We start from the raw sequence: 55,895 nt of genomic DNA on the forward strand, positions 1-55,895 counted from the left end.
ACCGAGCAATCGCGCTCGAACAGATGGACGATATTGCCGTGGGTGTCGCCAAGGATTTGGACCTCGACATGCTTGGCCCGCGCAATGAACTTCTCGAGATAGACCTCGTCGTTGCCGAAGGCGGCCCTGGCTTCGCGCCTCGCCGCAGCAATGGCGTCCGCCAGGTCGGCCTCCTTGTCGATGGCGCGCATGCCACGGCCGCCGCCGCCCCAGCTCGCCTTCAGCATCAGTGGATAGCCGATCTCCGCTGCCAGCTTGCCGGCCTGCTCTAGGTCATCGGGCAGCGCGCCGGTGGCGGGCACCACCGGCACACCCACCCGCTGCGCAAGTTCCCGTGCGGCAACCTTGTTGCCCAGCTCCCGCATCACCTCTGGCTTCGGACCGATAAACGCGATGCCCTCCTGCGCGCAGCGCTCGGCGAAGTCCGGATTCTCGGAGAGGAAGCCATAGCCCGGATGGATGGCATCCACGCCCGCCCCCTTGGCCACGCGCAGGATATCTTCAATATCGAGATAGGCGTCGACGGGCTTCTTGCCCTGGCCGACCAGGTAGCTCTCGTCAGCCTTGAAGCGATGCTGGGCGAAACGGTCCTGGTAGGAATAGATGGCGACGGTGCGGATGCCAAGCTCGCTGGCGGCGCGCATCACGCGAATGGCGATCTCGCCCCGGTTGGCGATCAAGAGACTGCGGATTATCTTCATCATGCTTGTAGGAACTCAGAAACCTTGGAATGCGCGCGCCTGTCAGGAGTTCGCCCGGCCCGCCTGCCTAAGCAGATCCGCAGCACGTGCGATTACGGGCGCGTCCACCATTTCGCCATCCAGCTGGAACGCACCGGGGCTCGACTTTGCGCCATCGATGACGCGCTGTGCCCACGCCAGTTGTGCTTCAGCGGGCCGGTATGCCGTGTTAACCTCCGCTACCTGCGCCGGATGGATGCAGAGCTTTGCGCCGAATCCCAGCCGGCGGCCACGGGTGCTGGCAGCGCGCAGTTCATCGACATCGGAGATGGAGACCGTCACCCCGTCCACCGGCGCCGCAATGCCCGCGGCCCGGGAGGCCAGGACCAGCATGGAGCGGAAGAACAGCAGTTCCCTGTCGTCTCCTTCGATACCCAGTTCCGTACGGAAATCGACGGTACCGAAGATCAGCCGCTCTACGCCCGGTGCGGCGGCAATATCCGCCACGTTGGTCATACCGGCGGCGGTCTCGATCAGCGGCAGCACTTTGACCTCCGGTGGCAGGTGTCGCATGACCTCAGCGATTTGCGCCGCGCTCTCCGCCTTCGACAGCACGACGCCCTGCACGCCCGGCTTCAGGCAGGCGCGCACGTCATCCTCGAACCAGCGCGTCTGCGTGGCGTTGATACGGACCAGTCCGGTGCCGCCTGCCGCCAGGTAGTCCGCCAGCAGTTGCCGGGCGCGGTCCTTGTCGCCCTCGGACACAGCATCCTCCAGGTCCAGGATGACGCGATCGGCGCCCGATGCGTGGGCCTTGGCAAAGCGCTCCGGCCGGTTGGCGGGAACGAAGAGGTAGGAACGGGCGATGGCGGGGGTGGTCATGGGAGCACTGTCTGGCAGATGGGCGAGCGCCTCCCCCGGCCTTCAGGTGGCCGCGAAGAGGCGGAACAGGGAACGGCCGCGGTCCGGCCGGGGGATCAGATGGCGCCTTCGGTGCGCAGGCGCGACACGTCGTCGGCGGTGTAGCCGAGTTCGCGCAGGATGCCTTCGCTGTGTTCGCCCAGGGCCGGGATGGCGTCCATGCGCGGCTCGAAGGCATTCGGCAGGCCGGGCGGCAACAGTGCCGGAATCACGCCCACCGGCGACGAAACCGACGTCCACCGCTCGCGAGCCTTGAGTTGCGGGTGGTTCCAGACATCGCGCATATCGTTCATACGGGCGTTGGCGATCTGGGCGCGCTCCAGACGCTCGACCACCTGGTCGATGGTCAGTGCGGAGAAGACGTCGGTGATGATCTGCGTCAGCTCCTCGCGGCTCTTGGCGCGCAGGGAGTTGGTGACGAAGCGCGCGTCGGTGGCGAGCTCCGGCCGTTCCAGCACGACCCGGCAGAAGGCCTCCCACTCGCGCTCGTTCTGCAAGCCAAGGATGATGGTCTTGCCGTCGCCGGCCGTGAACGGGCCATAGGGGAAGATGGTCGCATGCGAGGCCCCGGCGCGCGGCGGCGGCGTGGCGCCGTCGAAGGCGTAGTAGAGGGGGTAGCTCATCCACTCGACCATGCTTTCCAGCATCGATACGTCGATATGGGCGCCCTTGTCCGTCTTGCCGCGCTGCAGCAGCGCCGCCAGGATATTGGTGTACGCGTACATGCCGGCAGCGATATCCGCGATCGAGCAGCCTGCCTTGGACGGGCTTTCCGGCGTGCCGGTGATGGAGACGAAGCCGGATTCGGCCTGGATCAGCAGGTCATAGGCCTTCTTGTCCCGGTAGGGGCCGTCGTTGCCATAGCCGGAGATATCGCAGACGACGATGCCGGGATAGCGCTGCGACAGCGCTTCGTAGGACAGGCCGAGCCGGTCGGCGGCGCCTGGTGCCAGGTTCTGCACCAGCACGTCCGCCTTGTCGAGGATCTTCTGCAGGATGGCCGGCGCTTCCTGGTGTTTCAGGTCCAGCGCCAGGCTCTCCTTGGAGCGGTTGGTCCAGGCGAAGTGCGATGACATGCCGTCCACCCGCTCGTCATAGCCGCGGGCAAAGTCGCCAACCCTGGGCCGTTCGATCTTGATCACGCGCGCGCCCAGGTCGGCGAGCTGGCGGGTACAGAACGGCGCAGCGATTGCATGCTCCAGAGAAACCACGGTAATGCCATCGAGGGGACGCATAACAGCCTTTTTCGAGAGATGTTGCGTTCGAACTGCCTTTGCAGGAACAAACGACTGGGATTCGGGTATGCGAGGCGACTCGCTTGCCAGCAAGTCTCCCAGCGCTTGGAGATGGGGTAAATCTCGTTTTCTCGAAGCGGCCATTCGTCTGCGGCGAAAGCACGGGCGTTCGGAACCGCCGTAACCTCGTTTGCGACATATGTGATGCCTTGATACAGTTGGGGCAAGGAGCACCTATGCATTTTGACTTTGCCGACCTCAGGCTGTTTGCTCGCATCGCCGAGGAGGAAAACCTGTCGCGCGGGGCGAAGAAGGCATTTTTGTCGCCGGCCGCGGCCAGCGCACGACTGAAAGCGCTGGAAGACCAGCTAGGCACCCGCCTGTTCTATCGGGAAAGCAAAGGCCTCGCCCTGACCCCCGCCGGCGAACGCCTGCTGCGGCATACCCGCGTGATCGAGCGCCAGTTCGAGCATGTCAAAAGCGAGTTCGAGGAGTATTCCAAGGACACGGTCGGCCATATCCGCATCTTTGCGAACACGACTGCCGTCACGGAGTTCATGCCGGAGGTGCTGGCGCGCTTCATGGCAGAGCGGCCGGCCGTCACCGTCGACCTGCAGGAGCGCCTGACGCGGGACATCATCCGCGGCGTACTGGACGGCAGCGCGGATCTTGGCATCATCTCCGGTCCACTGAACTCGGAGGGGCTGGAGGTTATCCATTTCAGTACGGATAAGCTGGTCCTGGCGACACCGGTCGGGCATCCGCTGACGCATAAGGACAAGGTCTCCTTCGACGACACGCTCGACTACGAGCATGTCAGCCTGCATGAAGGCAGCACCCTGCACGCGTTTCTTACGGACCTTGTCCGCGACCAGCGGCGCAAGCTCCAGATCCGCATCCAGATCCGGAGCTTTGAAGCCATGTGCCGGATGATCGAGGCCGGCGTCGGCATTGGCGTGGTGCCGCTGTCGGCGGCGTTGCGTCACAAGCAGACGATGAAGATTGAAATCATCGAACTGCACGAACCGTGGGCGATCCGGGAGCGCGCGGTGATCGTGCGGGAACTGGAAGGGTTGCCTGGCTGCGCGAAGGCATTGATCGATGAGCTGATCGAGGTTGCGCAGGCGGCCGGCGGCAGCCCGGCCGGACTCAATCCCTGATGAGCAGAATGGCTTCAATCTCCACTGTCATGCCATGGGGTAAAGAGCTGACGCCCACGGCCGAGCGAGCATGCATTCCCTTTTCCCCAAATGCCTTGGCGAGGATGTCCGAGCAGCCGTCAATGACCTTCGTGTGGCGGCGGAATGTTGTGCCCGCATGAACCATGCCCAATAGCTTGACCACCGCTTCGACGCGACTTAGTTCGCCAACGGCAAGCTTTATCGTTGCAAGCATGTTCAGCGCTGCAAGTTGAGCGTCGGCATACCCGGCAGGCACCTGCTCGTCGGAATCGAGACGCCCCAATCGGTACGAATTGTCCGGTAACCGAGGGCCGTGCCCCGACAGGTAGAGGGTGTTTCCAAGCAATCGATACGGAATATAGGTACCGTTAGGCGGCAAGGCTGCTGGAATCTCGAACCCTAGTTCCGCAAGTCTTTCTTCAGGTGTCATACAAGAAATCTCCGGTGGACTGTCTGAAAGTAACGCGTCGCCTGCCTGTGGCAGCATAGCCATGCACCGCCTGCAGCGCTTCCTGGCCTACTGACGCCCGGTCAGCGCGCGTGCGAAGATCGCCGGGTCGACGTTCCCCCCTGAGCAAACGATCGCCACATTTTTACCGGCCAGGTCGACCTTCTTCTCGATGACTGCAGCCAGGCTCGCGGCCGCGCCGGGCTCGACCACAAGTTTCAGCAGGCGAAAGGCAGCAGATACTGCGCGCAGGGCCTCTTCGTCATTGACGCTGATGCCGGCGAGACGGTGTCGAAGAAGCACACTCAGTGGTTTGGTACCCACAACCGGGCCGGAAATTGCATCCATGACCGTCTTTGGAACCGAGGTATTTCTCTCAGGACTTCCGCTGACCAGCGAATGCGCCATCTTCTCAAAGCCTTGGGGCTCCACGATGTAACACTTAGCCTGCGGGTGCTTGGCTGTTACCGCGGTGATGACCCCTGACGATAGCCCTCCACCACTGCAATTCAGGAGCAACGCGTCGAGCGACACGCCACGCTCCTCGAGTTGCTCACAAATCTCCAGGCCAACGGTGCCTTGCCCGGCCATGACATCAAAATCATCAAAGGGGGAAACGAATGTCATGCCCCTTTGCTCGATGATTTTGTCCGCGACGGCCTCGCGTTGCTGGGTCTGCGGGTCATACAGTACGATCTCCGCGCCCCACCAGCGACAGCTATCGATCTTGATTGCTGGCGCTGTTTTCGGCAGCACGATTACCGCGGGACAACCCACCAACCTGGCGGCCGCGGCAACACCCTGACCGTGGTTGCCGGCCGAGTACGTAACCACCCCGCGTTCGAGGCGGCCGGCATCAAGCGAAAGTACCTTGTTCAGCGCCCCCCGGATCTTGAACGAGCCGGTCAGCTGAAGCGGTTCCGCCTTGACAAACAGCTTGCAACCCGCCGCCTCGTCAAGCATCGGCGTGCTCAGCAGCGGCGTCCGGACAATATGAGGGTTGATGCGGTCCGCAGCGCGGCGAATGTCGTCCAGGTCGAAGTTTTTCATTTCATTTCAGTTCGATGTGAAGTGCACTGACATGCGCAACCAGGCGCGGCTGATGTTGCCGCCAATGCGAATATCGTTCCCGCCAGTGACACCGGAAACGGGAGTTCAGCCTAGTGCTGCAGGATCTTGGAAAGAAAATCCTTCGCGCGCGGCGACCGAGTCTCGGCGTTGCCAAAGAACTCATCCGTGGCGCAATCCTCGATGATCCTCCCGCCATCCATAAAGATCACGCGGTCGCTCACCTTCCTGGCGAAGCCCATTTCGTGGGTCACGCACATCATGGTCATGCCTTCATTCGCCAGTTGCACCATGACGTCCAGTACTTCGCCTACCATCTCCGGGTCCAGCGCCGAAGTCGGCTCGTCAAACAGCATGACAGCCGGATCCATCGACAGCGCCCGGGCAATCGCGACGCGCTGCTGCTGCCCACCCGACAGTTGTCCCGGATATTTGTCCTTGTGTGCAAGCAGCCCTACACGTTCCAGCATCTTCAGGCCCCGGCACTTCGCGTCAGCGCGATCACGGCCCAGGACTTTCACCTGGGCCAGCGTTAGGTTCTCGGTCACGGAGAGATGCGGGAAGAGCTCAAAGTGCTGAAAGACCATGCCTACACCGGAGCGAACCCTGGGAAGGTTGGTTTTGGGATCGGTAATGGAGAAGCCATTGACGACGATATCGCCGCTCTGCACCGGTTCAAGGCCGTTGACCGTCTTGATCAACGTACTTTTTCCGGAGCCGGACGGCCCGCATACGACGACCACCTCTCCCTTGCTGATCCCGGTGGTGCAGTCCGTCAGCACTCGTGTGCTGCCGTACCATTTGCTAATGTTGTTGATACTGATCATGACGCGTCTCCTCAGCGAATGATTTGCACCCTTCTCTGCAGCCTTCTCACGAGCATGGACAGGGAAAGGCAGATAGCGAAGTAGACAACTGTCGCTATCAGGTAGGTTTCTACCGGCCGATTGAGGTTCTTTCCGACCACTTCGAACCCTTTGAGTAGATCATGCGCACCGATCGCATAAACCAGGCTCGTGTCCTGAAACAGCACGATCGTCTGTGTCAGCAGCACAGGCAGCATGTTGCGGAAAGCCTGCGGCAGAACCACCTGGTGCATGGTCTGCGCATAGGTCATGCCCATCGCATATCCGGCAAACACCTGCCCCCGTGGCACACTCTGAATGCCCGCCCGCATGATTTCCGAGTAGTAAGCCGCTTCGAATGCGGTGAAGGTGATGATCGCAGAGAGTTCTGCGCCGAGCGGTCGCTTCAGCAGCAGGGGTATCAGCAGGAAGAACCACAGGATCACCATCACCAGCGGCACGGATCTGAGCGTGTTGACGTAAGCGGCGACCGGCACCTCCAGCCATCGCTTGCCGGACAATCGCATCAACGCGAGAATGGTTCCGAGTACGATCCCCCCGAGCATTGCGACCAGCGTGAGTTGCACTGAAAAATAGAGCCCTTTCAGCACGAATCCCGAAACGACGCTCCAGTTGAAGAAACTGAAATCCAGAGTATTCATTTGACTGCCCCCGGCATGCCAGGTACACGGACTTTGCGCTCGATAATGTGCGCAATGCGGTTGACGGCAAAGGCGGAGATGAAATACAAGCCGGTCACCGCCAGGTAGATCTCGATACCGCGGGCGGTTTCTTCCTGCGCCTGCATCGCGAACATTGTCAGTTCGGCGATGCTCACCGCGAATGCCACCGAAGAGTTCTTGATGATGCTCATCGACTCACTGGTCAGCGGCGGGATGATGATTCTCAGCGCCACCGGCAAGATGACGTAGCGATATGTCTGGACCGGGGTGAACCCCATTGCCAGGCCCGCATGGCGCTGGCCTCGCGGCAACGCCAGAATCCCCGCCTTTACCTGCTCCGCGACACGAGAGGAGGTATAAAGTCCGAGCGCCATGACCACCAGGAAAAAGCTAGGCACCGCGCGCAGGCTCGGGATAAGCCCGGGAATGACGTGGTACCAGAGGAAGATCTGAAGCAGCAGCGGAATATTGCGGAATACCTCCGTCCAGACATTGGCGAACGCCACTACCGCACGATTGCCAGTGGTACGCAACACGCCCACGATGGCACCAACCAGCAACGCCAGAACCAGCGAGCACAGCGCAACGGAAAGCGTCCATCCCCAAGCCGACAGCATCCACTCCAGATACGTCTCGCCTCCGCCGGTGTCCTGAAGAAACACCTGCCAATCCCAATATTTACTCAACGACGTCTCCTTCCGCTACAGTTGCGAACTCACCTGCAGATGGCGTGCGTCGGCATGCTTCGCCGCCGGCACACCAGTCGTTTCGCTCTCAGATGCCGCGGTTGTTGGGATTGCTATAGGTGTCCTTCAGCGCTTTCGACATTGGGAAATTCAGGTTGACTCCCGACGGAGGGACCGGGCGCGAGAACCACTTTGCATACAGTTCGTTGATCTCTCCGCTCTTCATGACGGTGCCGATGGTGTCATTGACCAGTTCCTTGAAGGCCGGATCGTCCTTGCGGAACATCAAGCCATAGGGCTCATCCCGGAGTCTCTCGTCGAGTATCTTGTATTCATTCGGACTCGCCGAAGTCGCGATCAAACCGGCTAGCTGCACATCTTCCAGGATCATTGCGTTCGCACGGCCAGACGAAAGCAACAGGAACGCGTCGGCAATGTCCTTTCCGTACAACTCCTGAAAGTCCTTCTTCTCGGTCCGCCGATAGCTACGAAGTAGCTGAATCGTGGTGGATCCGGTGACCGTTGCAACTGTTTTGCCTTCGAGCTGCGTCATGGAACTGATTCCGGATTGCTTCTTGACGGCGACTGCAATGCTGCTGACGAAATGGGTAGGCGCGAACTCCACTTGCTGGGCACGTGCAGTGGTATTTGTGGTGGTACTGCACTCGAGATCGATCGTGCCGTTCTGCAGCAACGGGATCCTGTTGGTTGGCGTGACTATCGTGTACTGCACTTTAAGGTTCGGCATCTGCAGTTTCTTCTTGACTGCATCGACCACCTTTAAACACAGATCCGCCGAAAACCCGACCGGATTCGCGTCCGCGCTCGTCTTGTATGAAAACGGGAAGGACGCGTCCCTGGCACCCAACCCAATGACGCCGGACTCCTTGATCTTCTGCAAGGTGTCTTTGGATTGGGCCTGGGTCGGGCTAGCGCAAAGCAACGAGCAAAGCGCGATCAAAGAGATAGGCAGTTTCATTTAATGTCTCCTTATTTCTATACATACTTTTCACGTCGAACCGCCCCAACTCACCGGATGGTGAACGGATTGCCGGTGGCGGCCCCGGTGTTGATCCACACACTCTTGGTCTGCAGGTACGACTCGATCGCGGCGATGCCGTTTTCCCGGCCGAGGCCCGAGTCCTTGTAGCCGCCGAACGGCGACATGAAGCTGACGGCGCGATAGGTGTTGACCCATACCGTGCCAGCCTGGATCTTCTCTGACATACGGAAGGCGCGGCCGATATCCGAGGTCCAGACTCCGGCGCCAAGCCCATAGCAACTGTCGTTGGCAATCGCGATGGCTTCGGCTTCGTCCCGGAACTTCAGGATGGACAGCACCGGCCCGAACACCTCCTCCTGCGCGATGCGCATCTTCGGCGAGACCCTGGCAAAGATGGTCGGCTCGACAAACCATCCGTCGCCACAGGACGCCGGCTTGCCGCCGAGCAGCAGCTCCGCCCCTTCGTCCTGCGCGATCTGGATATACGACAGCACCTTTTCGTATTGCGCGGGCGTGGTGATGGGCCCCACCTGCGTGGAGGCGTTCATCGGGTTGCCGAGCTTTGCCGTGCTGGCCAGCGCCAGCAGCTTCTCGACAAAGACATCGTGGATATCTTCCTGCAGCAGCAGCCGCGAACCGGCGATACAGGTCTGGCCGCTCGCGGCGAAGATGCCGGAGACGGCGCCATTGACGGCGTCATCCAGGTTGGCATCGTTGAAGACGATGTTCGGCGACTTGCCGCCGAGCTCCAGGCTCACGTGCTTGAACTGCGCCGCACACTGCTGGTTGATCACGCGTCCGGTGGCGTCCGATCCGGTGAAAGTCACCTTCTTGACCAGCGGATGCGTCACCAGCGGCGCGCCCACCTCGGCGCCAAACCCGGTCACGACGTTGAATACGCCCGCGGGAAACCCTGCTTCCTCGAACAGCAGCGCAAGCTCGAGCGCCGACACCGAGGTGAACTCCGACGGCTTCACCACCACGGTACATCCCGCGGCGAGGGCCGGCGCGATCTTCCACGCCAGCAGCATCAGCGGGGAGTTCCACGGCGTGATGGCGGCCACCACGCCCAGCGGCTCGCGCCGCGTGTAGTTGAAGTAGCCCTTCTTGTCCAGGGGAATGACGGTGCCCTCGATCTTGTCGGCGAGGCCCCCGAAGTAATAGAACCACTGCGGCAGGTATTTGAGCTGGGCGCCCATCTCCGCCAGCAGCTTGCCGTTGTCCTGCACTTCGAACTCGGCCAGCCGCTCCGCGTCCCGGGCGATCAGGTCGCCGAGCTTGCGCAGCAAGGCGCCACGCTGCGTCGCCGTCATCTCCGACCACGGCCCCGAGCGGAACGCCTGGTCGGCCGCCTGCACGGCGCGATCGATATCCGCTGCGGTGCCGCGGGCCACTTCGGCCCAGGTCTTGCCGGTAAAGGGATTCTGGGTTTCAAACCAGCGACCGTCGCTCGCATTGACGAAGGTGCCGTCGATGAACATTTGATACTGGTTCATGGCGCGATGCTGTCCGTGTTGGTGTTGGCAGATCAGAACGGTGCGAAGCCGAGATGCTCGCGGAAGCGGTTCTTGACGAAGGTGCCATCGCGCGGAGGCAAGGCCCGTTGCGGCTCGTCGGTCGAGATATAGACCTGCGCCACGGTCATGCCGTCGGCCTTCCTGATGGCTTGCGCCAAATTGCCCAGCTCATCGATATCGGAAATCTCGAGCGTCGTCGGCACGCCGACAGCCTTCGCCACCTGGGCCAGGTTGGTACCCAGGCTGGTGTGGCTCTGCTGCATGCCGGTCTCGCCGAAGTGGCCGTTGTCGAGAATCACGATGGTCAGGTTTTTCTGCTGTTGCGCCGCCGCCGTTGCCAGGCTGCCGATGCCCATCAGCTGCTCGCCGTCGCCGGTGATGGCGATCACGGTCTTCTCGGGTTGTGCGATGGCAAGCCCGAGCGCCAGCGAGGTGGAGCCGCCCATCGCGCCCCACAGGTAGAAGTTGCCGGGACGGTCGCCAGCGGCGAACACGTCGTACGAGGGCGAACCGAGGCCCGAGACCACGAGCGCGTCGGGAAATTGCTTCAGCAGTTCGGCGACGAACTTGCGGCGGTCGATGCCAGGCTTGGAGGTAGAGGTAGTCATAGGATCAGCGCATCCACTTTTTGCGGCCGATAAGGCTCTGGGACAGGAGAACGGCAACGCGGTTGCCAGCGTCGAAGGCGGAAACCAGGCCGGCGTCGACCAGCTCGGCGGCCTCTTCCGGCGAATTCACGCGATAGACCGTGATGCCCATCAGCTCCAGCGCGCGCTGGGTGGCCAGGCCCATCGGGTTCTGCCAGGGATTGAACTCGGCGTACTCGCCGCGCATGGTCACCAGGGTGAAGAACGGGAACTTGCAGCTCTCCAGCAGCGAGAACATGTTCACACAGTTGCCGACGCCGCTGCTCTGCATCAGCAGCACCGCGCGGTCCCCACCGAGCCATGCGCCGCTGACGACGCCCACGCCTTCTTCCTCGGTGGTCAGCACCACGTCGCGGATTTCGGGGTCGGCCTTGGCGCGTCGGATGACATGCGAGTGGCCGGCGTCGGGCACGTAGGCCACCTGGCGGACGCCGTTCTGTTTAAGGACCTGGAAGATGTCCTCTTGCCAGGCAAGAGGCTCTGAGTTGTTTGTCGTCATAGTGCGCAAGTTAAGAAAGGGGAAAGCGGGGGGACAACGTTTGCTATCATAGAGTTGACTAGCTGGAAGTATGAAATACAATTAATTGATGCCTGCGATCACGAAGTTTAATGCCGGCCAAGGGCCTTTACAGATATGGACATCAAGCAGCTTCGCGCCCTGTTAGCCATCGCCGAGACCGGCAGCGCCACCAAGGCGGCCGAGCTCCTGCGCATCGTGCAGCCGGCGGTTTCCCGGCACGTGCGCCTGCTCGAGGAGGAACTTGGCGTCGAGCTGTTCGAGCGCGAGCGCCATGGCATGGTCCTGACCGACGCCGGCCGCACGCTGGTCGAATACGGCCGCAGGGCGCTGCAGGAACTCGATCGGGCCAAGGCGGAGATCACGCCGGCGTCTGGCGCGATTTCAGGCACTGCGGTCATCGGGCTACTCCCAAGCACTTGCGAGCTGCTGGCAGCGGAGCTGGTTGCCACGGTGAAGGCCAGGCATCCGCAACTGGTAGTACGCCTCAACGTCGGCTACGCGGGAAACCTGCTGCAGTGGCTCGAGGCCGGCGACGTGGAGGTTGCCCTGCTCTACGACACCAAGAGCTCTCCCGGCCTGCACGTCGAAGCACTGCTCGATGAACAGCTCTACCTGGTGGGACCGGCTGGGACCCTTGCGCCAGGCGAGGAGCAAACCGTCGAGAGCTTCCGCGACCTGCCGCTGATCCTGCCTAACGCCCCGCACGGGCTGCGCAGCGTGGTCGAGCATGCCTGCGCGGTCGCCGGCATCACCCCGGTAGTAGCGGTCGAGACCAACTCGCTGGCGGTTCAGAAAAACCTGGTCGGCAAGGGATTCGGCCACACGGTCCTGCCGAGCTCCGCGATTTCCGAGGAGATGGAGACTGGCGCGCTGGCGGGCGCGCCCATCGTGTCGCCCAACCTGTCGCGCCGCATCGTGCTGGCGCACGCGGCCACCCGCAGGCTGACACCCGCAGCCAGCTTCGTCTCCGCCGAGCTGGTGGCATTGATGAAGCGGCTGGTGCTCGACGGCGCATGGCCCGGTGCATCCTGGATCAGCGCCTGATACGGTGCCCGCGGCAGTTCAGTCCAGTTCGATGTTGGCGGCCTTGATGACCTCGGCCCACCGGCGCGTCTCAGCCTGGACAAACCTGGCCGCCTTGTCCGGGGTGGAATCGACGATGGGCTGCACGCCGATCTTTTCCATGCGCTGACGCACCTCAGGGTCCTTGACCGCCGTCTGCAAGGCAGCGCTCAGCTTTTCAATGACCGGGGCCGGCGTGCCCTTTGGCACCATCACCATGTTCCACAGCGACGTTTCATAGTTGGCGTAGCCCGCTTCCTTCATCGTCGGCACGTCCGGCAGCACGCTGGAACGCGTGGCAGTCGTGACCGCGAGCGCCTTCAGGCGACCGGACTGAATCATGGGCGCAGCTGTCGACACGGCATCGGTAATGAACTGGACGTCGCCGGAAATCACCGACTGGATCGCCTGGCTGGCGCCACGGAACGGAACATGAGTGAGCTTCAGGTGCTCCTGGAACTGCAGCAACTCGACCGCCATATGGACGGCGCTACCCTTCCCTGCGGATCCGTAACTGTACTTGCCAGGATTCTTCTTGATGTCCTCGACCAGTTCCCTGGCCGTGTTCGCCTTGACCGAAGGATTGACCGCCAGCACCATCGGCACCTCCGCCACCACAGATACCGGCACCAGCGCATTGACCGGGTCATACGGCAGCTTCTTGTAAAGCGTGGCGTTGATGGCGTGGGAACTGGTGCCGAACAACAGCGTGTAGCCATCCGCCGGGCTCTTGGCGACGACATCGGTCGCAATGGTGCCGCCGGCACCTGCCTTGTTTTCCACCACGACCGACTGCCCGAGCAAGGCGCCGAGCTTGTTCGCCACGATACGCGCCACCACGTCGGTGCTGCCGCCGGCGGCGAAGCCGACGACCATTCGGACGGGATGGTCAGGATAAGCAGCCTGGGCGTGCGCGCTGAACGAAATGAGCGCACCGATCCCCACTTGAGCCAGCAAGCGTTTCATGTCTCTTCCATGTTGATAGTTTTGGTTGGGCGGCGCATTGCGCGTCAACCCTTTGAGACGATGGTAGCGAGCAACCGTGGCGACAGTGAAATAGAAAATTCCGCTGCTGCTATCAAGAGGCGGCATGCCTGGGGCTACTACTGCGGTGTTAACCCGAAGCTCCGCGCCGAAGAAATCGCCGCGTAAACGCAAGGACGCCGCACAGCCATCGCCGCGCGGCGCATATTCAAGGTCCAACGGAACGGAAGCGCTGGCGCGCTACCGGCCGCAGGACGTCAGTCGGCCTCCACCTTCATGGTCTTCAGCAACGGCTGCCACTTGTCGCTTTCCGCCTTGAGCCAGGACCTGAGCCCCTCCGGCGTCTGCTTGTCGAGCGGCACAACCTCTGCACCCAGGTCGTCAAGCCGCTTGGCGACGGCAGGATCCTTCAGTGCCTGCTGCAGCGCCTTGGTCAGCCGGGCGGTGACCGCGGGCGGCGTACCCTTGGGCGCATAGATCCCGTGCCAGACCTTCATCGAGAAGCCCTTCAGGCCGCCTTCCTGCAGCGTCGGCGCATTGGGCAGCGCCTTGATGCGGCTCGGTGTCGTCACGCCATACAGCTTGACGCGGTTGGCGTTGATATGCGACAGCGTCGAGGTGGTCTGGTCGCACAGCAGGTCCACCTGCCCGCCCAGCAAGGCCGTCAGCGCGGGCCCGGTGCCCTGGTAGGGAACGGAGGTCATCTTGACTTTGACTGCCTCCTCGAACAGCAGGCCGCATAGCTGCGAAACCGCGCCAAGGCCGGCATTGGCCAGCGAGACCTTTTCCTTGTTCTGCTGCACGTACTTGATCAGTTCCGCCGCGTTGGCCGGCGGCAGGTCCTTGCGGCCCAGCAGCGTCATCGGCACATCCGCCACCTGCCCGATGTACTCGAAATCCTTCAGCGGACTGTAGGAGAGCTTCTTGTACAGCGCCGGCGCCGTCGCCATGCCATTGTGATGGATCAGGATGGTGTAGCCGTCGGGCTGCGCCCGCGCCACGAATGCGGCCGCCACCGTGCCGCCGGCGCCGAGCTTGTTTTCCACGACAACGCTCTGGCCCAGATCCTTCGACATGGCCTGCCCAAGCGCCCGCGACACCACATCGGTCGGGCCGCCGGCCGAGAACGGCACCACCAGCGTAATCGGCTTGGACGGATATGCATCCGCTGCCAGCGCCCCCGCGGAAAACGCCAGCCCGAGCGCTCCGCACGTGATCCACTTCATACCGGCCAGCATGGCCTTGCCCGCTTGAACGCACATATCACCGTCTCCATGTCGCCGGCGCGCTGACTGTGTCGCGCCGGTCGGTTTATCAAACAGCGCTAGAGTGCGGGATAGCGGCACCGGAGGACAATCCGGATTTATCGAACGGGCCATACGGCCAGGCCGAACGCACGCCGGCCGCTGCAAGCGGCGCCCGCTTCAGGTCAGGCGGTCCGACGCCACGACATGGATGCCGGGCACCGCATCCCGCGCCGCCGACAGCAGGGCCCTGGCGATCTGCTGCGCAGGATTAAGGCGCCAGCGACGAGGCAATACCGGCCCGAGCACCGTCAGCGCGGCCACCATGGCGCGTTCGCCGAAGCGAAACTCCGCGCGCTGCCCGCCGATCAATCCGGGGCGGACGCAGGTCAGCGACGCAAAGCCAAGCCCCGCCAGGTCGCGCTCCAGTTCGCCCTTCACCCGGTTGTAGAAAATGCGTGAGGCCGCGTCCGCGCCGATCGCGGAGTTCAGCACATAGGCGGGCGTGCCATGTTGCCTAGCCAGGCGCGCGACGGCGAGTGGATAGTCATGGTCCACGCGCCGGAATGCCTGCTCGGAGCCGGCAGCCCGCATCGTGGTGCCGAGCGTGCAGATGACAGCATCCGCCTGCCACCATGGCGCATCTTCCGGCAGCCGGTCGAAGTCCACCACCGGCGCCAGCAGCTTCGGGTGCGCGGGCAGCGCGCGCCGGCCCGGCGCCACTACGCTACGCACGCCCGGGTCGGCAAGCGCCTGTTCCAGGACATGGCTTCCGACCAGTCCGGTCGCTCCCACCAGCAGCAGCTTCATGACCATCTTCTCGTCAGTGCTGCGCACAGCCATGATGCGATGCGGCCAGGGTATCGCGCTTGATTTTCTTTGCCAGCGACCACTTGTGGACTTCGGTCGGGCCATCGTAGATGCGAAACGCACGCACTTCACGGAAGACCTGTTCGACGATGGTGTCGCGCGACACGCCCATGCCGCCGAGGATCTGCACGCAGCGGTCAGCCACGCGGAACAAGGCATCGGACACGGCCACCTTGGCCATCGAACTCTCCGCGGTGCCCAGGGAACCGCCGTCGAGCACCCCGGCGCACCAGTCGATCATCAGTGCGGCCTGCTGCAGGTCGATCAGGTTCTCGGCCAGCATGAAGCCCACGCCCTCGTGGTCGATCAGCAGCTTGCCGAAAGCCTTGCGCGTGGTGGCGTAGGCGCGCGCGATCTCATCGGCACGTGCCACACCGCCGAACCAGCGCATGCAATGCGACAACCGCGCCGGCGACAAGCGAACCTGCGCATAACGGAAGCCCTCGTCCACCTCGCCCAGCACCTGGTCCTGCGGCACGCGCAGGCCGTCGATCAGGACCTGTGCATGCCCGCCCGGCATGGAACTGTCGATGGTATCTAGCAGGCGCTCGATGCGGATCGCCGGATGCGGCAGGTCGACCAGGAACATGGTGGCCTGCGCGCGCTCACCGTCGCCGGTGCGCGCCATCAGGATGCCGACCCTGGCCCCTTCCGCACCGGTGATGAACTTCTTGCGTCCGCGGATCACCCATTCGTCGCCGTCCCTGACCGCGGTGGTCTGGAGCATCGACGGGTCGGAACCGGCCCCGCCTTCTTCCGCCGGCTCGGTCATGAAGAACGCGGAGCGGGCCTCGCCGCTGACCAGCGGTGCAAGGAAGCGTTGCTGCTGTGCGTCCGTGGCGACCTTGCCCAGCAGGAACATATTCCCCTCGTCCGGCGCCATGGTGTTGACCGCGACCGGCCCGAGGGGCGACAAGCCCGAGCGCTTGAGCACGGCCGCGGTTTCGAGCTGGGTCAAGTGAGAGCCGTCGGCCAGGATATGTGGCGTCATCACGCCGGCCGCGCGCGCCTGGTCGCGAAGCTCGGCGACCAGCCCGGCCGTCGGACCATGGGCTTCGCAGCGCGCATCGCGCTCATAGGGCACCACGACGTCGCGGACAAAGCGCTCGACGCGATCGGCAATGACACGGCTTCTTTCTGTGGGACAGGCGGTGAACATGGTGAGCCTCGTTGTCAGGACAGGATCAGATTGTAGGACAGCATACGGCGGGGCCGCTGTCACGGAAGCGGTGCTGGGACGACATCGTCTGGCTGCGCCAGCACTGGCACGGGCCCGTCATCATCAAGGGTATCCTTACGCCGGCCGACGCAGAAATCGCCCGCCGCCAGGGTCAGGATGGCATCGTGGTCGGCAACCACGGTGGCCGCCAGCTGGAAGGCGCGCCCAGCGCGGTCGAGATACTGCCCGCCATCGTCGCGGCGGCGGGCAGGATCCATGTATTCGTCGACGGCGGCGTGCGGCGCGGCGCCGACATCGCCAAGGCGCTGGCAATGGGCGCCCGCAGGCAGCAAAGCTGGACACTGCCGCGCTCTCGGACGACCATGCCGCGGCGGCTGGCCGCCCTGTAATTCGTGAAGACAATGGCAAGGACGCGCAGGAGGTTGTGTGGATTCAGGTAATGAAGGCAACGGGCTGCGCACAAGGCGCGAGCGTTCGTCCCTGTTCGTCGGTTCGGTGGAAAAGGCCTTCCAAGTGCTGGAAACTTTCCACGGCCCGGACCGCCGCCTGATTCCGCTGCCCTCCTTCAGATGGCCCGGCCTCCGTCCACGGGCATATCGATGCCGGTGAGGAAGCGCGCACCCGGGCTCGCCAGGAAGACCGCGGCATTGGCCACGTCGACCGGCTCGCACATTCGCCCCAGCGGTATGGTGGCGACAAAGCGGGCGCGGTTCTCGGCGGTGTCGGCAACCCCCATGAAGTCCTGCAGCAGCCCGGTCGCCGCCATCACGGGCGAGATCAGGTTGACCCGGATCCCGTCCGCGGCCAGTTCGACAGCCATCGATTTCGACATCACGCTCACCGCGCCCTTCGAGCTGTTGTACCAGGTCAGCCCCGGGCGCGGCCGGTGGCTGCCGACCGAGCCGATATTGAGGATCACGCCCTTGCCGCGTTGCTTCATCAGCGGCACGACCGCGCGTGCCATGTGGTAGATCGACTTGACGTTGACGGCGAAGACGCGGTCGAAGACCGCTTCGTCGACTTCCAGCATCGGCTGGTTCCGATGCGTGGTGCCGGCATTGTTGACGACCACGTCCGGCTCGCCGAAGTGGTCGCAGCAGTGCTGCACCGCGGCGCTGATCTGCGCCGGGCTGGTGACGTCGCAGGCGGCCGCACTGGCATTCGGCCCCAGCTCGTCCGCCAGTCTCTGCACGGCCTCGCGATCGATATCGGCCAGCACGACCTTCGCTCCCGCCTGGATAAAGGCCCGCGCAATCGCGGCGCCGAAGCCGCTGCCTGCGCCCGTGACAATGGCAACCTGGTCTGATAACTCCGACATGTCGTCTCCCTATTGGTAGTGCTGCACGATGGTCTTGGTGGTGCTCATCTCTTCCAGCGCAAGGAAACCCTTTTCCCGGCCGTACCCGCTCTTCTTGACGCCGCCGAAGGGCAGTTCGACCCCGCCGCCGGCACCGTAGCAATTGATAAAGACCTGCCCGCTCTGCAGCCGCTGGCTGACCCGCATCTGCCGGCTGCCGTTCTCGGTCCACACGCCGGCGACCAGGCCGTAGTCGGTGGCATTGGCCAGCCGGATGGCATCCTCTTCGTCCGTGAACGGCATCACCGACAGCACCGGCCCGAATACCTCGATATTCGCCAGCGCGTGGTCGCGCGGCACCGGACCGAACAGGACCGGCCTGACGAAGTAGCCGCCCCGGGGCAAATCCGCCGCAACCCCGCCTTCGGCGATAACGGGCACGCCGCTGTCCCGCGCCGCCTCCACCAGCCCCATCACACGCCGGTACTGCCGCTCGCTGACGATCGGCCCGCAGTCCAGGTCGGCGGCCGGCACACCCGCCTTCAGGGCACGGAAGGCCTGCGCCACCATGCCGACGAAGCGATCGTAGATGCCCTGCTGGACCAGCAGCCGGCTGCCCGCCGAGCACGTCTGGCCGGCGTTCTGGACAATGGCCTTGACCACGACCGGCACCGCCTTGTCCAGATCCGCGTCGTCGAAGACGATCTGCGGCGACTTTCCGCCCAGCTCAAGCACGCAGGGGACGTGGTTGGCCGCGGTTGCCTGCTGCACCAGGGCGCCGGCCTCGGGCGAGCCGGTAAAGGTGGCGAAATGGATGCCGGGGTTCGATGTCAGCGCAGCGCCTGCCTCCGCGCCATACCCGGTCACCAGGTTGAGGGCCCCGGGCGGCAAGCCGGCTGCCATGGCAAGCTCGGCAATCCGGATCACGCTCAGGCACGCGTCCTCCGATGGCTTCAGCACCGCCGCATTGCCCATCGCCAGTGCCGGCGCCAGCGTGCGCCCCATCATCTGCGCCGGATAGTTCCAGGGAATGATGTGGGCAGTCACGCCATGCGGGACGCGCACCACACTCACGTTGTATCCGTCGAGGTACGGAATCGTCTGACCGTGGATCTTGTCGGCGGCGCCACCGTAGAACTCGAAATACCGGGCCACCGCCCTGGCATCGGCGCGCGCGGCCGAGATCGGCTTGCCGGTGTCCCGCGCCTCGATCGCCGCCAGCTCTTCCGCGTGATCGAGAATGCCTTGCCCCAGCCGCTGCAGGATGCGCCCGCGTTCGGTCGCGGTCTTGCTGCCCCACTCGCCCTGCAAGGCATCCTGCGCCGCGCTCACCGCCTGCTGCACATCCGCGGCGCGGCCGCGGCTGATTTTCGCAAACGCCATGCCGTCACTGGGATCGATCACGTCGATGGTCTCGCCATCGATGGCGCCGAGCCATTTCCCCCCGATGAGTAAGGTCTTCACCAGCCGCTCCTGATCAACACATCAATCGTCACCACGGCCACACTGGCCTGCGCGCGTTGCGCAGGCCAGTGTGGCCGCCTCTCCATGGACAATGGCCTGCTCCCCTACCGGCTCTGCGCAAGCAAGTCCGGGGACTCCGATTCCTTCATGAACTCCGCGTCGTTGTAGTGATAGAGGTCGTCCAGGTAGGGCACGAAGAAGTCATAGAACGAGCGCGAGTCATACCTGACCTCGTCCCCGGGCCTCACGCATTCCGGAATCGGCCCGACGTTGGCGTCATCGTCCGGGTAGAAGAAGAAGGTCAGCGCATAGCGCTTCATCGGCGGATTGACCACGCGGTGCGGCGTGGCAATGAAGCGGTCGTTGGACAGGCGGTTCAGGATCTGGCCGGTGTTGACGATCAGCGCGTCCTTGACGTAGCTGACACTCAGCCACTCGCGGGACGGGGTCATGACCTGCAGGCCGGGCACCGGGGTCATCGGCAGCAAGGTCAGGAAGCTGCCGTCGGAATGTGGCGCCAGTGCGTACTGGCCCTCGTCGAGGTGCTCTTCAGGATGGTAGTAGGCGCAGCGCTGGTAGTATTCCGGCGCCTTGAACATGCTGTCGAAATAGTCCGCGCGCAGCTCCAGCGCCCTGGCGTAGATGGGCAGGAACTTCAGCGCCAGGCGCTCCATCGACAGTTGGTAGTCGAACAGCGTCTGGCGGAACTCCGGCAGGCTCTCCGGCCACTGGTTCAGGCCACGATGACGGACATTGGCCCGCACCTTGGGATCGTCTTCGGTGCGGTTGCGCATGAACAGCCAGGCCGAATTGGTATCCTTCTTGGTGTTCTCCGCAATCTTGGTCCGGATCGCCTCGGACTTCAGGATGGATGCCTTCGGCGGCAGGTAGCCCTGGTGGTGATAGCCGACCCGGTGCCTGAGTTTCTCTTCCATCGGGATCTCGAAGAGCTTGGCGGTCTGGCGGAACGACTCGTCGATCAGGGCCTGCGGGATGCCGTGATTGATGACCGAGAAGAACCCCAGCTCCTCCTGGATCAGCTTGACGTCGGCGGCCAGTTGCTCAAGCGCGCCGGGCACGCCAGCCAGGTAGGGGCCCAGGTCGAGAATGGGCAGGTCGGTCCCGCGCGCGATGGCTGCGCGCACCTGCTCAGAGGGAGCGGCCTGCAACGGCTGGGCCGCAGCCCGGGATGGCATTGCTGTCATGATCGGTGTCTCCTATGGTTTGACTGATACGGGGAATGCGCTGCCTTGCCCGCCGATACTGTGGATCGGCTTGATCAAACATCCACTGCAAACATCTCACTTCCAGAACGCGCATCGGGATTCCGCCCTGGAAGCAAAGGCCTGCTCCCCGGGAATCCGCTGCACCTCCTTGTAGTAGTCCCACGGCTGGCGCGATTCAGCCGGGCTCTTCACCTCCATCAGGCGCAGATCGTGCACCATGCGCCCGTCTCCGCGGATGTAGCCGTTCTGGGCGTACATATCGTTGATGCGGGTGGCCTTCATGCCGGCGATCACCTTCGCCGCGTCGTCCGTGCCGGCAGCCTTCACCGCGCGCAGATAGTGCTGCGCCGCCGAGTAGCTGGCCGCCTGCATGCTGGTGGGCTTCTTCTTCATCTTGTCCTGGAACCGCCCTGCCCACTTCCTTGACTCATCGCTCTGGTCCCAGTACCAGGCTTCGGTCAGAGTGATGCCCTGGGTCAGTCCCAGGCCAAGGGCGTGCACATCCGTGATGAACAGCATCAGCCCCGCGATCTTCATCGACCTGGAGATGCCGAATTCGTTGGCCGCCTTGATCGCATTGATGGTGTCGCCGCCGCCGTTGGCCAGCCCCAGGACCTGTGCCCGGGACGCCTTGGCCTGCAACAGGAAGGAGGAAAAATCGGAGGCGGACAAAGGATGCCGGACGCTGCCCAGGACCTTGCCGCCGCCGGCGGTCACTACTGCCGCGGTCTCCTTCTCCAGCGACGCGCCAAAGGCATAGTCCACCGTCAGGAAGTACCACGACCGTCCGCCCTGCCTGGTCATGGCGGCACCGGTGCCCCTGGCCAGGGCCACGGTGTCATAGAGATAGTGGATGGTATAAGGCGAGCATTCCTCATTGGTCAGTTGCGCCGCCACGCCGCCGGTCACCATGACCGGACGGTGCTTTTCCGCCGCGACCTTGGCCACCGCCAGGCTGGTGCCGGAACTGGGCCCGCTGATGATCATGTCCACCCCTTGCCGGTCGAACCACTCGCGGGCCTGCGTGGCCGCCGTATCGGGCTTGCCGGCATGGTTGGCGTGGACCAGCTCGATGCGCTTGCCGTTGATCTCGCCGCCGGCATCCGCAATCGCCATCCGCACGGCCTCGACCAGGCCGTTGCCGCCCATGTCGGAGTAAAGCCCTGACATGTCCGCCAGCACGCCGATCTTCACCGACTCGTCGCTGAACTGTGCCGCTGCCGGTCCGGCCAGGGCCAGGCCGGCCATGCCCAGCAATACAGCCGGCCACCTCCTCTGCCTTGCCCGGCTCTCGGGCAATCGTTTCTTGTACGTCCGCATCTCCCCTCCTGTCGACAGTTTGCACTGCATCCGTTCACGCTCGCATCCCGATTGACGACGCCTCTGCGCCGGCCGGACTGGCCAATGCGGACAGGTGCGCTTTCCTGAGCCTGCGCAACTGCCCCGGATTTGACCGCACGCTTTCCACCGTTTCGAAATAGCGCCACAGTTCCCTGTCTATGTCGGCACGCAGCCTGATCGCGTCCAGCAGGCGGATCACCGCCAGCTGCTCGTGCCGCATCCTGACGCTGTGCCGCAGCAGCGCCAGCGCCGCCGCCCGCGCATCGGGTGCCTGGTGCGCCGAGGCTTCGGCGCGGCCGGCGGTGCGGATGGTCTTCTTGAGTGCCTTGATTCTTTCGCGCGACATGGTGCTTGCGGCTCCGGCGTTGTTCGGCTGGCAGCGCTACGCGCCAATGGTCTTGCCCAGCAGGGTCCAGGCCTGGGACAGCTGTTGCCGCAGTGGCAGGGCCAGGAATTCATCGGTTTGATTGGCGACCACCTCGGCGACCTGGACCTCTAGCAGGCGCTTCAGCCGGTAGCGGGCCCGCTGCCTGCGCAACGCCGCCTGCCGCCCGGCGGCAGCCAGCCACGCCTGGTGCCGGTCGATGGCATCGGACAAGGCACTGATCGAGGCGGGACGCGATGCCGCGGTCAGCAGCACCGGCGGGACCCATGCGCCTTGCGCATGCCGCGTGATGGCGCCGATGCGCCGGATATCCGTGGCCATGCGCTGGGCGCCCGGCAGGTCTGCCTTGTTGACGACGAAGATATCGGCCATTTCCATGATCCCCGCCTTCATCGCCTGCACCATGTCCCCACTGTCCGGCAACAACAGCAGCACCAGCGTATCGACCTGCGCGCGCGCCGCGTACTCCGTCTGGCCGACACCGACCGTTTCCAGCAGCACCTCGGTAAAGCCGAAGTCATCCATCGCATCCAGCATCTCCGGGAGGTTGTCGGCCAGGCCATCCGACGTGCCGCGCGATCCCAGCGAGCGGATATAGAGTTCCGGGCTGGTGCCAAGCTCGTCCATGCGGATCCGGTCCCCGAGGATGGCGCCGCCGCTCCTGGGACTGCTGGGATCCACCGCGAGCACGCCGAGGCGCCCCTTAGACGCGCGCGCCATGGCGAGGTGGCCCAACAGGGTGCTCTTGCCCGCGCCGGGCGCACCGGTCATGCCGATGCGCCTGGCCGGATGCAGCGGGGTATCCCGCTGCGCTCGCTGCACCAGCTCCGCGGGCATGGCGTTGGCGATGCGGGTCAGGGTCCGGCCCAGCGCACCCCGGTCGAGCGAGGACGGGTTCATGGCGCCACCTTGCCCAGGACTTCATCGCGATGCTCGTCAAGCAACGGCGGCAGGCCATAGCTCGGCTCGTAATCCGAGAAGCGGATCGGGCTTGCCACCGCGCGCAGCGGCAGCTCGCCCTGCCCCAGCGCCACGATCAGCGAGCGCGCAGCGGTGATGTCGCTGCCCAGCGCTTCATTCAATGTGCCCACCTCCGACACGACCACGCCCTGTGGCCCCAGGCGCCGCACCCATTGCGCCGCCGGGGCGGAGCGCAGCACCTCGGCAATCTCGGGTATCACCTCGGCACGATGCGCGCGGCGGCCCGCCATGGTGGCAAAGCGCGGATCCGTGGTCCACGCCGGCCGGTCCACCTCCTCGCAGAAGGTCTTCCAGAACCGGTCATGGGTGATGAAAAGCGTCAGCCAGCCCTTCGCGGTCGGGAAGATCTGTGCGGGCACCAGGTAGGGATGCGACGAGTCGGCCAGCCGCTCAATGGTCTCACCCGCGTTCAGGGCGGCCCCGGCGAGGTAGTTGAGCTGCGACAGCATCACGTCGTACATGGCCACGTCCACCTGTCCACCCCGCCCCTGCACGATCTTCGCCAGCAAGCCCACCGCGGCAACCAGACCAGCCGAGTTGTCCACCGCCGAGTAGCCGGCCTTGGTGGGCGGTGCCGCGGGATCTCCTGTCAAGGCCATGACCCCGGTCATGGCCTGGATCACATAGTCGTATGCCGGGATGTCCGAATAGGGGCCGTCGAGGCCGTAGCCGGTGACGGCCACGCAGACCAGCTGCTCATTCCACTGGCGCAGCACCTCGTAGGTAAGCCCGAGCTTGCGCACCGCCGCCGGACGCAGGTTGGTCACCAGCGCATGGGATTGCCGCAACAGCCGCCCGAGTGCCAACGTCCCTGCCTCGCTGGCGAGGTCGAGCACCACGCTCTTCTTGTTGCGGTTCAGGCTGGCAAAGTAGGCATTGTGCGGGCCGATGAAATGAGGGCTGATGGTGCGTCCGATATCGCCTTCCGGGGTCTCGATCTTGATCACCTCGGCGCCCATGTCGGCCATCATCAGCCCGCAGTAGGGCCCGGCAAGCATGTGGCCGACCTCGATGATGCGGATGCCGGCAAGGGGCGCGCTCACGCCAGGCTCCTGCCCAGATCGCCGACCACCGTCTCCAGCGGCATGTCGGCGGTAAACACTGCGGTGACTCCCAGCGTCCGCAGGAAGGGCTGGTCCTCAGCGGGAATGGTGCCGCCGACAAAGACCTTGATGTCATGCGCATTGAGTTCGCGCAACTGGGCGATGACCTCGCCCACCAATTCCTTGTGGCTGCCGGAAAGGATGCTCAGGCCCACTGCGTCCACGCCCTCGTCGACAGCGACCTGCGCGATCTGCAGCGGGCTGCGGCGCAGGCCGGTGTAGATGACCTCGGCACCGGCATTGCGCAACGTCAGCGCAATGATCTTCGCGCCGATGTCGTGGCCGTCCAGGCCGGGCTTGCCGATCAGTATCCGCTTGCCGGACAACGCGCCGGCGGCTTGCAGGGTGTTCATAGATTCACCGGTTCCTTGAATTCGCCCCATTGCTGCTTCAGGCAAGCCACCATCTCCCCGACCGTGGCATAGGCATGGCAGCAATCCACCAGATAGGGCATGACGTTCTCGCTGTCCCTGGCGGCCGCGGCCGTCAGCCGGGCCAGCGATGCGTCCACGGCTGACTGCTGGCGCGTGTCCAGCATGCGCTGGAACTTCTCCAGGGCCCGCTGCGCGACGGTCGGATCCAGCGTGAACACCTCGCCGACCCGGATCTCCTCCCCCTCCTTCCTGAAGTGGTTCTGGCCGACGACGACGGTCTGGCCGGAATCGGCATCCAGCTTGCGCTGCAGGCCCCGCTCGGCCAGCCGCATCTGGATCCAGCCATCCTCGATGGCGGGGATCACGCCGCCGTACGCTTCGATCTCGTTCATCACCTGGACGATCTGCGCCTCCATCCGGTCGGTGTGCTGCTCCAGGAAGTAGCTGCCGCCCAGGGGATCGACGGTCCGGCCGATGCCGCTTTCATAGGCGATGATCTGCTGCGTGCGCACGGCCAGCTCGGCGGAGAACTCGGTCGGGATCTGGAAGGCCTCGTCGAAGGCGCAGGTGAAGATCGACTGCGCCCCGCCCAGCACCGCGGCCATGGTCTCCACCGCCACCCGCACCACGTTGTTGTAGGGCTGGGGCGCCACCAGCGACGATCCCCCGCAGACGACCCCGAAGCGGAAGTGCTGGGCTTTCGGGTCCTTTGCGCCATAGCGCTCCTTCATCAGGCGCGCCCAGAGCCGGCGGCCCGCCCGGAACTTGGCGATCTCGTCGAAGAAGTCCATGTGCACGTAGAAGAAGAAGGACAGGCGCTTGGCAAATTTCTCCACGTCGCCGCCCCGGGCACGCAGCTCGTCCACATAGGCCAGTCCGTTGGCCAGGGTGTACGCCATTTCCTCGGCCGCCGTGGCCCCCGCGTCGCGCACATGGGCGCCGGCGATGCTGATGGGGTTGAAGCGTGGCGAGACCTCGTTCGAATAGAGGATCGAATCGGCGATCAGCCGCATCGACGGCCGCACCGGGAAGATCCAGGTGCCGCGCGCGACGTACTCCTTCAGGATGTCGTTCTGGATCGTTCCGGTCAGCTTGCTGCGCGGCACGTTCTGCTTGTCTGCCACGGCCAGGTACATCGCATAGATGATCGCGGCCGTGCCGTTGATGGTGAACGATGTCGAGATCCTTGACAGGTCCAGGCCGTCGAACAGGATCTCGGCCTCGCTCAGGTTCGACAGCGACACGCCGACCTTGCCGATTTCCGGCCGGGCCATCGGGTGGATCGGATCGAAGCCGCATTGGGTCGGCAGGTCCAGCGCCACCGAAAGGCCGGTCTGGCCCTGCGCCAGCAGGAACTTGTAGCGTTCATTGGACTCCTCCGCGGTGCCGAATCCCGAGTACTGGCGGATGGTCCACAACCGGCCCCGGTAGCCATCGGGAAATATCCCGCGCGTGAACGGGTAGCTGCCGGGCTCCCCGATCCGGTCCGGATGGACCGCCGCCGCATCCACGCTGGCCGGCACCTCGATGCCGCTCTGGCTGACCGGCCGCAAGGCCGGCTCGGCGCCCGCGTCCGTCATGGAAAGCTCAGCGTTGCTCATTGGGCCCTCCTGGAGAGGATGCCCTCGGCAGCGTGCCAGTGATCCGCATGCAGCCAGGTATGCAGCAGCTGCTGTTGCTCGATGGTGCGGGCAGCGTCATGCGACTCGCCGCGCCGGCTGGCCGCGGTCTGTGCCTTGATGCCGCGCAGCACCTGCGGGGCGCAGCCCAGCAGCGGTTGCAGGAAGGCGTGGATGTCCTTGCCGGCGGGTCCGTCCGTGACCACCGCATCGGCCAGGCCCCACTGCAGCGCCTGCTGCGCATCGACAAGCTCGCAACGGCTCATCATGCGCATGGCCCGCGCCGCGCCGACGATCCGGCACAGGTCAGGGCCGCCGCCCCAGGCCGAGGTGATGGCCAGCCGCGCCTGGATGAAGCCGATGCGCGCGCTCGCCGACTGCAGCCGCATGTCGCAGGCCAATGCCAGCTCGGCGCCGCCACCGATGGCATCGCCGTTCAGGTAGGCCAGCACCGGCAACGGGCAGTCGCGCACCGCATCCAGGGCGCCGCGCGCCTGCTCGCTCATTGCCAGCGTCGCCTCCCGGTCGCGCACGCCGGACAGGTCGACCAGATCCCCGCCTGCCGCAAAGAAGCGCTCGCCGGCGCCGGTCAGCACGATGCAGCGCACCCCGGGCTGCGACGCCGCGGCGCTCACCACCTGCGCCAACTCCGCCAGCACGTGGCGGGCCAGCGCATTGTGTTTCTGCGCCCGGTCGATCGTGATCCATAGCGCGCCGCCGGCGCGCTCCTCCACGGTGATGTCCTTAGTTGCGTACACGCTGATCTGCCTCCCGACTGGTTTGAATGGATGCTAGGCGGGGGTTTATTCCGAGACAAGAACGCTAGTTCCGTATCTCGAACAAATGAGTACAATGCAGCGGAATGCGGCCACGCCGCCGGCGTTTGTTCAGCCGGCCGAATTTCTTCCAGCCAGGTGCAAGCGAAAGGAGGGGTCCATGTCCGGCGTCACGGTGACCGCCATCGAGCGGGTGATCGATATCCTTGAAGCCTTCCAGGCAAGCCAGCGGCCGCTGTCGCTGACGGAGCTGGCGGAGGCAATAGACATTCCCAAGAGCACCTGCCACGCCATCGTCTCGACCCTGATGGCACGCGGCTACCTCTATTCCCTCACCCGTCCGCGCGCGCTCTATCCCACCCGGCGCATCTATGACGTGGCGCGCGACATCACCGACAAAGACCCGTTCGTGGAACGCGCCACGCCGGTGCTGGAGCGGCTGCGCGACGCCACGCGGGAAACCGTGATCCTCGGCAAGCGGCAGGGTGAATCCGTGATCTACCTGCAGGTCATCGAAGGCGTGCACGCGATCCGCTACACCGCCAAGCCGGGGGAATTCAAGCCGCTGCACTCAAGCTCCATCGGCAAGGCCATCCTGGGCGGCCTGAAGGAGCAGGAATTGCGCGGCTGGCTGGCCGGCCGGGAACTGCCGGCCATCACCATGGCCACCAAGACCGACCCGGAAGCCCTCGTGCGCGACATCCAGGAAAGCCGGCGCGCCGGCTACTTCGTCACGCGCGGCGAGAACGTCAGCGACGTCTGGGCCGTCGCGACCTTTCTCACGTTGAACAATGAGACCCTGGCCATTGCCGTGGCCGGACCGCGGAACCGGATGGAGACGTGCATCCCTGAGTGCGCGAAAGTGCTGGTGGCCACCTGCAGCTTCCTGTCGCGGCAGGTGGCAGGCAACCACGCGTGATGGCGCAGTGACCATGAGCCGGCCCCGCTACGCCTCGCTCGATGCCCTGCTGACCGAAGTACGGGCTTGCCGCGCCTGTGCGCCACACCTGCCGCTAGGCCCGCGCCCGATCGTGCGTGTCGGGGCAGACGCGCGCATCCTGATCGTCGGCCAGGCGCCGGGGATACGCGTGCACGAAACCGGCATTCCCTGGAACGATGCAAGCGGCGACCGCCTGCGGCAATGGCTTGGGGTCGATGCCGCCACCTTCCTCGACGAATCGCAATTCGCGATCATCCCGATGGGGTTCTGCTATCCCGGACGCGGCAAGAGCGGCGACAACCCGCCGCGCCGCGAATGCGCGCCACTGTGGCTCGACCGGCTGCTGGCGGAACTGCCGTCGATCGAGCTGACCTTGCTGGTCGGCCAGTACGCGCAGCGCCATTTCCTCGGGGCGCGCCGCAAGCCGACGCTGACCGAGACCGTCAGGGCATGGAAGGACTACGCGCCCGACTTCGTGCCGTTGCCGCATCCGTCACCGCGCAACCAGCCGTGGTTCAAGCAGCATCCCTGGTTTGAGGGCGAGGTGCTGCCGATGTTGCGCGAGCGGGTTGGGCTGCTGTTGCGGCACGGCCAGTAATCGATTCTGGACGCCACGCATCCAACCTCAATGCGTGCACAGCACCGCCGCCATCTCCCTGGCCGCCCCCTGCAGCGTCGGCACCGCCTGCAGCAGCGCCTCCAGCGTGGCCCGCGCAGTCGGCGCATGACAGGCAATCGCAGCCACCACCCGGCCTGAACCCTCCCCATCCGGCTCGCGCACCGGCACGGCCACCGCGCACATGCCGCGCACGAATTCCTCATGGTCCACGCCGATGCCGCGCGCGCCCAGCCGGTCCAGTTCGGCATTCAGGACCGGCACATCGGACAGCGTGCGCGGCGTGTGCGGGGCCAGGTCCAGGCGCCTGAGCATCTGCTGGCGTTCCAGCCGGCTCATCGCCGATAGGAACAGCTTGCCGCTGGCGGTGCAGTGCAGCGGCACGTGGATGCCGGGCGACAGCTGCAGGCGCAGCGGCTCGTGCGTCTCGACGCGCTCTACATAGAGGACCCGGTCGCCGTCGAGCGCGGTGAGGTTGCAGGTCTCGCCCAGGCTCGCCACCAGCCTGGCCAGGATGGCGCGGCACTCGCGCAGCATCGGCGGGCTCCTGAGGGTCTGCAATGACAGGGCCGCGGCGCCCGGGCCGGGCACGTAGCCGCGCTCGGCGGGCATGCGGACCACGAAGCCGGTGCGCTCCATGGCGGCCAGCAGGCGCATCAGTGTCGCCTTGGGCACATGCAGCCGCTGCGAAAGCTGGGAAAGCGTCTGCGGGTGCTGCGCCCTGGCCAGGCTGGATAGCACCATCAGCACGCGCAGGCTGCGTGCATCGTCCTCCACCGCCCCGTCTTCTGCTGCAGTGCGATTCTGAAACGGGAATTGCACGTTCTGTTTCACAACCGGCGTCTCCTCGCGATTGAGCTTTCCATTCCGGCTTTGAAAAATAAAATCCGGAACAGAACGTTTCAGATTATAGATCGAAGCCGGGTGGCTACGCGCCTGCCGGCCACAAAAGGAGACAGCGACGATGTCGCAAACCGTTGACTATATCGTGGTAGGCGCCGGCTCGGCCGGGTGCGTGCTGGCCAACCGGCTCAGCGAAGACGGCCGCTATTCGGTCTGCCTGCTGGAGGCCGGCCCGCCCGACCGCTACCCGTGGATCCATATCCCGATCGGCTATGGCAAGACCATGTTCCACAAGGAAGTGAACTGGGGCTTCTATACGGATCCCGATCCCAACATGCTCAATCGCCGCATCTACTGGCCGCGCGGCCGCACGCTGGGCGGCAGCAGCGCCATCAACGGCCTGATCTACGTACGCGGCCAGCGCGAGGACTATGACCACTGGGAGACGCTGGGCAATCCGGGCTGGAGCTGGGACAACTGCCTGCCCTACTTCCGCAAGCTCGAGAACAACGACCTTGGCGCCGGCCCCACGCGCGGCACCGACGGCCCGCTGAACGCGACCTCGATCGACCGGCAGCATCCGCTGGTCGATGCCTTCATCGGCGCCGGCCAGGCCCTGGGCCTGCCGCGCCAGACCGACTTCAACGGTGGCGACCAGGAGGGCGTGGGCTATTACCAGCTCACCACCCGCAACGGCTGGCGCTGCTCCACCGCGGTGGCCTACCTGCGTCCGGCGCGCGGGCGCTCGAACCTGCGCGTCGAGACCGATGCCCACACCACCGGGATCCTGTTCGAAGGCAAGCGTGCCGTGGGCGTGCGCTACACCCAGCATGGCCAGCCCTATATCCTGCGGGCGCGGCGCGAGGTGATCCTGTGCGCCGGCGCGCTGCAGTCGCCGCAGTTGCTGCAGCTGTCGGGCATCGGCCCGGCGCCGTTGCTGCAGGACCTGGGCGTACCGGTGGTGCATGCCCTGCCGGGTGTGGGCGAGAACCTGCAGGACCATCTGCAGGTGCGGCTGATCTACGAGGTGGCAAAGCCGATCACCACCAACGACCAGCTGCGCTCGCTGACGGGCAAGGCGCGCATGGGCCTGGAATGGCTGCTGATGCGCAAGGGACCGCTGGCGATCGGCATCAACCAGGGCGCGATGTTCTGCCGCGCATTGCCGCAGGAAAGCGCCACGCCGGACACGCAGTTTCATTTCTCGACCCTGTCCGCCGACATGGCGGGCGGCATGGTGCATCCCTTCTCCGGCTGCACCTATTCGGTATGCCAGTTGCGGCCCGAGTCGCGCGGCACGGTGCGGATCCGCTCGACCGATCCGTATGAGCCGCCGTCGATGCAGCCCAACTACCTGTCGGCCGAGCTGGACCGGCGCTGCACCGTGGCAGCGGTGCGCTACGCCCGGCGCGTGGCGCAGACCGAACCGATGCGCGGCCTGATGAAACGCGAGTTCCGGCCGGGCGACGAGGTGCGCAGCGACGACGAGATCCTGCACTTCTGCCGCGAGTACGGCGCCACCATCTTCCATCCGTCCGGCACCGCGAAAATGGGTCCCGCCGCCGATCCGCTGGCAGTGGTCGATGCGCGCCTGCGCGTGCATGGCGTGGGCGGGCTGCGCGTGGTGGACTGCTCGGTGATGCCGACGCTGGTCTCGGGCAACACCAACGTGCCGGTGGTGATGATGGCCGAGCGCGCGGCCGACTTCATCCGCGAAGACGCACGGCGGGAAATGCACCCCGTCGATGCAGCGACCCCGATGGAAGCGGCCGCCTGAGCGGCTTGCGCCAGTCCTGATTGCGAACAACCAAGGCCAGGCATCCATAACAAGGCAAAACCCCGCAGTGCATCCGGCGTCCATAACCATCCTTCCAGAGGACGCCGCCCATCACCAGAGGAGACAAGCATGACAAGCCCCAACGAACAGGCGATCCGCAAGGTCGCGCTGGCGTCCGTGATCGGCGCCACCATCGAGTGGTATGACTTCTTCCTGTACGGCGTGGTCGCCGGCCTGGTCTTCAACAAGCTGTACTTCCCCGGCAATGACCCGCTGGTGGCCACCATGCTGGCCTACACCACCTTTGCGGTGGGCTTTGTCACGCGGCCGCTGGGCGGCGTGATCTTCGGGCACTTCGGCGACAAGGTCGGCCGCAAGAGCATGCTGGTGATCACGCTGATGATCATGGGCGTGTCCACCTTCCTGATCGGACTGGTGCCGACCTACGACAGCATCGGCATCCTGGCGCCGATCCTGTTGCTGCTGCTGCGCGTGCTGCAGGGCATCGGCCTGGGCGGCGAATGGGGCGGCGCGGTGCTGATGGCCTATGAGTACGCGCCGCCGGGCAAACGGGGCTTCTATGCGTCGCTGCCGCAGATCGGGCTGGCGATCGGACTGTGCCTGGCATCCGGCGTGGTGGCGCTGCTGTCGCTGACCCTGACCGATGCGCAGTTCCTGGCCTGGGGCTGGCGCGTCGCCTTCCTGATCTCGGCGGGGATGGTGTTCGTGGGCATGTATATCCGCCTCAACGTCAAGGAGACGCCTGAATTCGCCGTGATCAAGCAGCGCAATGCCGAGACCCAGATCCCCTTTGTCGACATGATGCGGCGCTACCCGGGCAATATCCTCAAGGGCATGGGCGCGCGCTATATCGACGGGGTCTTCTTCAACATCTTCGGCGTGTTCTCGATCACCTACCTGACCCAGACCATCCATATCAGCCGGACTGAAGCGCTGGTCGGCGTGATGGCGGCGGCCATTGCGATGTGCTTCTTCATTCCGTTCTTCGGCCACCTGTCCGACCGCATCGGCCGCACCCGCGTGTATTTCTGGGGATCGCTGATCACGGCCCTTTCGGCCTTCCCGGCGTTCTGGCTGATGCTGAACAGCGGCGGCAACACCATGCTGCTGTGGCTGTCCATCGTGGTGCCGTTCGGCATCCTCTACGCCGCGGTCTATGGCCCGGAAGCGGCGCTCTTCTGCGAGCTGTTCGATGCCAGGGTGCGATACACCGGCATTTCGTTCGTCTACCAGTTCTCGGGGATCTTCGCGTCCGGCATCACGCCCATCATCGCCACGGCACTGCTCAGGTCGGGCGGCGGCAAGCCCTGGCAGATCTGCGCCTACGTGGCCTTTGCGGGGGTGGTGTCGGCGTTGTCGGTGGCGCTGATCGGGCGGGGCGAAGGTTCCCAGGCGCCGCGCGAAAACGGCATGCCGCTGCGCGGTCCGGCACGCTAGGCCGCCGCCCGCCGGCAATGTCTTAGAATGGCGCAACGCCAATGACAGGGACATTGCATGCAAACTCCGGACGGCACCGGTGCGGCCGCCGCCCCGCTCCTGCCCAGGGTCGTGCGCCAGCGGCTGCACGACACCGTGGTCGACCACCTGCGCAACTTTATCGTCGAGGGGGTGCTGCCGCCGGGCATGAAGCTCAATGAGCGCGAGCTGTGTGAAACGCTGGGCATCTCGCGCACGCCGCTGCGCGAGGCGCTGAAGGTGCTGGCCGCCGAGGGGCTGATCGAGATCTCGCCGAACCGCGGCGCGAGCGTGTCACGGATGAGCGAGGCCGAGGCCTGGGAAGCCTTCGAGCTGATGAGCGGCCTGGAGGCCTTTGCCGGGGAGCTGGCGTGCGAGCGCATCACGCCTCCGGAGCTGGCCGAGATCAAGGCGCTGCACTACGCCATGCTGGCCTGCCGCGCGCAGAACGACCTGCCCGGCTATTACGCGCGCAACCAGGAGATCCACGACCGCATTGCCGAGGCCGCGCGCAACCAGACATTGCAGCAGACCTACCTGTCGCTCAACCGGCGGCTCAAGGCGATGCGTTTCCGCTCCAACCACCATACCGGCAAATGGGACCGCGCCGTGCACGATCACGAGGAGATGATCCGCGCGCTGGAAGCCCGCGACGGCAAGCGGCTGTCGGCCATCCTGCGCCAGCACTTGCTGGAGAAGCGCGCCGCGCTGATGCAGATCCATCCCGACCCGATCGCCGGCGCGCCGGCGGTGCCGAACGCCTGAGGCCAGGGCCCAAGGCCGTCAGGCGGCCGCCCCGGCATCGGGGCGATCCAGGTACCCTCCAACGATACGGACCAGCAGCGGCAGCTTGCCGGTAAAGAAGTGGTCCGCACCCGGCACCACCACCACGGGCAGCCCCTGCGGGCGCGCCCAGTCGAACAGCGCGCCGAGTTCCGCGCGCTCGTCACGCTCGCCATGGACCACCAGGCAATCGGCGGGCACGGCCGGCGTGTCATAGCTGCGATGCGCCTTGACGGTGCCGTAAGGCGTGCCGGCAAGCACCAGGTGGCGGATCGGCACGGACTGCGCCGCCAGCGTGGCAGCGACATGGGCCATGACGAACGCACCAAAGGAAAAGCCGGCCAGTGCCAGCGGCAGGCCGGGATGGGCCTCGCGCAGATGGGCGACGACGGCGAGCATGTCCTGCGCCTCGCCGCTGCCCTGGTCATGCTCGCCCGCGGACCCCTCGACCCCGCGGAAATTCGGCCGCACGGTCAGGAAGTCGCGTGCCACCAGCGCCTTGGCCAGCTGGTGCGGCACCTTGTGCGTGGCCGAGCCGCCCAGCAGCGGATGCGGATGCGCCACCACGGCGATGCCTCGCGGCGCGCCGGCGGGACGGTCGACCAACATTTCAATCTGCCCGGCCTCGCCGCCGAGCTGCGCCTTTTCCGTGCCTGACGGAACAGCCATGCCTTCTCCTGGTGATGACGATGGGCCGCCTGCGGCCCGAAAACCGTGATGGTAATGCCATTCCCGCGGGCCGCGCCGGCTGGCATCCGGCCCTGCGCCGCGCGCCGCACGCGCGTATCCGTATCAAAATGTCAGCCAGTGCACCATCCGACACCCCGCGGGGCTGGGTGGCGCATTCGCTTTCGTATAATTCTGCGAACCGCGGCAAGGCCGTTTTCCGTTTTCCCCTGGGCCCCGCCGCCATCGGTCAGCACGTCCCGTGTCACGCACACCGGCCTGCCAGGCAGCCCGCCGCGCTTCGTGCCCTGACCAGACTTCGCCGAAGGGAGCGCCAGCGAGCGGTCATCCCTTCCCGTGTTCATTGCCGGTGTTCCGGCCGTTCCCGCATCCCATCGCCGCCGCATCCGACGCGTGCCAGCGCGATGCCTTGCCGATGCCGGAGCCGCCGCAAGCCGTCACCATCCGACGAGATTCCGCCATGAGCAAAGTTTCACGGCTCGCACTGGGCCTTGCGTTCGCTGCGCTATGCCACCTGATGCCGGCCACGCTGCCCGCCGCGCTGGCCGCCCCGGCATCCGAAGCGGCTTCCGAGGCCGGCGCCCAGCAGGCGCCCGCCATCACCCACGGCGAAGCCACCGCCGAACTCAAGCGCCTGCAGACCGAGCAGGACCGCGTCAAGCAGCAGGCCTCGGACCCGGACGGCAACACCAGGCTGCATGAACTCGAAGAAACGCTGCAGAAGCTCGGTGCCGACGTCGACAAGCTGTCTTCGGCGCTGACACCGCAGCGTGCGCAGCTGCAGGCGCAGCTGGACGTGCTGGGTCCGCCACCGGCGGCCGGCACGACCAAGGAAGCGCCGGCCGTGGTCAAGCAGCGCGCCGAACTGAATGCGCGCCGTGCCCAGCTTGACGCGCAACTCAAGCAGGCGGGCGAGAGCAAGGCGAACATCGCCAACCTGAGCGACCAGCTGGCGCGGCTGCAGCGCAGCCAGATCAAGGACCAGCTCGCGCTGCGCTCCGAGAGCATCCTGAATCCGCAGTTCTGGAAGCCGCTGGCCAGCCCGACGCAGGAAGACCAGGCGCGCCTGGCCACCTTTACCGACCAGGTGGTGCCGATGGCGCAACTGGCCTGGCAGCCGTCGCAGCGCGCCGCCACCATCGCCTTGCTGCTGCTGGCCCTGGCCGTATGGACCCTGGGCCGGCGCCTGGCCGAACGGGCACTGGCGTGGTTCTGCCTGAACAAGCTGCCGGCGACGCGTTTGCGCCGCAGCGCCCTGGCGCTGGCCACCACGATGGCCACCGTGTGCACCACCGGGCTGGCGGTACAGCTGGTCTACAACGCTTTTACGCGCAACTATGAACTGCCGCCGGACCTGACGGAGCTGTACGGCCAGCTGCTCAAGCTGACGCTGACCAGCGCGCTGATCGCGGGCCTGGGGCGCGCGCTGCTGTGCACGCGTCATCCCTCCTGGCGCCTGCCGGCGCTGGCCGATCCGGTCGCGCTGGCGATGAAGCCCTTCCCCGCCGTGCTGGCCGGCCTGTTGCTGCTGGCCGGCACGCTCGAGCAACTGAACCGCATTGCCGATACCAGCGTGCAGGTCACGCTGCTGTGGCGCGGGCTGGTCTCGCTGGTGGTGGTGCTGACCATCGGCGCTGCGCTGCTGCGCGCCAACCGCGTGCGCAACGTGCTGGCCGCCGCGGGCGAGCGGCCCGAGGCGCGCGCCACCCTGGCGGGCATGATCCACGCCGGCGTGTCGGTCATCGTGCTGGTGTCGGTGGTGGCGCTGCTGGCCGGCTATATCAGCTTTGCGCGCTTCCTGACCTATGAGCTGGTCTGGTTCGACATCGTGCTGTGCAGCCTGTACCTGCTGACCCAGGTCACGCGCGACGTCTGCGAAAGCCTGCTCTCGACCAACTACGCCAGCGGCCGCGTCATCAAGCAGCTGTTCGGCGTGGACGATTCGCACCTGGAGCAGGCGTCCACCATCCTGTCAGGCATCGGCGCCAGCGTGCTGCTGCTGGTGGCGGTGCTGGCGCTGCTGACAGGCGGCTTCGGCACCACACCCGCGGACCTGCTCAACAGCCTGGTAATGGTGCTGGGCGGCGAGAAGCTGCACAGCCTCAACATCATGCCAGACCGCATCCTGAATGCGCTGATCGCGCTCGGAGTCGGCATCTGGCTGCTGCGCTCGGTGCGGCGCTGGCTCGATGGGGAACTGCTGCCCAAGGTCTGCAAGGAGCCGGGCCTGCGCGCCTCGCTGATCACGCTGTACAGCAATGTCGGCTATGTGTTGCTGGTGCTGCTGGTGCTGTCGCTGCTGGGCGTGCGCTGGGACAACCTGGCGTGGATCGTCAGCGCGCTGTCGGTGGGCATCGGCTTCGGCCTGCAGGAGATCGTGAAGAACTTCGTCTCCGGCCTGATCCTGCTGACCGAGCGGCCGGTCAAGGTGGGCGACATGGTCAGCATTGCCGGTGTAGAGGGCGATATCCGCCGCATCAACGTGCGCGCCACCGAGATCCAGCTGGGCGACCGCTCCACCGTGATCGTGCCCAACTCGCAGCTCATTTCGCAGAACCTGCGCAACGTGACCATGAGCAACAGCACCCAGGGGGTGGCGTCGCTGCAACTCACCTTCCCCCTGAATACCGACCCCGAACAGCTGCGCGACCTGCTGCTGGATGTCTACCGCGAGAACGAGACCATCCTCGACGTGCCGGCACCCTCAGTCATGTTCAGCCAGCTGGCGCCCAACGGCATCACGCTGTCGGTGACGGGCTATGTCGGCAGCCCGCGCATCGCCGCGAACACGCGCAGCGACCTGTTGTTCGAGATCCTGAAGCGCCTGCGCGCCGCGGACATCTCGCTGTCGGTGCCGCAATCGCTGCGGCTGGAAAACATGCCGCCATTCGGGCAGGAGCCAGAGCGCACGCTGGCCGCCGGCTGACCGGCACCGGCATTAAAGCAGCCGTTACAACCCTAACAAGTCGCCGGCCGCGCCGAAACACCTTGAGGGGCACTTTGCGTGCATCATGAATGCACACAAGCTGCATCAGAAGGAGTCCGATATGCGCCCCTCCACCCGAATCGTTTCAGCGGTTGCCCTGAGCGTGGCGCTGGTGGCAGCCGGCCCGGCGACGGCGCGCGACCGCCACCACCACGGCGGCGGCTCGAATGCCGGAGCAGTGCTGGCTGTCGGCGCCCTGGTCGGCCTGGCCTTTGGCGCGGCCCTGGCCTCGGCGCCGGTCATGGCGGCGCCGCCCCCTGTCACCTACGCTCCGGCTCCGGTGGCATACGCGCCGGCTCCCGTCTCATACGCACCGCCGGCAGCGCCGCCAGGCTATTGCTACCGCGACTACGACCGTGCCTACGTGCCTTGCGGTCCGCAGCCGTCGGGGTATTACGAACAGCAGCAGCCGTATTACGGTTATTGAACAAGGCGGCTGTGCAAAAAAGAAACGCCCCATGCCAAGCATGGGGCGTTTGTCTTGAAGATACCGGCAAGCATGCGCCGCACAGACTACCGATTGGGTGCTCCCTCTCCCGCTTGCGGGAGAGGGTAGCAAACCAGCGGGACGCGAGACCAGCGGGACGCGAGACGATGTCGCCTTACACCGGCACATCCCTGGTCGGATCCGGCCTGCGATCATCAAACCAGCGATACAGCGTAGGCACCATCACCAGCGTCAGCAGCGTCGACGTAATCAGCCCGCCGATCACCACCACCGCCAGCGGGCGCTGCACCTCCGAGCCCGGCCCCGTCGAGAACAGGAACGGCACCAGGCCCAGCATCGCAATGGTCGCGGTCATCATCACCGGGCGGAAACGCTGGGTCGCGCCCTGCACCACCGCCTCATCGACCGACAAGCCCGAATCGCGCAGCGTGCGGATATACGACACCAGCACCACCCCGTTCAGCACCGCCATGCCCCACAGCGCGATAAAGCCCACCGAGGCCGGCACCGACAGGTATTCGCCAGTGACGAACAGCCCGATGATGCCGCCGATGGAGGCAAACGGCAGCACCGTGATGATCAGCGTGGCAAAGCGCAGCGAGTTGAACAGCAGGAACAGCAGGAAGAAGATCGCGGCAATGGTCACCGGCACGATGATCTTCAGGTGGCCCATGGCGCGTTCCATGTTCTGGAACTGGCCGCCCCACTCCAGGTAGTAGCCTTCGGGCAGCTTCACCTTGGCGCCGGTTGCCTGCTGCAGCTCGGCCACGAAGCCGCCGAGGTCGCGGTCCTTCACGTTGATCATTACCACCACGCGGCGCTTGGCCATTTCGCGGCTGATCTGGGCCGGGCCGTCGTTGACCTCGATCCTGGCCACGCTCTGCAGCGGCACCTGGGTGCCGTTGGGCGTGGACACCAGCAGTTGGCGGATGGCCTGCTCGTTGTTGCGGAACTCCTCCGGCAGGCGCACCGCCGCGGCAAAGCGGCGCTCGCCTTCGAAGATGTCCGTGGCGCGCTTGCCGCCGATGGCGATCTCGATCACGTCATGGATGTCGGACACGTTCAGCCCGTAGCGCGCAATCGCCTGGCGGTCGATCTCGATCGACAGGTACTGCTGCCCCGACACGCGCTCGATGCGGATGTCCTGCGAGCCCTGGATGCCGCCGGCCACGCGGGCGATCTCGCCCGCCAGCTCGCGCAGCTTGTCCAGGTCGTCGCCGAACACCTTCACCGCCACGTCCGAACGCACGCCGCTGACCATTTCGTCGACGCGGTCCGAGATCGGCTGCGCCATCACGATCTGCACGCCGGGAATGGCCTTGAGCTTGTCGCGGATGGCGTTGGCGATATCGTCCTGGGTCCAGCCGTCGGGCCACTCGCCGCGGTCCTTCAGGCTGGCGATCGGGGTCGACTCGTTCTGGCCCTGCGGGTCGGCCGGGCTTTCGCCGCGGCCCACGCCGGACACCACCGACTTCACGCCCGGCACGCTCAGCACCAGCTTGTTGGCTTCCTTCTCCAGCTTGATCGACTCTTCCAGCGAGATATTGGGCACGCGGTCGATCGCGGGCACGATCGAGCCCTCCTTCATCTCCGGAATGAACGAGGTGCCCAGCAGCGGCACGATCGCCAGCGTGGCGACGAAGGCCGCCACCGCGCAGATCACCGTCTTGCGGCTGTTGCCCAGCGCCCAGTGCAGCAGGCGCAGGTAGTGGCGCTTCATGAAGGCGATCACATGCGTGTCATGCTCGGCGCCGCCCTTGAGCAGGTACGACGACAGCACCGGCGACAGCGTCAGCGACAGGAACAGCGAGATCGCCAGCGCGATCGAGATGGTGAACGCCAGCGGCGCGAACATCTTGCCTTCCATGCCCGACAGCGTCATCAGCGGCAGGAACACCAGGATGATGATGCCCACGCCCACGATCACCGGCGTGGCCACTTCCTGCACGGCCTTGACCAGGATCTCGGTCTTGGTGAGGCCAGGCTCCTTGTGGCCGAGCCGCTCGAACGCGTTCTCGACCACCACCACCGAGCCGTCGACCATCAGGCCGATGGCAATGGCCAGCCCCCCCAGCGACATCAGGTTGGCCGACAGGCCCACCTCGTTCATCACCATGAAGGTCAGCAAGGGCGTCAATACCAGCGTGGCCAGCACGATCACCGACGAACGCACGTCGCCCAGGAACAGGAACAGCACGATCACCACCAGCACCACGCCTTCCAGCAGCACCTTGGTCACGGTCCACAGTGCGGAGTCGACCAGTTCGCTGCGATCGTAGTACGGCACGATCTGCAGCTTGCCCGGCAGCATGCCGCGCTCGTTGATCTCGGCCACGCGTGCCTTCACGCGGCTGACCACCTCCTTGGCATTTCCGCCGCGCATCATCATGACGATGCCGCCGACCGCCTCGGTCTGGCCGTTCTTGACCAGCGCGCCCTGGCGCACCTCATGCCCGATGGTGACGCTGGCCACGTCGCGCAGGTACACCGGCGTGCCGTTGATCTCCTTGAGCACGATGCTGCCCAGGTCATCCACGCCGCGGGCCAGGCCCACGCCGCGGATCAGGTACTGCTCGGCATAGTGCGGCAGCACGCCGCCGCCGGAATTGGCGTTGTTGCGCGCCAGCGCCTCATAGACCTGCTGGGTCGAGATCTGGTAGTGGCGCATGCGTTCCGGGTTGACCAGCGCCTGGTATTGGCGCACGTAGCCGCCCTGCGAGTTGATCTCGGCCACGCCCGGAATCGAGCGCAGCAGCGGGCGCACCACCCAGTCCTGGGCGATGCGGCGCTCGGCCAGCTCTTCCTGCGTCAGTTCGCGGTTGCCGTCGTCGGCACGGTCCAGCGTGTACTGGTATACCTCGCCCAGGCCGGTGGAAACCGGGCCCAGCACCGGCGACACGCCTTCCGGCATGCGCCCGCCCACTTCGATCAGGCGCTCCATCACCAGCTGGCGGGCAAAGTACACGTCAGTGGCGTCGGTAAACACCAGCGTGATCAGCGACAGGCCCGCCTTGTTCAGCGAGCGCATCTCTTCCAGGCCGGGCAGGCCGGTCATGGCCATTTCCACCGGCACGGTGACAAAACGCTCGACCTCCTCGGGCGAGCGGCCCGCGGCTTCGGTGGCGATCTGCACCTGCACGTTCGTCACATCGGGGAAAGCATCCACCGACAGCTTGGTGGCAGCGCGCAGGCCGAAGAAGAACAGCACTACGGCAATCACGCACACCACCAGCCGCTGCTTGATGGCGGCTTCGACTAGGGATTTCATCATGGCCGATTACCCTTGCTCGAGGCGCTTGCGCTCGTTGTCGAGATGGAAGGCGCCATCGACCACGATGCGGTCGCCGGCCTTCACACCGTTCTGCACCACGCGCATGCCGTCGCTTTCGGCGCCCAGCTTGACCTTGGTGAGGCGGTACTTGTTGCCCGGCATCTCGACATAGACCAGCTCGTCATTGCCGTCGCGCACCACCGAGGCGGCCGGGATCACCAGCTGGTCGACCGGCTTGCCGGCGATCAGCATGCTGGCCAGCATGGCCGGCTTGAGGCGGCCTTCGCGGTTCTCCAGCTCGGTACGGACCAGCACCGTGCGCGACTGCGGGTTGACCGTGCGGCCGACGTAGATCAGCTTGCCGGTGATGCTCTTGCTGCCCGCACCGTTGCCAAGCGAAGGCACCTCGATGTCAACGCTCTGCCCTTCGGCTACCTGGGCGGCCTGTTGTTCGGGCACTTCGGCCACCACCCATACGCGCGACAGGTCGGCCACGGTATAGAGCGCATCGGCCGGCTGCACCACCTGTCCTTGCGCCACGTTGCGCTCGACCACGGTGCCGCTGATGCTGGAAAACACCGGCGAATGCGAATTGATGCTGCCGCTCCTGGCCAGATCGGCGATCGATGCCTGCGACATGCCCAGCACGCGCAGCTGGTCGCGATAGGCGCGCATCTCGGCCGAGGCGATCGCCAGTTCGCTCTCGCGGCGCTGCAGCTCGCCGCGGCCGATCACGTCGGCGGCAAACAGCTGGCGCGCGCGCTCGGCGTTGCGGCCCTGCAGCTCGGTCTGGGCCTCGCTCTTCAGGAACGCCATCTGCGCCGTGCCCAGCTCGCTGCTGTGCAGGCGCGCCAGCACCTGGCCGGCCTTCACTTCCTGGCCCAGGGTGGCGTAGAGGTCGGTCACGCGGCCGGTCACGCTGGCGCCGATGCGCGCCACGCGTTGCTCGTCGAAGTCGACACGGCCGGCCACGCGCAGCATCTCGCTGAACGGGGAGGTGGCCACCGGCGCCACCTTCAGCCCCTTCTGCAGGTTGCCCTCGGGCTGGATCACGCCCGGCGGCAGCTTGGGCGCTTCGGCGACGGGTTCAGGTTTGTCGGAGCAGGCCGCCAGGCTGAACGTCAGGACGGCAGCGGCCGTCAGCGAAAGCAGGAAATTGGGACGCATGGTTATTTCTGTTCGATGGTGGAGGTCGGCTGCAGGCCCGGCGCTGCGGTAGCGCCCGGGGCGGTCGACATAAGCTTTTCGATCTGGATGGCGGCCACCTGCACGTCGTACTGGGCGGCAATCAGTTCATTGCGCGCGCCGCGCAGCACGCGCTGGGCATCGAGGTAGTCCAGGATGCCGCGCTCGCCGAAGCGGTAGGCGGACTCGGCCACGCCCAGCGCCGACTCGGCCTCGCGCACGATGCCGGACTCAAGCGCCGTCACCTGGGCCTGGTTGATCTCGTACTGGCGGTAGGCGGCCTCCAGCTCCTGCGTCAGCTCGAACTCGCGCGCTTCCAGGGCACTGCGCGCCTGCGTGGCCTGCGCCGTGGCCTCGCCCACCGGGCCGCTGCGGCGGTCCCACAGCGGGATGGTCAGGACCAGGCCGATCTGCGAGACGTTGTTGTCAGGCTGGCGGTCGGTGCTGGCGCGCACCGCCACCTCGGGCCAGCGCAGCGACTTCTGATAGTTCACGCCCAGCTGTGCGCGCTCCAGCTCCATGCGGCGCTGGACCAGTTCGGCATTGCTGGCGGTCATGGTGTCGCGCAGCACCGGCAGCGGCGGCACGTCGGGCGATTGGCCCAGGGTGCCGGCCAGCGCATACTGGCCCGGCATGGCACCGCCCACCTGCTGGCGCAGCGCGGCCTTGGCCTGGTTGACGCGCAGCCCGGCGGTCTGCTGGCTCTTCTGCGAGGCCAGCAGTTCGGTCTCGGCCTTGATCAGTTCATAGCGCGGCGCCTCGCCCACCTCCACGCGCAGGCGCGCCCGCGAATGGATCTGGCGCATCATCGCCAGGTCTTCCTCGGCGGCATGCAGCTCGCTCTCGCGGCGCAGCACGTCGTAGTAGGCGGTCTTCACGCGCGCGGCCAGGTCGGCCCGGAAGCCTTGCCGCATGGCCTGCGACGACTCCAGCCCGCGGGTGGCCATGGCCTCGCGCAGGCTGCGCTGGTGCGGGTAGTCCAGCTTCTGCACCACGGCGTAGCTGGGCGCATTGCCGCTGGTTACGCCCGGCTGCTTGCCGGACAAGCGGCCGTACATCACTTCCACCTGCGGGTTGGGATAGGCACGTGCGCTGCTGATGGCGGCGCTGGCGGCATCGACACCGGCCTCGGCGGCGGCCACGCCCTTGTTGGTGGATTGGGCCAGGTCGAGCAGTTGGGGCAGCGAGTAGGCGGGTCCCGCCTGGGTGCCGGCCGATGCGGCGGATACGGGCTTGGGCACCGCCGCGGCCGCCAGGATGGCGGAGCCCGGCATGGGTGCGGCAGCAGGTTTGGTCAGGGGGGCGGGGGCGGCCGGCGCGGCACCGGCCGCGTCCGTTGCCTTCGGGGACACCCCGCCATTTGCGCCGGCATGGGCCGGGGCGGTGGCGAGCGCGATCAGCGAAAGCGACGCGATCAGGGTCAGCTTGGTTGTTGTCATGAGTCGGGAAAGCAAGCAATACGGCTGCCTGTCGCCATGCTGCCGCCCGCCCCGAGGCGAGCGGTCACTCGGACGCGATCACGGCAGGACGCACAACGGCAGCGGCTTGCCCGCGCGGTCAGGCAGCAGGCAGGCTGGCGATATCAGACAAGGGGGCGCGGCCCACGGCACGGCGGCGGCATGCTGCAGCGCGTGCGGTGCGGGCGCAGGAAACGCTCAGGCGCGGGAAATGGGTGGCCGGAAGAAGGCCGAAGGCGGCGGCTCGGCGCGGCCAGGCGGATGCTGGGCGACGTCGCCGGAGGGCAGCAGCAGCTTCACTGGCGGCAAGGCAATCAGGGCGCTGGATTCCTCGATCTCGTCGAGCAGGTCGAGGGGATCGAGCAGATCCGCCGACCAGATATTGCAATACCCGGGGGGCGGGTCGTCGCAGATATCGTCGTCATGCAAGCCGTCGTCGCCGGGCACGATGATCCGGCCCATATCGTCGACAGGCTGCACCGCCGCCAGGTCCGCCAGGTCAACGCTGGTCTGCGCCTGCAACGCCGCGCGCGCGTCCGCCACTGCTCCGAAGGAGAGCAGCGACAAGCACATGGCAGTCAGCAGGAGGAACAACAGTCGCATTGGATCGGGGGCATTGACGGCATCATCGCCGGGGCTGACCGGTGGGATGCTGCAGGACAGCATTGTAACTGAACGATTACGATTGACAGGGAATCGTTACGTTCGTTCCCTTGCTGCAGAGAGATCGAGCGCCTGCAAGGGCTTTCAGACTCCTCCAATTTCTGCCCAGTTCGCTTCCCAGCTACGCTCTGGTCACTGCTTCCAAACCCTGTAAGCCGGTCTGAGCATCCATCTGCCTCCATGTATCACTGCATATCATGCAGTGACAGTGCATGATACGCAGCGTTACTGCATAATATGCAGCGACACTGCACATCATGCAGCGATGGATGGGAGGCAGCCATGCACAACGTACTTTTGGGCGAGCTGTTCGGGGGCGAAAAGCGCCTCGCGCTGCTTCGCGCGCTTTACCTCACCCCCGGGAAGCAATACGCCCCAAGCGAACTGGCCCGGATGGCCGGATCCAACACTGGCAATGTGACGCACTGGCTCAAGCGCTGGACTGACGTTGGGCTGGCTGTCCGGACGCAGGATGGCCGGAACGTCCTGTATCGCGCCTCTGATTCGCCCTTGCTCGCAGGCCTGACGGATATCGTGCGGCGCAGCGACGCATTGCTCGAGGATGTGAAAAATGCGCTACCCGAATCCGTAGAGATCGCTGTCGTATTTGGCTCAGTTGCCCGCGGCGAGGAAAAGGCGGCCTCAGACCTGGACGTGTTGGTGCTGGGCGAGGAACTCAGTGCCATCCGCATCAATGCGGCACTGAAGTCGGTGGGACGCGAGCACGGCCGGGAAATCCATGCGTCAGTGTTTTCCAGGTCCGAGTTCGAGCAAATGCTGGCAGACGGGAACGGCTTCGCGCTCGGCGTGGTGCGCCAGCCGATCATTGGCTTGAAAGGAGACTTTGCCTATGGCAGCGCGCAAGCCGGTACAACTGGCACTCGATGAGCCGCAGGTCGTCCGCCTGGAGCGGATGCAGAACAAGGTAATGGTGCAGGAACTGCTGCGCGCCGCCGTGCAGAAGTTCCAGGACACAACGGTCCAGGGCGTTTCAGACCCGACGAAGTTCGAAGCCGCTTACGATGCGATCCTGTTTGCGGCGCTGGCCGTCTTTGCCGCGCAAGGCTACCGCATTACCGCGGCGCACGGGCACCACCGTGTGGCGCTGGAAGGCCTGGTGGGATCCCTGGGTGGCAGCCAGCTCCTGCTGGATGAACTCGACGGCCTGCTGTCGATCCGCAATGAGAAGTACACCGGGTTCGTCACCGTCAGAGCACCCGACATGCGCCTGGCATTGGATCACGCCAGGCGCATCCTCGATGACACATCCCACTGGCTGCAAGAGCACTACCCGGGCATGCTCAAAACATAACCTGCCACCGCGCCCTACGCCACCCTGAACCCATGCGTCCCATCGCGCTCCAGTTGCGCGATCAGGCCGAACTCCCAGTCCAGGTAGCCCTGCATCGCCTCGCGCGGGTTGTCGGTGCCCTCATACGGCCGGCGGTAGCGGTCGGTGCGTTCCGAGGCCAGGCGCATTTCCCCGCTTTCCAGCGGCAGTCCCGCGGCAATCCATGCCTGGGTGCCGCCTTCCAGCACGAACACTTCCGCATGGGTCAGGCGCCGCAGGTCGGCAGCGGCAAAGCGCGCCAGCAGGCTCGATCCGCAGGTGAGCACGTAGCGCCTGGGCTGCGGGATGCGTGGCAGCGCGTCGGCCAGCTGGGCGCGAATGACGAAGTACGCGCCGGGAATATGGCGCTTGACGTAGTTGGCGCTGGTGGTGAAGTCGAGGACAGCGGTGCTGCCATCGCCTGCGTCAAGCCACGTGGCCAGTTCCGCTGCAGTGACGGTCGACACTGGCGCTGACGCCGGCACCGGTGCGCTGACCGCGCCGGTCTCGCTGCGCTCTGCCGCCGCCACCGGTTCCACCACCCAGATGTCCCAACCCATCTGCGCCAGCCATGAGCCGGTCATGCTGGCGCGCACGTCGTCATCATCCGCCAGCACGATGCGCGCGCCACGCACCGGAGCGGAATGGTCGGTCTCCTGCACCAGCTGGCCACCCGGCGCGTTGACAAAGCCCGGCAGGTGGCCATCGGCGAATTCCTCGGGCGTGCGGACATCAAAGCGGTACACGGTGCGGCCGGGCTGCTGCAGCGTTTCGATCTGGGCCAGCGCAATACGGCGCACGCCGGCCCGGTTGGCGATCTCGCGCGCGCCGCGGCGGGCGCTGTCGCGGTTGGCGTCGCTGACCGCGGCGGGGGCGCGGCGGCTGGCACCGTGGTCCAGTTGCTGGCCGGCCAGGGTCCAGCCAATGGTGCCGTTGCGCAGCGCCGCCACCGGGTTGGGAATGCCCGCGTTGACCAGCGACTGCGTGCCGATGATGCTGCGCGTGCGCCCGGCGCAGTTGACGATCACGCGCGTGTGCGGATCGGGCGCCAGCTCGCGCACGCGCAGCACCAGTTCGGCCCCCGGCACGCTGGTCGCGGTGGGAATGCTCATGGTCTGGTACTCGTCGAAGCGGCGCGCATCGACGATCACCACATCGGCCCTGGTGTCGATCAATGCCTGCACTTCCTCGGCGGCCAGCGACGGCGTGTGGCGCTTTGCCTCCACCACCTCGCCGAACGACTTGCTCGGCACGTTGACGTCGCGGAACACCTCGCCGCCGTCGTTGATCCAGGCGCGCAGTCCGCCTTCCAGCAGGTGCACGCGCGTATAGCCCAGCTCGCGCAGCGCGGCCGCGGCGCGCGGCGCCAGGTCAGTGCCGGCGTATTCGCCGTAGACGACGATCAGCGTGTCGCGGCGCGGGATGCGCGCCCACGCCTCGATCTCAAGCCTGGACAGCGGAAAATTGGCCGCCCATAGCGGGTGTTCCTGCGCGAAGGGATCTTCCTCGCGCACATCGATCAAGGCGATCTCGTCGCGGTTGAGCAGCGCCTTGCGCACCGCGTCGCGCGAGTATGTCGGAAAGGCCGGTGCGGCTTGCGTAGCAGTAATCGTGGTCATGACTGGGCAACTTCGCGGGAACGGTCCCACAGGTTAGGCAGGGTCCGGTTGGAATAGCCGGAGACAAAGGGCTTGCGCGTGCCGTCCTCGGCATAGACCGAACGGCGCACCGCGCCGATATTGGCGCCGTACACATGGATGCTGACCGAGACGCGGTCGTCATGCACGTTGTTGACAAGGTGGATATCGCCGACCGTGGGCGATACGGCCTCGACCTGCCCGGGCAGCAAGCGCACGGCGTCGCCATGCGGTACAGGCCGGCCGTCGGTGTCGAGCGCGAACGGCTGCGAGTCTTCCGCGCCCCGCAGCATGCCGATCAGGCCCCATACGGTGTGGTCGTGGATGGGTGTGCGCTGGCCCGGCCCCCAGACAAAGCTGACGACCGAGAAGCGTTCGGCGGAATCGCAATGCAGCAGGTGCTGCTGGTAGTACTCGGGATGCGACTGGGCCCAGGCTTCGGGCAGCCAGTCGTCGCGCGCAACCAGCTTTGCCAGCAGCGCCCCGCCTTCGCGCAGGATGCGGGGCTCGTCCGGGTGCTGGTCCAGCAGCGCGGCCAGGCCGGTGATGAAGTCGCGCAGCGGCGCGAGCGTGTTGGGGGTGGGGGTGCTGCCCATGGGAATGACTCCGGAGTGTCTCGTACTGGTTTGCCGGCGCGCCGGGCGCCTGCGGTGCGGCCCTCTGCGGGGCGGTGCTGCTGCAAACATAGCATGGCCAGGCGGGCCCGCGCTTACAGGCCAAGCTGCGCACGCCCGGCGGCGACCAGGACGGAATCGTTCTGCGGCGTATGGATGCGGCTGCACAGCACGTCGCGGTAGTGGCGCTCGAGCGGGTTGTTGCGGCTCAGGCCGTGGTTGCCGGATAGCTGCAGCGCCAGCTCCACCGCGCGGATCGCATTGCCTGTCACGGTGTACTTGAGCAACCCGCTGTCGGCCGGCGTGGGCGCCTCGCCCGCGTCGGTGCGCGCGGCGGCATCGTCCAGCAACACCTGGTTGGCCCGCAACAACGCGGCGATCTCGCCGATGGCTTCCTGCACGCGCGGCAGCGTGGCCAGCGGCGCGCCCAGGCTGCCGGGCGCGCGCTCGCGAACGAAATCGCCGATCCATGCGGCGGCGGCGCGTGCCACCGCGTCATAGAGGCTGCCCAGCAGCACGATCATCCAGGCCTGCTGGTCGGCGTTGGCGTCGATGTCGGCCTGGCTGGCACCGGCCGGCGCCCATGCTGACGGCAGGCGGATATCGACTGCGTGGCCAGGCGGGATCCAGACATTGTCGAGCACGGTCTCATGGCTGCCTGAAGCGCGCAGGCCAAGGTGGTTCCAGTTCTCGACGATGCGCACGCCGGCGATGCCGACCGCCGGTCCGGGGACCAGGAACACGCCCACGCGCGGCTGCGGTTCGTCGGTGCGCGCCCAGACCGCCAGCCAGCGCAGCGCCGGGATGCCGGTGCTGTACAGCTTGCGGCCGCTGATGCGCCAGCCGTCGGCCACGCGCGTGGCCACCGTGGCCGGCAGGCCGCCGCGTGCCGGCGATCCCAGTTCCGGCTCCACCCGCAACGCGTTGATCAGCGCACCGTCCTGCACCGCGCTGGCAAAGACCTGGTCACGCACGGTCTGCGGCCAGTGCGAATCGGCGCGGGCGATCGCGCGGTGCTGCAGGTAGGTCATAGTCAGCACCAGCGCGGTCGCGGCATCGCTGCCCGCCACCGCGGCCACGATGCGGCGCGCCTGCGCCAGGCCCGCCCCGCCGCCGCCCTGCGCGTGCGGCACCACCTGCGCAATCAGGCCATTGGCATGCAACTGCGCAAAGTTGTCGTGCGGAAAGCTGGCAGCGGCATCGTGCGCGCCGGCACTGGCGGCAAAGCGCGCGGCAAGCCCGGCCAGCACCTCGCCAAGGCGCACTTCGCTGCTGGGCAGCCTGCGCAGGGTAGACGTTAAAGACATGGAAAAAGACTCCGGGAAGGATGACGACTAGGCGCGGAATCGGCGCGCGGCTCGCCACCGAATGCCGCAAAGTGTCCTGTTCCGCAAATACCTTGCCATGAAATCGCCCAGTTGGCCGCCATGCGTCGTTGCTCGTCGTTGCCATAGCTACGGCAATGGCGCCTCCTCGCGCCTAGCCTGACGACCAACTGGACGATTTCATTTTGGCAAGCTATCTGCGGAACAGGACACTAGCGTAGCGCCGCCACCGCATTACGAAAACGACGCTTATTGAATATGGACCGTCGTTTTTATTCGTTAGCGAGCGCGCGCGCCTGTCGTACTTTCTGCCTCAGCCCAACACCATCCGGGCGGTCACGCTGCCGCCCTCACCGAATACAGGAGAACGCGCATGAGCGTCGATTTCATCGGCATGATCCAGAGCCAGAAGCAGTCCGAAATCCATCCGCCCGCGGGGCCGGTGATCGATCGCGACTATGTGCGCGCCTTTGCCCAGGCCCACGAGCAGGCCGGCTTCGACCGCATCCTGGTGCCGCACCATTCCACCGGGCCGTCGGCCACGCTGACCATCGCCTACGCGGCCAGCGTGACCGAGCGCATCCACTTCATGCTGGCGCACCGCCCCGGCTTTACCGCACCGACGCTGGCCGCGCGCCAGATCGCCACGCTCGACCAGTTCAGCGGCGGCCGCCTCGGGGTGCACTTCATCTCGGGCGGCTCGGACAGCGAGCAGCAGCGCGACGGCGACTTCCTCGACCATGACCAGCGCTATGCGCGCACCGATGAGTACCTGCATATCTTGCGCCGCATCTGGACCGAGCCCGCGCCGTTCGACCACGAAGGCCAGTTCTACCGCTTTACGCAGGGCTTCTCGGAGGTCAAGCCCGCGCAGCAGCCGCATGTGCCGATCTATTTCGGCGGCGCCTCGGAAGCGGCGCTGGCCGTGGCCGGCAAGCATGCCGACGTCTATGCGCTGTGGGGCGAGTCGCTCGAACAGGTGCGCGAGCTGACCGGCCGCGTGCGTGCCGAAGCCGCGCAGCACGGCCGCACGGTGCGCTTCTCGGTGTCGTTCCGCCCGGTGCTGGCCGAGACCGAAGAGAAAGCCTGGGCCCGCGCCGACAGCATCCTGGAGCGCACCCGCGCCCTGCGCGTGCAGGCCGGCTACAGCCGCGGCGGCCCGCAGCAGAGCGAAGGCGCACGGCGCCTGCTCGCGGCGGCCGACAAGGGCGACCGGGTCGACCAGCGCCTGTGGACCGCGATCGCGCGCGAGACCGGCGGGCGCTCCAATTCCACCGGCCTGGTCGGCACGCCGGAGCAGGTGGCGCAGGCCCTGCTGGCGTACTACGAACTGGGCGTCACCACCTTCCTGATCCGCGGCTTCGATCCGCTGGAAGACGCCATCGACTATGGCCGCGAGCTGATCCCGCGCGTGCGCGAGCTGGTGGCGCAGCACGACGCCGCGCAGCGGGCGGAGCGCAAGGCCGCCTGATGGCCTCACCACACCACACAACGAAGACGGGGAGTCTCACCATGAGCCAGGACAACAACAATCACGCGGACCCGCGCCGGCGCAGCGTGCTGCGGCTGGCCGGCGCCGCCGCCATCGCCGCACCGTCGCTGATCCTGGGCCGACAGGCCTGGTCGGCGCCGCGCAAGCTGACCTTCGCGTGGAACCAGAACTCCTTCTGCCTGACGCCGATCGTGGTGGCGCAGGAGAAGGGCTTCTTTGAGAAGAACGGCCTGCAGGTCGACCTGATCAACTACAGCGGCTCGACCGACCAGTTGCTGGAATCGATCGCCACCGGCAAGGCCGATGCCGCGGTCGGCATGATCCACCGCTGGCTCAAGCCGCTGGAAGCCGGCTTCGACGTCAAGATCATCGGCAGCTCGCACGGCGGCTGCGTGCGGCTGGTGGGATCGAAAGCGGCGGGGGTCACCAGCCTGCAGCAGCTGAAGGGAAAGACCGTCGGCGTCAGCGACCTGGCGGCGCCGGGCAAGCACTTCTTCACCATCCTGCTGGCCAAGAACGGCATCGACCCGGACAAGGACATCACCTGGCGCCAGTACCCGGCCGACCTGCTGGGCGTGGCGGTGGACAAGGGAGAGATCCAGGCGATCGCCGACGGCGACCCCAACCTCTACCTGCTGGAAAAGCGCACCAACGGCGCCTACGTGGAACTGGCCACCAACCTCACCGGCGAGTACGCGCGCAAGGTCTGCTGCGTGGTCGGCGCCCGCGGCGAGCTGGTGCGCAACGACCGCCCCGCCGCCACGTCGCTGGCGCGCGCCATCGTGCAGGCCACCGACTACGTCAACGAGAACCCCAACGAGGCCGCCAGGGTCTTCGCCAAGTACTCGCCCAAGATCAACCCGGAAGACCTGCGCAAGCTCTACGCCACGCTGACCTATACGCACCACCCGACCGGCGTCGACCTGCGCGACGAGATCGCCTTCTACGCCGATGATTTCCGCCGCATCGGCGTGCTGAAGCAGACCACCGATGCCAAACGCCTGGCGCAGCACGTCTACGCCAATGTCCTGGGGTGATGCCATGACGACAAGCCAACCTGCATTCGACGCCGGGCTCGCACGCGAGCCAGCTTCGCCTGCCATCGCCACCGTACGTGGTACCAGCCCGGTCTGGGCCACGGGCATCGTCGCGGCCCTGGCGTGGGGCGCGTTCGGCGCGCTGACGTGGCAATGGCCCAACAAGATGGTGGGCTTTAGCGACTGGGCCTATACGGAGGAACTGGGTATTGCCGCGCTGGCGGGCGCCGTGCTGCTAGCGCTGGTTGCGCTCGTCGGCGAGCGTGTTCATGCGGCGCAACGCGCGTTGGCCGCGTTGCGCACCGCCGGTCCGTGGCTGGTCGCACTGCCGGTGGTGCTGTCGGCGTGGGAAATCCTGACAGCCAAGACCGCGATCCTGCCAACGCCCTTCTTTGCGCCGCCGCAGGCGCTGATCGAAGTCTATGCCGACGACTGGCTGCGACTGGGCGACAGCGTGCTCAATACGCTCAAGCTGCTCGGGCTGGGCGTGGCCTACGGCGGGCTGGCCGGCTTCCTGGTGGGCGTCTCGATCGGCTGGTCGCGCCGTATTGGCTACTGGGTGCATCCGGTGCTCCGCGTGCTGGGCCCGCTGCCGTCGACCGCGCTGCTGCCGCTGACCTTCTACTTCTTCCCGTCGAGCTATTCCGCCGGGGTGTTCCTGATCGCGCTGGCCACGGCCTTCCCGGTGGCGGTGCTGACGTGGTCAGGCGTGGCCGGCGTCAACAAGAGCTACTACGACGTGGCGCGCACCATGGGCGCCTCGGGCTGGTTCCTGGTGCTGCGCGTGGCGATCCCGGCGGCGCTGCCGCAGGTATTCGTCGGCCTGTTCATGGGGCTGGGCGCTTCGTTCTCGGTGCTGGTGACGGCGGAGATGATGGGCGTGAAGTCGGGCCTGGGCTGGTACCTGACGTGGGCGCAGGGCTGGGCTTCGTACGTCAATATGTATGCGGCGCTGATCGTGATGGCGCTGCTGTTCTCGGGCGTGATCACGCTGCTGTTCGTGGCGCGTGACCGGGTGCTGTCGTGGCAGAAGGGGACGGTGAAATGGTGAGTGTTGCAGAACGGCGGGAGAGGGAAGTCAATGCCGTGGGGAGCCAGGCCCCGGAAACCCTGACCGGTGCCCGCATCGACATCCATCAGGTCAGCCACTGGTTCGGCAGCGGCAGCGACCGGCTGCAGGTGCTGGACGACGTCGACCTGAGCGTCGCACCGGGCGAATTCGTCGCGCTGCTGGGGCCCAGCGGTTGCGGCAAGTCCACGCTGCTGCGGCTGGTGGCGGGGCTGGACCAGCCCGCCTCCGGCGAGATCCTGCAGGACGGCACCCCGATCACCGAGCCTGACCCCTCGCGCATCGTGGTGTTCCAGGACCCCACGCTGTATCCGTGGCGGCGCGTATGGGACAACGTCGCGCTGGGCCTGCAGGCACGCGGCGTGCTGCCAAGCCAGCGTCCGCGCGTGGATGATGCGCTGCGGCGCGTAGGGCTGGAAACCTTCGCCCGCGCCTTCCCGCACCAGCTCTCCGGCGGCATGGCGCAGCGCGTGGCGCTGGCGCGCGCGCTGGTCAACGATCCGCGCCTGCTGGTGCTGGACGAGCCGCTGGGCAAACTAGACTCATTGACGCGGCTGGCGATGCAGAGCGACCTGGTCGAACTGTGGCAACGCTCGCGCTTTTCGGCGCTGCTGGTCACGCACGACGTGGAGGAAGCGCTGTTCCTGGCGCAGCGCGTGATCATCTTCAGCCAGCGTCCGGCACGCATCACGGCGGAGATCCGGGTCGACCTGCCCTACCCGCGCCATCGCGGCGATCCGCGGCTGACCGGGCTGCGGCACGAAGCGCTGCGCCACCTGGGGCTGGACGCGAGCTGGTAATGGCGTTGCGCTTCACCTCGCGGGCCGCCAGATGAGCGGCCCGCCTCCGCAGGCATGGCTCAATGGACTGCTGGTCCTGATCGAGAAATTCCAGCTGGCCCTGTTGTCGCTGTGGCATGCCCTTGGCCTGACCGGCGACAGCCACGGCCAGCCCGCGTGGCCGTGGGCACGGCGCGTGGCGGGCGAAACCCTGCTGATCGACCTGGGCCTCGCGCGCCAGGTCGGCCTGAGCCTGTGCGCTTTTGTCTTTGCCGTGCTGGCCATTACCGCCGCGCTGGCATGGCGACGCCATCGCGGCGTGCTGCTGGCCGCCGGTGCGCTCGCCCTGGTGGCGGCTCCCTGGCCCAGCGCAGCGCTGCTGTTGGTGCCGGCCGCGCCGACCAGCTTCCACGCCAGCCCTACCCGCTTTTCGGTCGATGCCATCGCGCTCGGCGCCCGGGTCTATGCGCAGCATTGCGCCAGCTGCCACGGCGCGGACGGGCGCGGGGAAGGCCCGCTGGCCGCCAGCCTGGCGCAGTGGCCGCCCACGCTGGTCAGCCCGCTGCTGGCGCGCCGCGCGGATGGCGAGCTGTTCTGGCATGTGCTGGCCGGCATGCGCGACCGTCACGGCCAGCCCACCATGCCGGCCTTCCGCGACACCCTGGGCGACGGTGAGGCCTGGGCCGTGATCGACTACATGAAGGCGCTGTCGGCTGGCAGCGGCGCCGGTGCCGACGGCAACTGGCCGGTACCGCTGCGGCTGCCGGAAATGGCCGTCCGCTGCGTCGATGCCGCACCTCTGCCACTGTCGCAGTGGCGCGCGGACCAGCGCGTGCGGCTGGTGGCTGTCGACGGGGCGGCGCCGCTGCCGTATGAAGATCCCCGCTTCCTGACCGTGCTGGTCACGCCCGACGGGCGCCCGCCGGCGCAGGTGCCGCGCTTTCGTGCCGGCTGCACGGCCATGTCGCCGCATGCGTGGCAGGCGGTGGCGGCAATCGCCGGTGAATCGCCCGCACGGCTGGCAGGCACCCAGCTGCTGGCTGACCGTACCGGGTGGCTGCGCGCGCGTGGTGCGCCCGGCCGGCAATGGTCCGATGCAGACCTTGTTTGCGTGTCAGGGCCCAGCGCCAACACCCCGCGCAATGCTGCGGAACCAGCGGATGGCCTGACCGCCCTGCTCTTGCGCATGGACGCCGAGCCGGTGCGCTTCGTCAAGGGCGGCTTTATCCATTGATCGCGTCCACCGCGCGCCTTGGCCGTCGTCCTCCCGGATTATTCGCTGCCAGCGAATTCTGACTTTCCATCCATTGCGCTGATTGCCCTCGCTCCTGCCAGTAACCTGCGCACGAAGACAAAGCCAACGTGGATCGGTGACATGATGCAGACAGGGATGGCCGTGGCAAGCGCAGCTTGCCGGCCTGCGGCGTGAGCCCCATGAGAGGGGCCCGGGAACTGCAAGGCATCCTGCTGATAGTGGCGGCGGTAGCCTGCTTCGCTGCGCTCGATACGCTGACAAAGATCGCAGGCGCGGCCGTGCCAGTCGTGATGGCGCTATGGCTGCGCTACCTGGCGCAGGCGGCGCTGACCGGCGCGGTGTTGCTGCCGGCTCGCGGCCGCGCCCTGCTGCGCACGCGCCGGCCGCTGCTGCAGTGCGCGCGTGCGGTGGCGATGCTGCTGTCCAGCGGCTGCGCGTTCTTCAGCCTGCAAGTGCTGCCGGTAGGCGAGTTCACCGCCGTTGTGAGCCTGACGCCGCTGGCGATGGCGCTGGCCGCGGCGGCCATGCTTGGCGAACGCGTGTCGGCCGTGCGGTGGCTCTTCCTGTTGACGGGATTTGTCGGGGCCCTGGTGGTGATCCGCCCGGACGCGGGCCTGCAGCCCGCGATGCTGTTGCCGCTGGGGGCAGTGCTGTCCAATGCCGCATACCAGTTGCTGACCAGCGTGCTGACCCGTGTCGATGGCGTCGGGACCACGCACTTCTATACAGGCTGCGTTGCCACGGTGCTGCTCTCGGCAGCGCTGCCGAGCGCATGGACCTCGCAACTCACGGCATTGCACTGGTGCCTGCTCGCTGGCATGGCGCTCGCCGGCACCGCCGGCCACCTGTTCCTGGTCCTTGCCTATGCGCGCGCGCCGGTCAGCC

Annotated in this window: 52 protein-coding genes and 1 pseudogene (2 of these 53 only partly in view); 18 read left to right on the plus strand and 35 right to left on the minus strand. The window is 66.1% G+C overall.

Translation table 11 applies throughout. From position 1 onward, the window contains the following. From AC07UK_RS30895 to AC07UK_RS30905, 3 genes are all read right to left on the minus strand, one after another. Positions 1–704 carry the 5' end (the start) of a pyruvate carboxylase gene (locus AC07UK_RS30895; RefSeq protein WP_494687157.1) on the minus strand. It extends 2,746 nt beyond the left edge of the window, so the window shows 704 of its 3,450 coding nt (coding positions 1–704); its start codon is at positions 702–704; its stop codon lies off the left edge, out of view. A 39-nt stretch (positions 705–743) separates the two neighbouring features. Next, positions 744–1,562 carry an HpcH/HpaI aldolase/citrate lyase family protein gene (locus AC07UK_RS30900; RefSeq protein ID WP_494687158.1) on the minus strand — a complete coding sequence of 273 codons (819 nt, stop codon included), beginning with the start codon at positions 1,560–1,562 and terminating at the stop codon, positions 744–746. 95 nt (positions 1,563–1,657) lie between these two features. Continuing rightward, positions 1,658–2,836 carry a CaiB/BaiF CoA transferase family protein gene (locus AC07UK_RS30905; RefSeq protein ID WP_494687159.1) on the minus strand — a complete coding sequence of 393 codons (1,179 nt, stop codon included), beginning with the start codon at positions 2,834–2,836 and terminating at the stop codon, positions 1,658–1,660. Between the two features lie 236 nt (positions 2,837–3,072). Between AC07UK_RS30905 and AC07UK_RS30910 the strand changes: the two genes are divergently transcribed. Further along, positions 3,073–3,996 carry a LysR family transcriptional regulator gene (locus AC07UK_RS30910; protein WP_436225131.1) on the plus strand — a complete coding sequence of 308 codons (924 nt, stop codon included), beginning with the start codon at positions 3,073–3,075 and terminating at the stop codon, positions 3,994–3,996. On the opposite strand, the gene AC07UK_RS30915 is transcribed toward AC07UK_RS30910, so the two are convergent. The 9 genes from AC07UK_RS30915 to AC07UK_RS30955 all read right to left on the minus strand — a co-directional run bounded on the left by AC07UK_RS30915 (position 3,986) and on the right by AC07UK_RS30955 (position 11,413). Then, on the minus strand, positions 3,986–4,447 hold the full coding sequence (locus AC07UK_RS30915; RefSeq protein ID WP_436225130.1) for a RidA family protein: 462 nt from the start codon (positions 4,445–4,447) through the stop codon (positions 3,986–3,988). The two genes, AC07UK_RS30910 and AC07UK_RS30915, sit on opposite strands and share 11 nt — an antisense overlap. An 87-nt stretch (positions 4,448–4,534) precedes the next feature. Next, positions 4,535–5,515, minus strand: a complete 981-nt coding sequence (locus AC07UK_RS30920; protein ID WP_436225129.1) for a threonine ammonia-lyase — start codon at positions 5,513–5,515, stop codon at positions 4,535–4,537. Between the two features lie 110 nt (positions 5,516–5,625). Continuing rightward, on the minus strand, positions 5,626–6,360 hold the full coding sequence (locus AC07UK_RS30925) for an amino acid ABC transporter ATP-binding protein (RefSeq protein ID WP_436225128.1): 735 nt from the start codon (positions 6,358–6,360) through the stop codon (positions 5,626–5,628). A gap of 11 nt (positions 6,361–6,371) precedes the next feature. Continuing rightward, the gene (locus AC07UK_RS30930) at positions 6,372–7,040 is read right to left on the minus strand and encodes an amino acid ABC transporter permease (protein WP_436225127.1); all 669 of its coding nucleotides are present in this window, start codon (positions 7,038–7,040) and stop codon (positions 6,372–6,374) included. Further along, on the minus strand, positions 7,037–7,747 hold the full coding sequence (locus AC07UK_RS30935) for an amino acid ABC transporter permease (protein WP_436225126.1): 711 nt from the start codon (positions 7,745–7,747) through the stop codon (positions 7,037–7,039). The genes AC07UK_RS30930 and AC07UK_RS30935 overlap by 4 nt, the downstream gene beginning before the upstream one ends. Before the next feature lie 88 nt (positions 7,748–7,835). Next, positions 7,836–8,726 carry an amino acid ABC transporter substrate-binding protein gene (locus AC07UK_RS30940; protein WP_494687160.1) on the minus strand — a complete coding sequence of 297 codons (891 nt, stop codon included), beginning with the start codon at positions 8,724–8,726 and terminating at the stop codon, positions 7,836–7,838. A 50-nt stretch (positions 8,727–8,776) separates the two neighbouring features. Further along, positions 8,777–10,246 carry an aldehyde dehydrogenase gene (locus AC07UK_RS30945; protein ID WP_436225124.1) on the minus strand — a complete coding sequence of 490 codons (1,470 nt, stop codon included), beginning with the start codon at positions 10,244–10,246 and terminating at the stop codon, positions 8,777–8,779. A gap of 32 nt (positions 10,247–10,278) precedes the next feature. After that, the gene (locus AC07UK_RS30950) at positions 10,279–10,875 is read right to left on the minus strand and encodes a thiamine pyrophosphate-dependent enzyme (protein WP_494687161.1); all 597 of its coding nucleotides are present in this window, start codon (positions 10,873–10,875) and stop codon (positions 10,279–10,281) included. Between the two features lie 4 nt (positions 10,876–10,879). Next, positions 10,880–11,413: a thiamine pyrophosphate-binding protein gene (locus AC07UK_RS30955; RefSeq protein ID WP_211981849.1), complete on the minus strand. Its 534-nt coding sequence runs from the start codon at positions 11,411–11,413 to the stop codon at positions 10,880–10,882. Positions 11,414–11,548: 135 nt separating this feature from the next. On the opposite strand from AC07UK_RS30955, the gene AC07UK_RS30960 reads away from it, so the two are divergent. Continuing rightward, a complete protein-coding gene (locus tag AC07UK_RS30960) occupies positions 11,549–12,478 on the plus strand; it encodes a LysR family transcriptional regulator (protein WP_436225122.1) in 930 nt (309 codons plus the stop codon). Positions 12,479–12,496: 18 nt separating this feature from the next. Here AC07UK_RS30960 and AC07UK_RS30965 read toward each other — a convergent pair whose 3' ends face one another. The 4 genes from AC07UK_RS30965 to AC07UK_RS30980 all read right to left on the minus strand — a co-directional run bounded on the left by AC07UK_RS30965 (position 12,497) and on the right by AC07UK_RS30980 (position 16,753). After that, a complete protein-coding gene (locus tag AC07UK_RS30965; RefSeq protein ID WP_494687162.1) occupies positions 12,497–13,588 on the minus strand; it encodes a Bug family tripartite tricarboxylate transporter substrate binding protein in 1,092 nt (363 codons plus the stop codon). Between the two features lie 149 nt (positions 13,589–13,737). After that, entirely contained in the window at positions 13,738–14,742 is a 1,005-nt protein-coding gene (locus AC07UK_RS30970) for a tripartite tricarboxylate transporter substrate-binding protein (RefSeq protein WP_436225120.1), read from the minus strand. A 162-nt stretch (positions 14,743–14,904) separates the two neighbouring features. Beyond that, a complete protein-coding gene (locus AC07UK_RS30975; protein WP_436225370.1) occupies positions 14,905–15,534 on the minus strand; it encodes a Rossmann-fold NAD(P)-binding domain-containing protein in 630 nt (209 codons plus the stop codon). Positions 15,535–15,547: 13 nt separating this feature from the next. After that, entirely contained in the window at positions 15,548–16,753 is a 1,206-nt protein-coding gene (locus AC07UK_RS30980) for an acyl-CoA dehydrogenase family protein (protein ID WP_436225119.1), read from the minus strand. Positions 16,754–16,764: 11 nt separating this feature from the next. Between AC07UK_RS30980 and AC07UK_RS30985 the strand changes: the two are divergent. Beyond that, positions 16,765–17,097: pseudogene (locus AC07UK_RS30985) on the plus strand (alpha-hydroxy acid oxidase); the annotation flags it as partial. A 242-nt stretch (positions 17,098–17,339) separates the two neighbouring features. On the opposite strand, the gene AC07UK_RS30990 reads toward AC07UK_RS30985, so the two are convergent. The 10 genes from AC07UK_RS30990 to AC07UK_RS31035 form a co-directional block, all read right to left on the minus strand. Further along, positions 17,340–18,092: an SDR family oxidoreductase gene (locus AC07UK_RS30990; protein WP_436225118.1), complete on the minus strand. Its 753-nt coding sequence runs from the start codon at positions 18,090–18,092 to the stop codon at positions 17,340–17,342. Between the two features lie 9 nt (positions 18,093–18,101). Next, positions 18,102–19,535, minus strand: a complete 1,434-nt coding sequence (locus AC07UK_RS30995; protein WP_494687163.1) for an aldehyde dehydrogenase family protein — start codon at positions 19,533–19,535, stop codon at positions 18,102–18,104. Between the two features lie 104 nt (positions 19,536–19,639). Then, positions 19,640–20,740: an isopenicillin N synthase family dioxygenase gene (locus tag AC07UK_RS31000; RefSeq protein WP_436225116.1), complete on the minus strand. Its 1,101-nt coding sequence runs from the start codon at positions 20,738–20,740 to the stop codon at positions 19,640–19,642. Positions 20,741–20,836: 96 nt separating this feature from the next. Further along, a complete protein-coding gene (locus AC07UK_RS31005; protein ID WP_494687164.1) occupies positions 20,837–22,009 on the minus strand; it encodes an ABC transporter substrate-binding protein in 1,173 nt (390 codons plus the stop codon). 106 nt (positions 22,010–22,115) lie between these two features. Beyond that, positions 22,116–22,448 carry a hypothetical protein gene (locus tag AC07UK_RS31010; RefSeq protein WP_494687165.1) on the minus strand — a complete coding sequence of 111 codons (333 nt, stop codon included), beginning with the start codon at positions 22,446–22,448 and terminating at the stop codon, positions 22,116–22,118. A 36-nt stretch (positions 22,449–22,484) separates the two neighbouring features. Next, positions 22,485–23,387 (minus strand): methylmalonyl Co-A mutase-associated GTPase MeaB, encoded by a 903-nt coding sequence (meaB, locus tag AC07UK_RS31015; RefSeq protein WP_436225113.1) that lies wholly within the window; start codon positions 23,385–23,387, stop codon positions 22,485–22,487. Then, the gene (locus AC07UK_RS31020) at positions 23,384–24,511 is read right to left on the minus strand and encodes a CaiB/BaiF CoA transferase family protein (protein WP_436225112.1); all 1,128 of its coding nucleotides are present in this window, start codon (positions 24,509–24,511) and stop codon (positions 23,384–23,386) included. Before AC07UK_RS31020 ends, meaB begins: the two co-directional genes overlap by 4 nt. Beyond that, a complete protein-coding gene (locus AC07UK_RS31025) occupies positions 24,508–24,924 on the minus strand; it encodes a cobalamin B12-binding domain-containing protein (protein ID WP_436225111.1) in 417 nt (138 codons plus the stop codon). Before AC07UK_RS31025 ends, AC07UK_RS31020 begins: the two co-directional genes overlap by 4 nt. Next, positions 24,921–26,546, minus strand: coding sequence for an acyl-CoA mutase large subunit family protein (locus AC07UK_RS31030; RefSeq protein ID WP_436225110.1), 1,626 nt, complete (start codon positions 26,544–26,546; stop codon positions 24,921–24,923). The genes AC07UK_RS31025 and AC07UK_RS31030 overlap by 4 nt, the downstream gene beginning before the upstream one ends. Further along, on the minus strand, positions 26,543–27,322 hold the full coding sequence (locus AC07UK_RS31035) for an enoyl-CoA hydratase/isomerase family protein (RefSeq protein WP_436225109.1): 780 nt from the start codon (positions 27,320–27,322) through the stop codon (positions 26,543–26,545). The genes AC07UK_RS31030 and AC07UK_RS31035 overlap by 4 nt, the downstream gene beginning before the upstream one ends. A 178-nt stretch (positions 27,323–27,500) precedes the next feature. Between AC07UK_RS31035 and AC07UK_RS31040 the strand changes: the two genes are divergently transcribed. Next, positions 27,501–28,259, plus strand: coding sequence for an IclR family transcriptional regulator (locus tag AC07UK_RS31040; RefSeq protein ID WP_436225108.1), 759 nt, complete (start codon positions 27,501–27,503; stop codon positions 28,257–28,259). A 13-nt stretch (positions 28,260–28,272) separates the two neighbouring features. Further along, positions 28,273–28,878: a uracil-DNA glycosylase family protein gene (locus AC07UK_RS31045; protein WP_436225107.1), complete on the plus strand. Its 606-nt coding sequence runs from the start codon at positions 28,273–28,275 to the stop codon at positions 28,876–28,878. 27 nt (positions 28,879–28,905) lie between these two features. On the opposite strand, the gene AC07UK_RS31050 is transcribed toward AC07UK_RS31045, so the two are convergent. Further along, positions 28,906–29,730: an IclR family transcriptional regulator gene (locus AC07UK_RS31050; RefSeq protein WP_436225106.1), complete on the minus strand. Its 825-nt coding sequence runs from the start codon at positions 29,728–29,730 to the stop codon at positions 28,906–28,908. Between the two features lie 130 nt (positions 29,731–29,860). On the opposite strand from AC07UK_RS31050, the gene AC07UK_RS31055 reads away from it, so the two are divergent. From AC07UK_RS31055 to AC07UK_RS31065, 3 genes are all read left to right on the plus strand, one after another. After that, on the plus strand, positions 29,861–31,516 hold the full coding sequence (locus tag AC07UK_RS31055; RefSeq protein ID WP_436225105.1) for a GMC family oxidoreductase: 1,656 nt from the start codon (positions 29,861–29,863) through the stop codon (positions 31,514–31,516). Positions 31,517–31,645: 129 nt separating this feature from the next. Further along, on the plus strand, positions 31,646–32,974 hold the full coding sequence (locus AC07UK_RS31060; protein ID WP_316156901.1) for an MFS transporter: 1,329 nt from the start codon (positions 31,646–31,648) through the stop codon (positions 32,972–32,974). A 57-nt stretch (positions 32,975–33,031) separates the two neighbouring features. After that, positions 33,032–33,757: a GntR family transcriptional regulator gene (locus tag AC07UK_RS31065; protein ID WP_436225104.1), complete on the plus strand. Its 726-nt coding sequence runs from the start codon at positions 33,032–33,034 to the stop codon at positions 33,755–33,757. Positions 33,758–33,775: 18 nt separating this feature from the next. On the opposite strand, the gene AC07UK_RS31070 is transcribed toward AC07UK_RS31065, so the two are convergent. Then, on the minus strand, positions 33,776–34,444 hold the full coding sequence (locus AC07UK_RS31070) for an alpha/beta hydrolase (RefSeq protein ID WP_494687166.1): 669 nt from the start codon (positions 34,442–34,444) through the stop codon (positions 33,776–33,778). 478 nt (positions 34,445–34,922) lie between these two features. Between AC07UK_RS31070 and AC07UK_RS31075 the strand changes: the two genes are divergently transcribed. Together AC07UK_RS31075 and AC07UK_RS31080 are read left to right on the plus strand one after the other, a co-directional pair. Continuing rightward, complete coding sequence (locus AC07UK_RS31075; RefSeq protein ID WP_436225103.1) at positions 34,923–37,388, plus strand: DUF3772 domain-containing protein; 2,466 nt, start codon at positions 34,923–34,925, stop codon at positions 37,386–37,388. Positions 37,389–37,509: 121 nt separating this feature from the next. Continuing rightward, a complete protein-coding gene (locus AC07UK_RS31080; RefSeq protein WP_436225102.1) occupies positions 37,510–37,875 on the plus strand; it encodes a mechanosensitive ion channel protein MscS in 366 nt (121 codons plus the stop codon). A 175-nt stretch (positions 37,876–38,050) separates the two neighbouring features. On the opposite strand, the gene AC07UK_RS31085 is transcribed toward AC07UK_RS31080, so the two are convergent. From AC07UK_RS31085 to AC07UK_RS31100, 4 genes are all read right to left on the minus strand, one after another. Next, positions 38,051–41,167 (minus strand): efflux RND transporter permease subunit, encoded by a 3,117-nt coding sequence (locus tag AC07UK_RS31085; protein WP_494687167.1) that lies wholly within the window; start codon positions 41,165–41,167, stop codon positions 38,051–38,053. Between the two features lie 6 nt (positions 41,168–41,173). Continuing rightward, positions 41,174–42,334: an efflux RND transporter periplasmic adaptor subunit gene (locus AC07UK_RS31090; protein WP_436225100.1), complete on the minus strand. Its 1,161-nt coding sequence runs from the start codon at positions 42,332–42,334 to the stop codon at positions 41,174–41,176. A gap of 2 nt (positions 42,335–42,336) precedes the next feature. Beyond that, on the minus strand, positions 42,337–43,791 hold the full coding sequence (locus AC07UK_RS31095; protein ID WP_436225099.1) for a TolC family protein: 1,455 nt from the start codon (positions 43,789–43,791) through the stop codon (positions 42,337–42,339). 216 nt (positions 43,792–44,007) lie between these two features. Continuing rightward, positions 44,008–44,475 carry a cobalt-zinc-cadmium resistance protein gene (locus AC07UK_RS31100; RefSeq protein WP_436225098.1) on the minus strand — a complete coding sequence of 156 codons (468 nt, stop codon included), beginning with the start codon at positions 44,473–44,475 and terminating at the stop codon, positions 44,008–44,010. Positions 44,476–44,754: 279 nt separating this feature from the next. Here AC07UK_RS31100 and AC07UK_RS31105 point away from each other — a divergent pair, with 279 nt between their 5' ends. Together AC07UK_RS31105 and AC07UK_RS31110 are read left to right on the plus strand one after the other, a co-directional pair. Beyond that, positions 44,755–45,360 carry a nucleotidyltransferase domain-containing protein gene (locus AC07UK_RS31105; RefSeq protein ID WP_436225097.1) on the plus strand — a complete coding sequence of 202 codons (606 nt, stop codon included), beginning with the start codon at positions 44,755–44,757 and terminating at the stop codon, positions 45,358–45,360. After that, positions 45,323–45,784, plus strand: coding sequence for a hypothetical protein (locus tag AC07UK_RS31110; RefSeq protein WP_010810341.1), 462 nt, complete (start codon positions 45,323–45,325; stop codon positions 45,782–45,784). Before AC07UK_RS31105 ends, AC07UK_RS31110 begins: the two co-directional genes overlap by 38 nt. Positions 45,785–45,798: 14 nt before the next feature. On the opposite strand, the gene AC07UK_RS31115 is transcribed toward AC07UK_RS31110, so the two are convergent. The 3 genes from AC07UK_RS31115 to AC07UK_RS31125 all read right to left on the minus strand — a co-directional run bounded on the left by AC07UK_RS31115 (position 45,799) and on the right by AC07UK_RS31125 (position 49,360). Continuing rightward, on the minus strand, positions 45,799–47,421 hold the full coding sequence (locus AC07UK_RS31115) for a rhodanese-related sulfurtransferase (RefSeq protein ID WP_436225096.1): 1,623 nt from the start codon (positions 47,419–47,421) through the stop codon (positions 45,799–45,801). Then, the gene (locus AC07UK_RS31120; protein WP_436225095.1) at positions 47,418–48,035 is read right to left on the minus strand and encodes a cysteine dioxygenase family protein; all 618 of its coding nucleotides are present in this window, start codon (positions 48,033–48,035) and stop codon (positions 47,418–47,420) included. The genes AC07UK_RS31115 and AC07UK_RS31120 overlap by 4 nt, the downstream gene beginning before the upstream one ends. Positions 48,036–48,148: 113 nt before the next feature. After that, on the minus strand, positions 48,149–49,360 hold the full coding sequence (locus AC07UK_RS31125) for an acyl-CoA dehydrogenase family protein (RefSeq protein ID WP_436225094.1): 1,212 nt from the start codon (positions 49,358–49,360) through the stop codon (positions 48,149–48,151). Between the two features lie 391 nt (positions 49,361–49,751). Here AC07UK_RS31125 and AC07UK_RS31130 point away from each other — a divergent pair, with 391 nt between their 5' ends. From AC07UK_RS31130 to AC07UK_RS31155, 6 genes are all read left to right on the plus strand, one after another. Next, a complete protein-coding gene (locus AC07UK_RS31130) occupies positions 49,752–50,849 on the plus strand; it encodes an LLM class flavin-dependent oxidoreductase (RefSeq protein WP_436225093.1) in 1,098 nt (365 codons plus the stop codon). 41 nt (positions 50,850–50,890) lie between these two features. After that, entirely contained in the window at positions 50,891–51,907 is a 1,017-nt protein-coding gene (locus tag AC07UK_RS31135) for an ABC transporter substrate-binding protein (RefSeq protein WP_436225092.1), read from the plus strand. Between the two features lie 4 nt (positions 51,908–51,911). Next, positions 51,912–52,958 carry an ABC transporter permease gene (locus AC07UK_RS31140; protein ID WP_494687168.1) on the plus strand — a complete coding sequence of 349 codons (1,047 nt, stop codon included), beginning with the start codon at positions 51,912–51,914 and terminating at the stop codon, positions 52,956–52,958. Beyond that, on the plus strand, positions 52,952–53,776 hold the full coding sequence (locus AC07UK_RS31145; protein WP_436225090.1) for an ABC transporter ATP-binding protein: 825 nt from the start codon (positions 52,952–52,954) through the stop codon (positions 53,774–53,776). Before AC07UK_RS31140 ends, AC07UK_RS31145 begins: the two co-directional genes overlap by 7 nt. Positions 53,777–53,807: 31 nt before the next feature. After that, positions 53,808–54,989 (plus strand): c-type cytochrome, encoded by a 1,182-nt coding sequence (locus AC07UK_RS31150; protein ID WP_494687169.1) that lies wholly within the window; start codon positions 53,808–53,810, stop codon positions 54,987–54,989. A 200-nt stretch (positions 54,990–55,189) separates the two neighbouring features. After that, positions 55,190–55,895 carry the 5' portion of a DMT family transporter gene (locus AC07UK_RS31155; protein ID WP_436225088.1) on the plus strand. 185 nt of this gene lie beyond the right edge of the window, so 706 of the gene's 891 nt are visible here — the first part of the coding sequence; the start codon lies at positions 55,190–55,192; its stop codon lies off the right edge, out of view.

The organism is Cupriavidus sp. GW821-FHT07C08, from assembly GCF_059419025.1.

What these genes read in the sequence shown, in the direction of transcription:
- AC07UK_RS30925 (WP_436225128.1), bottom strand. Translation starts at nt 6,360, where the DNA reads ATGATCAGTATCAACAACATTAGCAAATGGTACGGCAGCACACGAGTG.
- AC07UK_RS31135 (WP_436225092.1), top strand. Translation starts at nt 50,891, where the DNA reads ATGAGCCAGGACAACAACAATCACGCGGACCCGCGCCGGCGCAGCGTG.
- AC07UK_RS31110 (WP_010810341.1), top strand. Translation starts at nt 45,323, where the DNA reads ATGGCAGCGCGCAAGCCGGTACAACTGGCACTCGATGAGCCGCAGGTC.
- AC07UK_RS31140 (WP_494687168.1), top strand. Translation starts at nt 51,912, where the DNA reads ATGACGACAAGCCAACCTGCATTCGACGCCGGGCTCGCACGCGAGCCA.
- AC07UK_RS31125 (WP_436225094.1), bottom strand. Translation starts at nt 49,360, where the DNA reads ATGTCTTTAACGTCTACCCTGCGCAGGCTGCCCAGCAGCGAAGTGCGC.
- AC07UK_RS31100 (WP_436225098.1), bottom strand. Translation starts at nt 44,475, where the DNA reads ATGCTGTCCTGCAGCATCCCACCGGTCAGCCCCGGCGATGATGCCGTC.
- AC07UK_RS31090 (WP_436225100.1), bottom strand. Translation starts at nt 42,334, where the DNA reads ATGCGTCCCAATTTCCTGCTTTCGCTGACGGCCGCTGCCGTCCTGACG.
- AC07UK_RS30945 (WP_436225124.1), bottom strand. Translation starts at nt 10,246, where the DNA reads ATGAACCAGTATCAAATGTTCATCGACGGCACCTTCGTCAATGCGAGC.
- AC07UK_RS31070 (WP_494687166.1), bottom strand. Translation starts at nt 34,444, where the DNA reads ATGGCTGTTCCGTCAGGCACGGAAAAGGCGCAGCTCGGCGGCGAGGCC.
- AC07UK_RS31005 (WP_494687164.1), bottom strand. Translation starts at nt 22,009, where the DNA reads ATGGCCGGCCTGGCCCTGGCCGGACCGGCAGCGGCACAGTTCAGCGAC.
- AC07UK_RS30960 (WP_436225122.1), top strand. Translation starts at nt 11,549, where the DNA reads ATGGACATCAAGCAGCTTCGCGCCCTGTTAGCCATCGCCGAGACCGGC.
- meaB (WP_436225113.1), bottom strand. Translation starts at nt 23,387, where the DNA reads ATGAACCCGTCCTCGCTCGACCGGGGTGCGCTGGGCCGGACCCTGACC.
- AC07UK_RS30950 (WP_494687161.1), bottom strand. Translation starts at nt 10,875, where the DNA reads ATGACTACCTCTACCTCCAAGCCTGGCATCGACCGCCGCAAGTTCGTC.
- AC07UK_RS31145 (WP_436225090.1), top strand. Translation starts at nt 52,952, where the DNA reads ATGGTGAGTGTTGCAGAACGGCGGGAGAGGGAAGTCAATGCCGTGGGG.
- AC07UK_RS31115 (WP_436225096.1), bottom strand. Translation starts at nt 47,421, where the DNA reads ATGACCACGATTACTGCTACGCAAGCCGCACCGGCCTTTCCGACATAC.
- AC07UK_RS31040 (WP_436225108.1), top strand. Translation starts at nt 27,501, where the DNA reads ATGTCCGGCGTCACGGTGACCGCCATCGAGCGGGTGATCGATATCCTT.
- AC07UK_RS31055 (WP_436225105.1), top strand. Translation starts at nt 29,861, where the DNA reads ATGTCGCAAACCGTTGACTATATCGTGGTAGGCGCCGGCTCGGCCGGG.
- AC07UK_RS31010 (WP_494687165.1), bottom strand. Translation starts at nt 22,448, where the DNA reads ATGTCGCGCGAAAGAATCAAGGCACTCAAGAAGACCATCCGCACCGCC.
- AC07UK_RS31120 (WP_436225095.1), bottom strand. Translation starts at nt 48,035, where the DNA reads ATGGGCAGCACCCCCACCCCCAACACGCTCGCGCCGCTGCGCGACTTC.
- AC07UK_RS30930 (WP_436225127.1), bottom strand. Translation starts at nt 7,040, where the DNA reads ATGAATACTCTGGATTTCAGTTTCTTCAACTGGAGCGTCGTTTCGGGA.
- AC07UK_RS30905 (WP_494687159.1), bottom strand. Translation starts at nt 2,836, where the DNA reads ATGCGTCCCCTCGATGGCATTACCGTGGTTTCTCTGGAGCATGCAATC.
- AC07UK_RS31065 (WP_436225104.1), top strand. Translation starts at nt 33,032, where the DNA reads ATGCAAACTCCGGACGGCACCGGTGCGGCCGCCGCCCCGCTCCTGCCC.
- AC07UK_RS31075 (WP_436225103.1), top strand. Translation starts at nt 34,923, where the DNA reads ATGAGCAAAGTTTCACGGCTCGCACTGGGCCTTGCGTTCGCTGCGCTA.
- AC07UK_RS30940 (WP_494687160.1), bottom strand. Translation starts at nt 8,726, where the DNA reads ATGAAACTGCCTATCTCTTTGATCGCGCTTTGCTCGTTGCTTTGCGCT.
- AC07UK_RS31000 (WP_436225116.1), bottom strand. Translation starts at nt 20,740, where the DNA reads ATGACAGCAATGCCATCCCGGGCTGCGGCCCAGCCGTTGCAGGCCGCT.
- AC07UK_RS31030 (WP_436225110.1), bottom strand. Translation starts at nt 26,546, where the DNA reads ATGAGCAACGCTGAGCTTTCCATGACGGACGCGGGCGCCGAGCCGGCC.
- AC07UK_RS31060 (WP_316156901.1), top strand. Translation starts at nt 31,646, where the DNA reads ATGACAAGCCCCAACGAACAGGCGATCCGCAAGGTCGCGCTGGCGTCC.
- AC07UK_RS31130 (WP_436225093.1), top strand. Translation starts at nt 49,752, where the DNA reads ATGAGCGTCGATTTCATCGGCATGATCCAGAGCCAGAAGCAGTCCGAA.
- AC07UK_RS31045 (WP_436225107.1), top strand. Translation starts at nt 28,273, where the DNA reads ATGAGCCGGCCCCGCTACGCCTCGCTCGATGCCCTGCTGACCGAAGTA.
- AC07UK_RS30955 (WP_211981849.1), bottom strand. Translation starts at nt 11,413, where the DNA reads ATGACGACAAACAACTCAGAGCCTCTTGCCTGGCAAGAGGACATCTTC.
- AC07UK_RS31080 (WP_436225102.1), top strand. Translation starts at nt 37,510, where the DNA reads ATGCGCCCCTCCACCCGAATCGTTTCAGCGGTTGCCCTGAGCGTGGCG.
- AC07UK_RS31105 (WP_436225097.1), top strand. Translation starts at nt 44,755, where the DNA reads ATGCACAACGTACTTTTGGGCGAGCTGTTCGGGGGCGAAAAGCGCCTC.
- AC07UK_RS31085 (WP_494687167.1), bottom strand. Translation starts at nt 41,167, where the DNA reads ATGATGAAATCCCTAGTCGAAGCCGCCATCAAGCAGCGGCTGGTGGTG.
- AC07UK_RS30920 (WP_436225129.1), bottom strand. Translation starts at nt 5,515, where the DNA reads ATGAAAAACTTCGACCTGGACGACATTCGCCGCGCTGCGGACCGCATC.
- AC07UK_RS30975 (WP_436225370.1), bottom strand. Translation starts at nt 15,534, where the DNA reads ATGAAGCTGCTGCTGGTGGGAGCGACCGGACTGGTCGGAAGCCATGTC.
- AC07UK_RS30900 (WP_494687158.1), bottom strand. Translation starts at nt 1,562, where the DNA reads ATGACCACCCCCGCCATCGCCCGTTCCTACCTCTTCGTTCCCGCCAAC.
- AC07UK_RS30965 (WP_494687162.1), bottom strand. Translation starts at nt 13,588, where the DNA reads ATGCCGCCTCTTGATAGCAGCAGCGGAATTTTCTATTTCACTGTCGCC.
- AC07UK_RS30970 (WP_436225120.1), bottom strand. Translation starts at nt 14,742, where the DNA reads ATGTGCGTTCAAGCGGGCAAGGCCATGCTGGCCGGTATGAAGTGGATC.
- AC07UK_RS30910 (WP_436225131.1), top strand. Translation starts at nt 3,073, where the DNA reads ATGCATTTTGACTTTGCCGACCTCAGGCTGTTTGCTCGCATCGCCGAG.
- AC07UK_RS30915 (WP_436225130.1), bottom strand. Translation starts at nt 4,447, where the DNA reads ATGACACCTGAAGAAAGACTTGCGGAACTAGGGTTCGAGATTCCAGCA.
- AC07UK_RS31025 (WP_436225111.1), bottom strand. Translation starts at nt 24,924, where the DNA reads ATGAACACCCTGCAAGCCGCCGGCGCGTTGTCCGGCAAGCGGATACTG.
- AC07UK_RS31150 (WP_494687169.1), top strand. Translation starts at nt 53,808, where the DNA reads ATGAGCGGCCCGCCTCCGCAGGCATGGCTCAATGGACTGCTGGTCCTG.
- AC07UK_RS30990 (WP_436225118.1), bottom strand. Translation starts at nt 18,092, where the DNA reads ATGTCGGAGTTATCAGACCAGGTTGCCATTGTCACGGGCGCAGGCAGC.
- AC07UK_RS31095 (WP_436225099.1), bottom strand. Translation starts at nt 43,791, where the DNA reads ATGACAACAACCAAGCTGACCCTGATCGCGTCGCTTTCGCTGATCGCG.
- AC07UK_RS30980 (WP_436225119.1), bottom strand. Translation starts at nt 16,753, where the DNA reads ATGTTCACCGCCTGTCCCACAGAAAGAAGCCGTGTCATTGCCGATCGC.